Source organism: Cobetia sp. 4B (assembly GCF_018831605.1).
In the GTDB taxonomy this organism is placed as follows: Bacteria; Pseudomonadota; Gammaproteobacteria; order Pseudomonadales; family Halomonadaceae; genus Cobetia; species Cobetia amphilecti.
This window is the reverse complement of sequence record NZ_CP059843.1, coordinates 1,723,205-1,779,282: the sequence shown is the minus strand read 5'-3', so window position 1 is coordinate 1,779,282 and position 56,078 is coordinate 1,723,205. Positions and strand designations below refer to the sequence as shown.

Sequence of the window (56,078 nt, the reverse complement as noted above, 5' to 3'; positions counted from 1 at the left end):
CTGGGGGGTGGCAACATCCACTGCATTACCCAACAGCAACCCAAGCGCCTGACTGAACGACACTGACGCCTGTTGGCGTAAAAAGAAGCCCGCCACCGGTGACATGACCGATGGCGGGCTTCTTGCGTTCTAACGAATAGCGGCGACCAGCGCTCACTATTGAGAGGGTACAGGTCTCAGAAGCTCCAGCTGGCGTGCGTCCAGAAGATACGCCCCGGCTCATTGACCTGTACATCGCCCTGCAACGGATCGTCGTAGAAGCGATTGACGTGGTAGGCGTAGGCCTTGTCGAACAGGTTGGAGATGCCGGCGCTCAACTCGATGGCGTCAGTGACATGGTACCCACCTTCCAGGCCGACGATGCCGAAGCCTGCCGTCGCGTCTTCACTGTCGGAAATACGCGACTGACGTGCGGCCGCATCGAATCGGGCACCTGCCCACCAACGATCCGCGTCATAGCGTGTCGCCAGATAGCCATTGAAGGGGGCGACCTGTGACAGGGGCGTCCCATCGCTCAGGTTGGTGCCGTGCGTGGCGGCAACGCCTGCGGAATGCCGCCAGCCGTGTTGCCGCCAACTGGCTTCCAGCTCGATACCGTAGATCTCGGCCTCGACATTGTCGTAGGTGGTCAGCGAGTCGCCTTCGGTCAGCTCGATCCAGTCATGCACCCGGTTGTAGTAGGTGTCCGCCGAATAACGCCAGGCGCCCTGCCTGACCGCCACCCCAAGCTCGAGCTGCTGATGGATCTCGGGATCAAGCTCTGGATTACCCAACCAACCATCGGAGTCGGACTGGCGGTTGTAATAGCGCTCACTGGCCGTCGGGAAGCGTACGCTGCGACTGAGCGCCGCATAGCCTTTCACCGCCTCATTGACGCGATGCTCCAGACGCGCCAGTGCACTGAGTTCGCCATCACGCTGTTTGGCGTCAACATCATCGCCATACTGGGCACGCCAGGCGGAGATGGCCGAGGCATTGCTACCCACCACCTCATTGGCATCTCGCGCATCACTGATGGAGACGTCATAGCGCGCACCGGTCACGAGTCGGTTGTCGGCATCAAGGATGGTATCCAGTTCCGCGAATACCCCACCGCGCGTCCGCACGACATCCGGCCAGGTCTGGCTATCCGACAGGCTATCCAGTGACATGCCCATCCGGGAGTTGGTATTGCTCTCGAGCCGTTCGGCATCGGCACCCAGCGTCAATATCGCGTCATGTCCGCCGACAGTCAGCGGAATATCGCCCTGGGTGCTGGCATACCAGGTCTCGGTGGTCGCGCTGGAGAACATGGCCATGTCGCTCATGTCCATATCTGAGCTCATATCCATGCCCGAGCTCATATCCATGCCCGAGCTCATGTCCATGCTCATCGAGTTGGCGCTGGAATCATCAAAGTCACGCAGGGTGACGTTATCCATGTCGTGCACGACGCGAGCATGGTTGACCTGTGTCTCGGTGTGCGAGAACGGCCCGACGTTGTCGATGGTCAGCTTGAGATACTGGCGGTCCATATCGCTGCGTGGCGCATCCATGGTGGGATACAGGGCATCATCGATGCGCACCACGGCGAAACCCGCCTCGATGGCGACATCCTCGGTGGCGAAGGCGCCAATGCGGATACTGCCATTGTCGCTGCGATACGCGCCTGACTGAGTATCGCCATTGCCATCCTCGTAGTTGTTGCGCTCGGAATGCTCGAAGTCCAGTGCGGCCCAGAAATCGCCCTGCTTGGCGGTCAGTGACAGAGTCTCGCTGGTGGCGTCATCATTGCTGCGCCAGCCAGCCCCCAAGGTACCCTGGACGCCATCATCATCGCTGCGCGAGGGCGTCTGACGCGTCACCTCGATGCTGCCCGCGGCAAAGTTGGGGCCGCGACTGACGGTCTGCGCGCCCTTGTAAAGCGTGAGGTCCGACTGACTGCCGGCAGTGGCGTAACCCAGTGTGGTGTCCATGCCCCCCGGACAGGCGGGATAAAGCGATGCGCCATCCACCTCCTGGATGAGGCGCTCACCGCCCTGCGCACGGAAGATGGCCGAAACACCGTGACTACCCAAGCGCGAGCCACTGACACCATTGACCTCGCGCAGCTGTTCGCCAAGGTCCATGTCGCCCTTGGCATGCCCCGCATGCACGTCGTGGACGGGGCTGGCCATGGGCGCCTGAGCCTCGATACGGATCAACGGCAATACGCTGGTGGTGTCAGCATCGGCGTAAACCGGCAGCGTGCCACTACCCGCGATCGCGGCGGCAATGGCCATTGGCAGACGACCACGCGATGCGCTCACTGGCGATGACAAACGACGCGCACGAATCGGGAAATTGGCGAGAGACAGTGTCATGCGCTGGCCTCCTGCAGGTCATCCCCTCGCTTGTGCGTGGCGCGAATCCACAGCCAATCCAGCAGCCCCATCACGATCAGCGAGAGGCCGACCAGCGGGAAGATGACACCGATGATCATCATCAAGCCCCAGACACCGGCGATTCGCTTGCGCTCCTTGGGCAGCGGCGGGATACCGATACCGCCCACCGGACGACGCTTCCACCACATCACGCCCGCACCGACGCTCATCATCACCATCGCGATACAGGCCAGTACCAGCACCAGCTGGTTGATCAGCCCGTACTGCTGCCCCAGGTGAACATTGATGCCCCACTCCAGCGCTCGACCCAGCGGGCCATAATCGGCGTAATGCATGTCCAGCAGCACATCGCCGGAATAGCGATCCACATGCACCACCTGCTGGCGCTCCAGCGCATCCGGATAGATGGAGCCGGTGTAGACGCCCTGCGGCGAGCCCGGCAGGTTGATGGCATAGCCCGGTGCCAGGCCTTCGCGAGCGAAGATGCGCTCAGCCTGATCGAGGCCGATATCGGCATGGGCAATCGCGGCGGCGCTCAGCGGCACGGCCGCAGCGCCGGATGACTTATCGACACCAGACTTGGTGCTACCACCGCCATGCCCGGCATGCTCTCCCTCGTCCACGACATGGCTTGTCGCTGCAGCCGGCAAGGAAGATAACGGGATAACGGCCTGTTCGAGCGACCAGGTCGTCCGCTCCTGGTCCACCAGACGGGTATCCGACATCGGCGTATTCACGCGCACGCCATCGGGATACCCGAAGTTATGCCCGTTGGCCAACTCGTTGACCTTGGCACCCCACACCATTGACCACGGCATGCCAGTCACGGCGAGAAACAGGATGAAACCAGCGGCGAAGATGCCACACACGGCATGCAGGTCACGCCACCACAGACGACGCGCAGGCGTGGTACGCAGCGTGACGACGCCACCCTTCTGGCCCCGCGGCCACCACAGATACAGGCCGCTGAGTACCAGCAGGATGCTCCAGCCGGCAGCGATCTCGATCGCGGCATTGCCGATGGGGCCGGTGATGGCGAGGCTGTGCAGATTGCGCACCGTCCACATGATGCTGTCACGGTAGGCCATCTGCCCCTGCACTTCACCGCTGTAGGGATTGACGTAGACCGCCTGCTTGCCACTGCCATCGGCTGCCACGATATCGACTTCCGTGGTCAAGTCACTAGCCGCAGGCGGCACGACACGCACGGCCTTGCCGGGCAGACTTTGCACGGCGACACGCACCTGCTCGCTCAGCGGGACACTCGCCTGTGCCTGGCCATTGGCCTGTTGCACCACCGGCGTGTTGACCTTCATCAGGTCGGCATGCACGAAGTGGTCGATCTCTTCACGGAACAGATAGAGACCGCCGGTGACAGCCAGCAAGGTCAGGAAAGGCAGCACCAGCAGGCCGGCATAGAAATGCCAGCGCCACACGGCACGGTAGATATCGCTGAAACCGCGAGCGGCGCGACCCGCGGAGTCGGTATTGGTTATTGAACTCATCTCGATTACCCATCGACAGGTGCCACGACGCGCGACGGATGCTTTGTCCGCCGGTCAACGCGAGGTCACCAAACACTATGGAGAGCCACCGCGAGGTGGCCCAGCAATTCATGGCGCGAGGGAATCGTGGGGTGGCGCGCGCCCGGGCGGACGCAGATAGACATTGATGTCGCGAAACGCGACAAGGCAGGGACGCGGGGCCGCGTCGCGAGACAACCGCCCCAACGCCAGCAACAGGGCAACGGCGACCAATGCCAGCGTGAAGGCCGCCATGCTGGCCAACGGACAATCCGAGGCAGCGGAACTGTGGGTGATCTGCGCCTGCGAACCGCTTTCGCGAGCGGCGCGGATTATCCAGTCGCTATCGGCACTCACCCAACGCCCGGTACCAACGCTCTCGAAGACGGCATGGTCGTTGACCATCACCACTCGTGGGGCCGCCAGCGGCATGACCAGCATGGCGGCCAACGCGATCAGCATCACGAAGACGACATGCCCATTGGCCGCGGTCAGGCGTGACAGGGCGCGATGATAGGAGACGGATTGACGCCTGGCGTGGCGAGTCGAGGGGCAAGTCGCGGTCATGCGCCCCCCGTGACCGGCACGTTAGCGTTTTCGCTCGTGTTGACGGCCGCAACACTGTCAGAAGACGGCGCTGCGGCCACGGACTGGAGCAGGAACGTCAGACGATCAGCAAGCTGCTCAGGCGTCTGACTGAGCGGCAGGGTGTCACGCAGCCGGCCCTGCTCATCGATCACGAAGATCGCCACGCTGTGGTCGATCATATAATCGGCCTCACCGGCCGACGCCTGCGCTTGCGCGTGTTCAGGAGGATGACTCTGCTCGGGTTCTCGCCGCTGAAACTGGATACCGAGCCGCTGAGTGAATTCCTCCAGACGCGTGTCGTCCTGTGACGGGAGGCGAAGGCCAGTCACCGGCAGGCTGAAGGCAGACAGATAACGTGACAGCACGGGCAGGGTGTCGCGCGCCGGATCCAGCGTCAGAAACATCGGATGCAGATGCGCACGTGAAGTCTCGTCAAGGCGTTGCCAGGCCATCTGCAGCCGGGCAAGCGACAACGGGCAGATGTCCGGGCAATGCGTAAAGCCGGGAATCAGCACGCTCAGGTGACCCGCTTCCCCCCGAGACAGGGTGTCCGCGTGCAGCAGTCCCCGCGTGGAAGGCAGCTCGAGCGTCGTCGGCCACGCATCACGCGGTTGATGCGAGGCAGAAAGCCCCGTGATCAACGCGATAACGACGAGGGCAAAAGCACTGAGTCCCATCAGGATCAGCTTGCGCGGCGACATGAACACTCCAGCGTGGCGTGCAGAGAAGGTAAAGGCAGCAGGGTCGATGACAGGGATGCTAACCATTCACACCCGTGAAACCACTAATGCGACAAGTTGCCACAGCGATTGCCTCGGGCCTTCGCGAGCGCGACAAGCCCCCAGATAGCGTAAAGCCATCACCACCATCATCAGATTCAAAGTGCGTCTCACCCGGACGGGCACGACACTGTCTCCATGCTCACGCAATTGAGCCAGTCCCCCAACCCCTTCTTCCCCTCACGCCATGAGGCTTCGCCATGATTCAGCGCCTTTCCCTGCACCCAGCCATCCTTGAAGTGCGCGACCTCGATGCCGCTTGCCGTTTCTTCACCGAAACACTCGCCCTGCCCATCCTGTTGCGCAACGCCACCAGCGCGACCCTGGAGCTGAACCATCGCCGAGACAAGCAGACCAGCGTATTGCTGTTGCAGCGCAGTGCCGAGCAACCCGACAGCCGCCAGCTGACGCTTGAGATCGAGCGAACGGATTTTGCCCGCTTCCGCGAACAATGGCAGGCCCAGGGAGCGCATCTGATCGAGAGTCACGGCAGCAGCGCCCCCGGCTGTGCCTGGCAGGTGCTCGATTGCGTGCTCCCCGATGGGCATCGCCTACGCGTGGTCAGCATCAACCCCGAGCGCTGCGCCCCGACGATCAGCCGAGGCATGGGCATGGCACCCTGAGATTCCAGCACACCAGATGGCTCGAGAGTCTCCGCTGGGCCGGCGCAAGACACAAGCGCCGGCCCCGCTATCAAGTGCGCCATCATGGCGAGAAATGACGTACCGGTGAGGCGTACAAGAAGATGGCTTGAATGCCCATCACGGCTGAGGCGTCAGTAGTTGACCAGCAAGTCATCGATGACCGGGTTCATCTTGGTTTCGACCCCGGCAAACTTGGAGAACGTCAGACCACCCTTTGCGACAAGATGATATTGCGCATAGGCGATTTCATCGCCATATGGATCATTGAGCCAGAGTTCTGCGTGTGACAGATAGGTCGTGAAATCCCATGAGCGCAAAGCGGTATACGTCAATATCACTTCACAATGGCCAGGGACCGGAGCGTCATAGACTCGCGTATTCAAGCCATTGCGACTGAAGCCCCGTTTGATCACACTCAGGAAGCCGGGCACGATCACGGCCTCATTGCGCTCGATGCACACGGTATCCAGATAGGACATGCGCTCCAGAGGCTGAACCTGCACCGAGGTACAGCCGGCCATCACGAAGGTGATGGAAGCTGCCAATAACGCCTTCGTCATCCCTGTCATTCTTGACTCCCTGTCATTGAACAAGAGGCTTTATCGCGAGATATGCCATGGAAGGCATGCTTGTCCGCAGGGTATTAGTGAAAACAAATAAATGCGAGGAATCTGCCCGTGATCAGGCGTAATTCCCCCATGCAAGCGCGAGTCTCCTACAGAGACACCGACAAATGATGACAGGCGTGGCAAACATGAGTCCCCTTTATCACGCCGAGCCAATAATGCCCCACTGACAGCGTGCGCGGATGTCCGCATTGCCGCACTCTTGCCCGACGCAGCATTAAGTATTGCTCAGCGACAGAATCGCCAGCCCCGCGTGCCGAGGTGGAAGTGATCACGATGGGCGGCGTTGTAATCCGGCCCCAGCACGGTACCGAAACTCTCACAGGCAGCGTCCTGCACGGCACGCAGGAAGCGGCCCGGGGCATCTTCATCCTCGGGCGCCGTCCAGTCGCGCGGCAGGCGAACCTGACGGCCGTCCGCCAGCGTGAAGCCTGTGACATCCAGCGCATCCGCAGTGGCATGTTCACTGCGGCGTGCGTTCTCTCGTCCGTAGATGTTGCGACAGGCGTAGCTGCCAACATGGAACACTTGCGTCACCTCGCTCCCCATGACCTTTTGCGCCGCTGACCTGAGCCCATGACGCTCGAAGCGCAGCCAGCTCACCGCCAGCGGGCAGCTGGCAATGAAGGACTGATTGAAGCGAACACCCTGCTCACCACTCGCGCCTGACGCCGAATGCATGCGTACGCTATTGATGAGGTCACAGCCGTTGTTGCTGGGGCGGTCCGGCAGGAAGGTCACCCGTTGCGGGGCTTCCCGCGCGAGAAATGCGCGACAGGCGGCCGGGTTCTCGTTCAAGCGTGAGAGCTTCCAGCCGGTCACCATGCCGGGCGGGTCCTCCAATTGCAGTGGCGCCCACGGGAGATAGTGAGCGGGTATCCAGCGCTCCAGCACGATGATATCGCGCTGGACCGCAACGCCCAGGCCGATGAGCACCAGGCATATCAATGTGAGCCCCATGCCTTTGCGGCGCTGCTTGTGCTGCAAACCGTTCATGTCCGCCTCCTGTACACGTTGCAGGCCCTCACCTGCCCCGGGCTTCGCCTGCATTGGACTTCACCTGCCCTGGGCTTCACCTGCCCCAGGGTGACTGACCACCGTGAATGGCATGACGTATCGACCGCCTCATATATGCCATATCAGAAACAGTGAAATGAAGGGGCGAGGCGCTGTCAGAGACGCGGTTGTCCACTATGCTGGACGCCATTCAGCAGACCAGCCACATGCCTATAGGGGCCACGCCCCAGCTGCTCTCTGCACGCCAATCCGCTATCAGGAGCGCACATGACGACAGCCCCTACCTCACGCCTGGGCACGATCCCGCTCTCGGTGCTGGACCTTGCCCCCATCCGCGATACCGGCAGTGTTGCTGAAACCTTCCACAATAGCGTCAGTCTCGCCCAGCATGTCGAAGCGCTGGGCTTTCATCGCCTGTGGCTGGCCGAGCATCACAACATCGATGGCATCGCCAGTGCCGCCACCTCGGTGCTGATCGGCCATGTGGCGGGCAAGACCTCCCGCCTGCGGGTCGGCTCGGGCGGCATCATGCTACCCAACCATCCCCCACTGGTGGTGGCGGAGCAGTTCGGCACCCTGGCCACGCTCTACCCGGACAGGATCGATCTCGGGCTTGGCCGCGCGCCGGGCTCCGATGGCATCACCATGCAGGCGATGCGCCGCGACCCTTCCGCCGGCGTGAATGACTTCCCCCAGCGGCTGGCCGAACTCGAGCAGTATCTGGGCGAGGCTTCACCTGGTCAGCGCATCAAGGCCATGCCGGGACAAGGCACTCATGTCCCCCTGTGGCTATTGGGTTCCAGCGACTACAGCGCACGCCTGGCAGCGAAAAAAGGTCTGCCCTTCGCCTTCGCCGGTCAGTTCGCCCCCGGCTACATGCTGGAGGCCATCAAGCTCTATCGCGAGAACTTCACGCCCTCCGAGGTGCTGGATGCGCCCTATGTGATGCTCGGCCTGCCCCTGATCGCCGCCGACAACGATGAACGCGCCCGTTTCCTGGCCAGCACCCAGCAACAGAAATTCCTCAATCTGATCCGTGGCAAGAGCACGCGCGCCCTGCCCCCACGCGAGACACTGGACTGGTCAGCACGCGAGGAAGCCATGGTCGGCCAGAATCTGGCCGCTGCCATCATCGGCGGGCCAGAGCGCATTCGCAGCGAACTCGAGCATCTGCTGGAGGTGACGCAGGCCGACGAATTGATGTTCAACTCGGATTTCTATGAGCATGCCGACCGCCTGAAGAGCTACGAGATACTCGCCGAGGTCGCCGGCCGCCGGACGCCGGCCGCCAGTCAATGACGTGAGCCCCTTCACGCTGACTGGCTTGCCAAGACAAGACGCCGCTCACATCCCCTGTGAGCGGCGTCTGTCGTTCTGAGCCTGCTGTGAAGACACGCACTGACGTCATGAGCTGAAGGCGATGAACTTAAAACGATGAGCTTAAGGCGATAAGTTCATGCCACGACTCGGCTCAATGATGGTCGCGCGGGTTCACGCGACGATTCTTGACGTCCGGCGCACGGCGGATGCGATCTTCCTCCGCCAGGCTGTCAGCCTCGAAGATATCCGCACCGACCGGTGTCTCACCATGACGGCGATACAGCTGACTGAGCATCTGGCGACGATCAGCCCGCAGCTCCTTCACCAGTACCACGATCATGCCGTAGATGATGAAGGTGAACGGCAAGGCCGAGAGTACCGAGGCTGACTGCAAGCCCTTGAGACCGCCCGTCGAGATCAGCGTCAAGCAGATGGCCGCGATCAGCACGCCCCAGGCGATACGCTTGTAGAGCGGCGGATTGATCGAGCCGCCGTCGGTCATCTGCGCCACGATGTAGGACGCCGAATCGGCGGAGGTCACCAGGAAGATGAAGATCAGCATGATCGCGACCACCGACAGCACGCTGCTGAAGGGCATCAGGTCGAACATCTCGAACAAGGCAGACGTGATGTTGGCATCCGTCGCGGCCGCCAGACCGACATCACTGGCCAGCTCCATGTTGATCGCCGCGCCACCGAAGACACCGATCCACAGGCACGCCAGCAGCGGCGGCACGATCAGCACGCCCACCACATACTCCTTGATGGTGCGGCCACGCGAGACACGCGCGACGAAGGTCCCGACGAACGGCGACCAGGCGATGACCCATGCCCAATAGAAGACGGTCCAGGAGCTGTTCCAGTCATTACCGTCATAGGGCGACATGCGCAGGCTCATGCCGATGAAGTTCTGCAGATAATCGCCGATGCCCAGGGTGATCGTCTTGAGAATGTCCAGCGTCGGGCCAGTGAACAGCACATACAGCATCAGCGCGATGCAGATGCTCATGTTGAGGTTGGACAGGCGCTTGATGCCCTTGTCGAGCCCGGACCAGGTCGAGGCCATGTAGGCACAGAACATCACGCCCATGATGATGAACTGCCATTGCCAGCCTTCTTCCACGCCGAAGACGAAGTGCAGCCCCCCATTCATCTGCAACACGCCCAGGCCCAGCGATGTCGCGACCCCCATCACGGTCGCCACCACCGCAAAGACATCCAGAATCGGGCCGTAGCGGCGCGCCTTGGGATGCTTGGCCGTCACGGAAGACAGCACCGAGGACACCAGCCCCGCCTGTCCCTTGCGGAACTGGAAATAGGCAATGATCAGGCCGACCACCGAGAAGGCAGCCCACTGATGGACGCCCCAGTTGAAGAAGGCATATTGAATGGCATAGCGCGCAGACTCTGGCGTCTCGCCCGGCATATCGGCGAACGGCGGCTTCAGATAGTGCTGCATGGGTTCCGCCATCCCATAGAACACCAGTCCGACGCCGAACCCTGCTGCCAACAGCATGCTGACCCAGGAAAAGAAGGTATAGGAAGGCCGGCTATCCTGCGGCCCGAGCCGGATCTTCCCGTACTTGCTCAACGCGAGACTGATGAGAAAGATCACGAAACCAAAGACGGATATCAGATAGAACCAGCCGAACATGCTGGTCACGGCGCCGAGCGCCTGATCTGCCAATTCACCGAAACGGGTGGGGAATCCTGCCCCCAATGCGACCAGCCCCAGAATGATGATGACCGACGCGCTGAATACGCGCTTTCCTCCAGATGTCATAAATCGCTACTCCCTGTGAGCTGTGACAGCGGTGAGGTGGATCGCGCACCAGCGAGAAACGAGTAGCGTATCGCCAACGAATATTCGCAGTGCCTTCTAGACATGAACCTGATTCCCCAGAACTTCAAGGGCAGACGACGTCAGCAGCACAGGAAAATTTGTCACCGTCTGTACAGGTAAGCGTTTGCCCCAACCAGGCCACAGCCTCCGCGTGGGAGGAGAAAGCCGCTTTTGAAAGGTCAGTGCAGGCTTTGAAAGACAGTGCAGACCTTGGAAGGACTGTGCAGGCCCTGGAAGGACAGTGACGAAGGAGCAGAGGGACGGAAAGTCCCGGGCAAGCTGGCCACTCACGATGGCGAGATCGCCAGATAACCTCTACATTACTTGTACGATAGTTATAAAACGCGATTCACCGCCGACATGACATCCCACCGAGGGTATTCCCGATGCCTGCACATACCACTGCAGCACACCCGCCACGCACCGCTGTGACCCCCACCCACGCGTCGCCTGCTACCCCACTACCCCCAAGCCAGCTCGCCGATCAGCCGCTCGCCCACCAGGACGAGACCAGCATGACACTCGAGTCGCTGGCACGCGCACTGCAGCACGGCATGGTGCCGGTGGTCGAGGTCATGTCACTGGATGGCATCTACAAGGTGAGAATCCATCATTGCCACGGCATCTCGGACCTGACGCGCAATGATCACAGCGCACTATGGTTCAAGGGTACCGGTGAGATACGCGACTTGATGGGCGCGCGCGGCATCAGCCACGGCGTGCTGACTTGGGCGGATCAATGGGGAGATGAAATGATCGGGGTCGAATCGCGCAGCCTCAATCAGGAAGAGCTTCTCGCCTGGGGCACGCGTATCTGTTTCAAGTGATACCCGAGAGATGTCCCCCCGGGGATGTCAGCCCTGACACATAAAAGCCGCCCCTGCCGAGGGCGGCTTTTATGTGTTGCTGTGCCATATCCAAGATCATCCATCCGGCCAGCTCTCAGCAGAATGTGCATGGCTCAAGCTCTGTGGAGAATGCGAAGGGATTGGAGGCACCTCACTGGCTCACGGCTTCTTCATTGGCCACGAAACCGGCATCAGTGCACAGGCGGCTGAATTCATCCCAGTGCTTCATGACCTGCCAGGCGCCTGTGGTCCGCAGCACCTCGGCGTGGCCCGGCGGGATGTGGCTGGCGCCCAGATGGCCGACGACCTTGAGGCCCGCGGCCACGGCAGCCTGCATTCCCGTGCGGCTGTCTTCCACCACCAGACATTCCTCGGCAGAGCGTCCCAGCGTCTTGAGAGCGAGCAGATAAAGGTCAGGCGCCGGCTTGGGATTCATGACCTCATCGGAAGTGAAAATCGGCAGCTGCTCGTCGCCATTGGCCGCGGCAATCTCATCGAGAATGCCACGCAGCCCCGAACTCTCGAGATTGATCTTCATGCGCTGCTCAGAGCTGTTGGACACGATTGCCAACGGCAGACGCTGATCGCGAATCCACTCCAGCGTCTTGCGCACCCCGGGCATGGCCTTGAGCGAGTCGCCCAGACGGGCATCGACGAGTTGGCGTACCTGGTCGAGCGCATCCACGGGCAGCGTGTGCTGACTGCGGGCTTCCAGGTCCAGCAGGATATCGCGCGTGATCATGCCCAGACAGCGGTCCAGCTCATGCTCGATCTGCTCTTCACTCCCCAAGTCTGGCAGCCAGACGGGAAGTTTTTCCTTGAGCACGCCATCAGCGATGATCTCGCTATCCACCAGTACACCGTCACAATCAAAGATAAGTTGCTTCATGCGAGCTCCAATTCGAGAAAAGATGGCCGAAACACGTGATGAACAAGACACCTTGTCGCGCAAGGCATTGAGCGGCCACAAGAAGTGATATCCCTTATTGATGAGGGCAGAAAACTGAAAAGCAATCCCGACATTCTGCAGCAGATCTGAGCGAGGATTTTTCGAGGCAAGGCTGTCGGTAGGTGACTTGACGCGTTCAAGGGTAATGCACTGCAATGGCAACGTCATGACAGGAATTCTTGCCTTATCAAGACACCCATGCAGGAGGAAGTATGCGACATCGCCATTCCCGCACATGTTCACATCCCTCACACTCATCCGGCTTCGGCACGGGCCTTCTGGCCGGCGCCGCCGCGGCAACTGCCTTCTTTCTGGGCCGGCGCCTCAACAGTGCTCGCAAGGTCAGTAGCGGCCATCCGCTGAAGCATCAGGTGCTCGATGCAGCCTCGCAGGTCATGCAGCGCAAGTATCCGCTGGAAGCGATGAGTACCTACCTCAACGGCTTCCACCATTACGCCGATGACATGGGGCGTCAGGTGGAGGCCAGCCACTTCTGCATCCACCTGGAACATGATCTGCACCAATGCGTGATCTTCGATTCCAATCGCAGTGATGCCCGCTTGATCGGGATCGAATACATCATTAGCGCCGAGCGCTACGAGCAGTTGCCCGAGGAAGAGAAGCCGCTCTGGCACAGCCATCACTATGAGGTGAAGTCCGGCATCCTGGTGGCCCCGGGGATTCCGGAACTGGCGGAGCGCAGCTACTTCGAGGACCTCGTCACCACCTACGGCAAGACCTTCCACACCTGGCAGATCGACCGCGACGACTTCCCCTACGGTATCCCGCAGCTGATGATGGCCTTCACCCGTGACGGTCAGATCGACGAGGAGCTGATGAAGCGTCGTGATGAGCGCCTGGGCATCAGCACCGAGGAGCGCCGCCGGAAGCGCGCCGAGATTCCGCTGCCCGATGTCAGTCCCAAGGCCAACGGTGGCCCGACCCCGCCCGACAGCGAGTCACACCAGCCGCCGCATGAGAGCCTGAACGACTGCCGCTGAGGCCAGCGGCGCATCAGCGACACAAGCCACGACATGCAGCTACGACAAGGCGCCTGGCAATCATTTGCCAGGCGCCTTGTCGTTTCAGCTATCGCGCCAGGAAACCGCAATGGGCATCCCGCAGGGCTCAGCTCTGATTGTCGTGTCGCGGCTTGTCTTCACGTGATGTCGAGGCCATCTTCTCGAGCTCCTCCTCACTCATGGAGTCATACATCGAGCGAGCGGCCCCATCCAGTTCGCTGACCTTCTGCTCGCCGCGACGTGCTGACAGTGCTGCCCCGGCTGCCATCTGCTGTGCCTTGGACTTGGCTGGCATGATTGTCCTCCCTCTGGGCGAATATCGTGAACCATGGTCGGCTGCCATGAGCTCGACCATGCCGCTTGCTGTCACTCTCCACAGGCCATGCGGCCCGCCTTCGCCCTTTTCAAGCCTCGCGATGCCTTGAGTTTCCCCTCTCTGACCCAAGGCCATGTAGAAGAGACAGATAACAGTCCTCAACAAGAATATCGCCATCCAGCAGCAGGAGAGCCACCATGCGTGACGTCGAATTTCCTCAACATCTTTCGCCCCATACTGCCAAGGATGACCTGACGGCGCTGGACGCCGAGCAACTGGCATGCGGGTATCAACACGGTGAGTTCGACCCGTTACAGGTGACCCGAGCGGTGCTCGATCGTATCGAGCGACTCAACCCGCTCGTCAATGCCTATGTGCATGTCGCGCATGACACGGCGCTGAAGGAGGCGCGTGAATCCACGCAGCGTTGGCAGGCCGGCAAGCCGTTGAGTCCGCTCGATGGCATTCCGACCTCACTGAAAGACCTGACCGATGTTGCCGGCATGCCAGCGAGAGCAGGCTCCCTGATCACGACGGCTACGCCATGCCAGCAGGATGCGCCGCCGGTCAGGCGCTTGCGTGAGGCAGGCGCGATTCTACTGGGCAAGACCAACACCCCCGAGTTTGGCTGGAAGGCCGTCACCGACAACCTCGTGCATGGCACCACCAGCAATGCCTGGAATACCGAACTGACACCCGGTGGCTCTTCCGGTGGCGCGGCTACCGCCGCCGCCCTCAATCTGGGCGTGCTGCATCAGGGCGGTGACTCCGGAGGGTCGATCCGTATTCCTGCCGCCTTCAGTGGCATCTTCGGCTTCAAGCCCACCTTCGGCTGGACACCGCAGTGGCCGCCCTCCAAGGCTGCCTTTCTGTCCAGCATCGGGCCCATGACCCGCAGCCCCCGTGACGCCGCCGCCATGCTCAATGTCATCGGCCGTCACGATGCCCAGGACCCTTACGCCAATCGCGGCCAACCCGAGGATTGGGGAGCGGATATCGGCAAGCCGCTGGCAGGACTGCGCATCGCCTACTCGCCATGTTTCGGGTCTGTCGAGGTCGACCCCGAGATCGCAAGTCTAGTGGAGCGCGCCGCACAACGTCTGGCGAACCTTGGCGCGGACATCGTGACGGTCGATCCCCCGGTCGAGACAAGCCTCGAGACGTTTCGCAAGATCTGGTTCACCGCCTCGCTGGGGCTCTGGGATGACTGCGATGCCCAACAGCGCGAACTGCTCGACCCCGGGCTGGTCGAGAATGCCATGTGTGCACGCGAATGGTCGTCGCTGGATCTCTTCAAGGCGCTTGAGGAGCGCTACCGGATCACCCAGGCGCTGGAGCAATTCAATCAGGATTACCACCTGTTGCTGACACCCAGCGTCGCCGTCACCCCCTTCGCCCTGAATCATCAGGTACCCCCGGGTAGCCAGATGCATGACTGGGAGGAATGGGCACCGTTCTCGTACCCCTTCAACCTGAGCGGCCAACCTGCGGCGTCAGTGCCCTGTGGCTTCACGTCTCAGGGGCTGCCCGTCGGCTTTCAGCTGGCAGGCGGCAAGCACGATGACGTGCGACTGCTGCGGGCAGCCGCTGCCTATATGGATGCCTACCCTACCGCGCATCCCGCCGAGCCCTACCCCGCGAGGTGAGATCGCGGCCGCACTGGCTGACCGGCGACCTTCACATACGACAACGCCCGCCACTGCCCCTTCATCAGGGCGGTGGCGGGCGTTGGCTGTGATGCCTGTCATCCAGGCAACAGGCTATTTCCAGGAACTATTTTCAAGGACTATTTCAAAAAGCGATCAAAGGGGCTATTTCAATACGCCTTGCAAAAGGCGATTCATATGAACGCAGCCCCGTGAGCCGGCCCCGTTACTTGAGCGAATCCTGATTGCCGATGCGCGCCATCATCTCGGTGAACATCTGGATGTCGAGCATCAGGTTATCGACCCGCTTGAACTCCTCGGAGGTATGCCCGGTATAGGTCTCGCCCGGCATGGACGGGCCGAAGTTGATCGCATTGGGCAACAGCTTAGCGGTAGTGCTGCCCGCGGAGGAGCGCGGCTCGGCCTTCATGCCGGTGGTATCCCCGAAGATATTGAGCAGCGTCTGCAGCCAGGCACCGCTGGGATCACGCAGCATCCAGTCGCGAATCTCGACGTTCAGCGTCATGTCCATGCCCTGCTCGCTGGCATAGGCGCTCAGCTTGTCCTGAATCGTCTGGCTCAATTCCTCAGGTGATTTCTCACCGGCGGGCGCACGCACATTGACCGCGACCCGCAGCGCATCGTCCTCCCTGGCGAAGAAGGTCGGCGTCACCTTGAGCGGCCCCATGAAATCATGGGAATACGCGATGCCCAGCTGCTTGCCGTGATAGTCCAGTCCGTAGTTGTCGTTCAGGTAATGGATGGCATCTTCATAAGCATTGTCATGGAAATCGATGCCGGAGGTGGCGAGCAGGCCCGCCAGCCGTGTGACAGGATTGACGCCGTTGGCCGGCGCCGAGGAGTGGGCCGACTTGCCGGTCACCGTCACGCTGACCTCTTCGCCTTCCACCTCACTGGCGACGCTGAAGTCCTGGCCATGCTCCTTAACGTAGCGGCTGCCGAGCGTCTCAAGCTTGTGGCTGAGCGCCTTGGCGCCCGCTGCGTCAGCCGCGTGCAGCGTGGCAGTGGAGCGCTCCGGAATCTGGTTGGTCGCCAGGCCACCCTGGAAGTTGGTGATCGTCGGCAGAGCGTCGACTGCCTGATCAGATGACGCCTCGCCCGCCTTGGGCGTCAAGGGGAAATGCGCATCGATGGTGCCGAAACCATTCTCGGCCGTGATCGCCGGATAACCGCTATCGAGCACGATGTTGTATTCCGGCAGGTCATTTCTGGCCTTGTAGTACTTGAAGCCATCACCGCCGGTCTCTTCCGTGGTCTCGATCATCAGGCGAATGGTGCGCTTGAGCGGCACCTCATTCTCCTTGAGCGACTTCATGGCATACAGCGCCGCGGCGATAGAGGCCTTGTCATCTTCGGTGCCGCGCCCGTAGAGCTTGCCGTCGATCTCGGTCATCGCGAACGGGTCAAGATGGGTGCCGTCGTCGAGTGTCCAGCCCTCCTCGCCTGCCGGCACCACATCGCCGTGGGTCAGAATGCCGAACACGTCATCGCCAGTTCCCTCGAGCTCAACCTCGAAGACGCGGTTGTCGACGTTACGGAACGTCAGGCCGAACGCCTCGGCGCGCGCCTTGATCAACTCACCGAAGCGCGCGATTTCCGGGTTCTCGAATTGCGGCTTCTCCCCCACCTTGGCGGTCGGGATCGCGACCATTTCCTTGAGCAGCGCCTGGACATCATCGCCGTACTGCAGACGGTTGTAGACCCCCAGCAGACGATAGATGTTGACGAAGGCGTCACCTTCCAGCGTCTCACCAGCCTGATACTGCTCGATGGCGGCCCTGACGGCCGTGTCCTGGGAATTGCGTTCGGCTACCTGGGTCAAAAAGCCATTGAAGTCCGGCGCCAGCTCCTGCCGGCCCTGTTCGATCAAGCTGACCAGCTGGGCACGCTTGAGCGTATGTTCACCCTGCGGTGCGCGCTTGCCCGTGTCATCGGCCGCCATCGGCTCGTCTGCGCTGGCAGGCAGTGCGCTGCCGAGCCCGAGTGCCAGACCCAGCGCGAGGGCCGTCTGACGAGAGGTGGCGTGAGTGGCTGTGCGGGTACTCATGGGCATGTACATCCTTGTGTTAGGCAAGACGCCACGTCGTCAATGGCCGCAGAGACAAGCGATGAGGAGAAGACCCTCACCGACGCCCGGCGGCAGCTGACCACGCGACATCAAGACGGTTTCATCGGCCTTGCCGTGAAACATGAATGTCTTATACACAACCATCTTATGTACTAGGCCACGCCACGCCAACCCTGGCGAGAGATGCCTGCCACTCTGCGCTCCATTGTGGCCTTGGCCCCCTCACTCCAGACGAGCGACTCAGTTCCAGCGCTTGAGCAGAATCTCGATGAACAGCTCCGCAATCGGCGAAAGGGATTCACCGCGCCGCCGCAGCAGGCCAATGGTGCGATCGATGCGCGGTTCGGGCAGTTCACGCTGACACAGCACCTCGTGTTCCGGCCCCGGCATGGCCATCGACGGCAGGATGGCGACGCCCAGCCCGCTCTCGACCAGACCCAATGACGTCGAAAGGTGCTGCACTTCGTAGAAGCCATCCAGATGCAGGCCGGCGGACAGCAGAGTGTTGTCGAGCAGAATGCGATTGCCGCTGTCACGCGAGACCGTGATCAGGCGCACATCGTCCAGGTCACTCCATTCCACGCGCTGTTTCTGTGCAAGAGGATGGTCACGCCGCAGGGCCAGCACGAAGGGATCACGATAGATGGAGGTGAAATCCACCGCCGGATGGTGGGCACTGACCATATTGATACCAAAGTCTGCCTCCCCCGAAACCACCCTTTCGACCCCTTCATTGGCACTGACATCCAGGATGCGAATCCGGATACCGGGATAGGCGGTATTGAATTCGCGCACCACGCTGGGCAGGAAGTAGAAGGCTGCCGTGGGCAGGCAGGCGATGGTCAGCACCCCCTTGCGGTGGGTGGCAAGCTCGCGGACGCCGACCAGAGACGACTCATAATCTTCGAGCAACTTGCGGGCTTTGGGCAGGAAATCACGCCCAACGGGCGTCAATCGACTTCTTCGCGTGGTGCGCTCGAGCACCTTGGCGCCCAGAATCTCCTCCAGTTTCTGGATGCGGCGCGACAACGCCGGCTGCGAAATATGCAGCCGTTCTGCCGCCTCATTGAAGGAATGATTCTCGGCGACCTCGACGAACGCCGACAGATCCAGAAACTCCAATCTATGCATGCAACTACCTTATTGTTTCAGTTTTCGGATTAATGCGCACAATGATGACAGTATAGGTTTTATTTGCATTTGATGCATAGATCATCGGCTGTGATGCTTCACGAAGGCGCAAACAGACAGGAGCGCGTTCCAACATGATGCATTCACTTCCTTGCATGATCCTACGTGGCGGTACCTCTCGGGGTCCCTTCCTGCGTCTGGATCACCTCCCCGCCGATGACGAAGGCCGTCGCGAAGTTCTGCGTCAGGTCATGGGCTCCGGCCACGTACTGCAGATCGATGGCCTGGGCGGCGGCAATTCGTTGACCAGCAAGGTCGCCCTCGTCGGGCCGCCCAGTCATCCTGAAGCTGATGTCGATTACCTGTTCGCTCAGGTCGACGTAGAAGGCGACAAGGTCGACTTCTCGCCCAACTGCGGCAACATGCTGGCCGCCGTCGGCCCCTACGCCATCGAGACCGGCATGATTGCGCCGCAGGGCGACCTGACGCGTCTGCGGATTCACAACCTCAACACCCGCACGCTGATCGATAGCCAGGTGCCGACGCCCGGCGGCGCGGTGGCCTACCAGGGTGACACGCGCATCAGTGGTGTACCCGGCGCCGGCAGCGCCATCAAGCTGGGCTTCCTCGGCGCGGTGGGCGCCAAGACCGGCAAGATGCTGCCCAGCGGCCAGGTCATCGACGTGATTGATGGCGTCGAGGTGACCTGTCTCGACTCCGCCACGCCGGTGGTGCTGATCGAAGCGGCAAGTCTGGGCTGGGCAGGCAACGAAGCGCCGGCCGAGATGGATGCCAACCGCGAGGCGATGGCACGTCTCGAGCAGATTCGCCTCAAGGCGGGGGAATTGATGGGCATGGGCGACGTCAGCGGCTCGGTGCTGCCCAAGCCGGTGATTCTCTCCGCCCCGCGCACCCAGGACGGTTCTCTGTGCGCCCGCTACTTCGTGCCGCATCGCTGCCATGGCGCCCTGGCCGTCACGGGTGCCATCACGCTGGCCGTTGCGACCAGCATCCCGGGCACCCTGGCCAATCGTGTGGCACTCGCGGCCGGCACTCTGGCACCGGATAGCCTGGCGGCAAACGTTCATCTGGAACATCCCGCCGGATTTCTGGATGTCGAGGTCGAGCATGCCAATGCCGACCCGATGACCCCCAGCCGAGTGTCTCTGCTGCGCACGGCACGCAAGATCATGAGTGGCGAGGTGTTCTTGAACCTCCCCGACTCGGTGGAGATGCCTGGGCGTGCATGACACGCCAGACGACCGCGCTGGCAAGCGCCAGAGGCGAAGAGTTCGTCGACAGGCAACGAGCTGGTACTGCAGTATATTGATTTACAATGAATTTTCGCTAAACGAAATAGCCTGACTGCGCCGCCATGCAGATAGCGCATCACTGATCGACAACGCATTCCAACAATAATCAGGAGTCAGACCATGTCCATCATCGTGTCTACCCCCAAGCGCCAGACCCTCAAGCGTCATGCCCGTACCACCGCATTGGCCTTCATGCTGCCCGTCATGGGCCTGATGCCACTGTCCTCAGCCGTTCACGCCGCGGCGGAAGTCCCCGACACCCTGACCTGGACCGTCCCGTTCGGTGTCGGGGGCGGCACGGACGTCTGGGCACGCTTCATGTCCAACTGGGTGACCAAGGACCTGCCGGGCAACCCGGCTGTCGTCATCGACAACGTCCCGGGCGGTGGTTCCATCACCGGCGTCAACCTGTTCAGCAAGCGTGCAGGCGATGACGGCGACGAGATGGTCGTCACCTCGGCCTCTACCCAGTATCCGGCCATGCTGCGCGACCGTCGCGTGCGCTATGACTATGCCGACTGGGAGCCGATCTTCGCCGCACCGACAGGGGGTATCGTCTACGCCTCAAGCTCGCTGGGCAAGGACAGCGCCAGTGCGCTCGAGGCCCTCGCCTCCCAAGAAGTGAAGTTCGCCGGTCAGAACCCGACCGGGCTCGAGATGCCGGTGCTGATGGCCTTCGATCTGCTCGATTTCCAGGTCGACCCGGTCTTCGGCATGAAGAGCCGTGGTGAAGGCCGTCTGGCCTTCGAGCGTGGCGAAGTCGCCCTCGACTTCCAGACCACCTCCGCCTACAAGAGCAACGTCACGCCGCTGGTCGACGCCGGCCAGGCCGTACCGCTGTTCAGCCTTGGCGTGATGGATGACGAAGGCCATATCGAGCGCGATCCGTCCTTCCCGGACCTGCCGACCTTCTCCGAGCTGTATCTGGCCCAGAAAGGCCATTCACGTGACGACGAGGCCTACCAGATCTTCCACAAGTTCTTCGCCTCCGGTTACGCCATGCAGAAAATGCTGCTGGTGCCGAAGGACGTGGACCCGGAACTGCTGGAGCTTTACCGCCAGGCCGCGCGTGATCTGGCCAAGGACCCCGAGTTCCTCAAGGAGGCCGCCGAGAAGGTCGGGCCCTATGGCCTGATGGTCGGCAAGGCCGCCGCGACCCAGCTTCAGGAAGCCATGCAGCTGAGCGAAGCCGAGCACGAATGGGTCAAGAACTGGCTGATGGAACGCCACAATATCCGCCTGCAATCTCGTTGAGGCGCGCAATCACACCCGTAACGGCCTGATCCCCGGGTGTGATGGGGACCCACTCACGGGGCTGCCGACCAGCAGCCCCGTGAGCCTTTCACTCCCTGCCTCACCATGCTCTCCCCGGCACCGCCTCTGAGTGTTAGAGAAGCATCTAGAGAAGAACAAGAGGTTGAGTAACGCCATGATCGACACTCTCCTGTCCAGCATTGGACACGTCTTCACGCTGACGCATCTGCTGTTCATGATGATCGGCATCTTCGTCGGCCTGCTGGTCGGTATCATTCCCGGCCTGGGCGGCATCGCCGGCATGGCCCTGCTGCTGCCCTTCCTCTATGGACTGGACCCGGGCTACGCCCTGGGCATGCTGATGGGCATGGTCGCGGTCATTCCTACCGGCGATACCTTCGCCTCTGTCCTGATGGGCATTCCCGGTTCCAGCGCGTCGCAAGCCACGGTGCTGGATGGCTTCCCGCTGGCCAAGAAGGGCCAGGCAGCCCGCGCGCTGACCAGTGCCTTCCTGTCTTCTCTGTGTGGTGGCGTGATCGGCGCCATCATCCTGACCGGCTTCATCCTCGTCGCACGCCCCCTCGTACTGGCCTTCTCGTCAGCCGAATTGTTCGTGTTGACCTTGCTGGGCCTGACGATGGTGGCGGTGTTGTCCGGCAAGAACCTGTTCAAGGGCACCGCAGCCTGCGGCCTCGGCCTGCTGGTCGGTGCCATCGGCGCCGCACCGGCGACCGGCGAGTACCGCATGAACCTGGATATCGACTATCTGTACGACGGCGTGCCACTGATCGTGCTGGGTCTGGGCATCTTCGCCCTGCCGGAAATCGTCGAGCTGCTGCTGGGACGTGGCAGTATCGCCAAGAACGGGAACACCGACCTGGGCAAGGGCTGGTCTGCCGGCATCAAGGATGTGGTCAAGAACAAGTGGCTGGTCGCGCGCTGTGCCGGTATCGGCAGCCTGATCGGGACCATTCCGGGTCTGGCGGGTTCCGTGGTCGACTGGATCACCTACGGCTTCGCGGTCAAGACCGCCAAGGACCCGAGCCAGTTCGGCAAGGGTGACATCCGCGGCGTCATCGCGCCGGAATCCGCCAACAATGCCTGCGCCTGCGGTGCCATGGTGCCGACACTGCTGTTCGGGGTGCCAGGTTCCGGCACGGCGGCGGTCTTCCTGGGTGGGCTGTTGCTGCTGGGTCTGGAACCCGGTGTGTCGATGATCACCACCAATCTGGACATGACCTACACCATCATCTGGTCACTGGCGCTGGCCAATATCCTGGGCGCGGGCCTGTGTCTGATGCTGGCGCGTCCGGTCGCGCAGCTGACGCGTGTGCCCTTCGCCATTCTGGCCCCTGCCATCACCGTGCTGATCCTGTTCGCTGCCTATCAGGCCAGCCGCTCGCTGGGTGACTGGGCCGCGCTGGGCATGATCGGCATGATCGGTGTGCTGTTCAAGAGTGCTGGCTGGTCGCGTCCGGCCTTCCTGATCGGCTTCGTGCTGGCACCGGGTGCCGAGAACTACTTCTACCAGAGCATGCAGTTCCACGGCGCCGAAGCCTTCCTGCGTCCGGGCGTACTGATCATCCTCGGCCTGATCCTGCTGGCCTTCTTCCTGCCGGTGATCCGCAAGGCGATCATGCGTCGTCGCCAGACCCATGAAGTGGTCGAGACTGCGCCGTCGCCGGAAGAGGATGTGCTGGAATCGCGTGGCTTCGGTGGCGTCGACTTCCTGCTGCTGTTGATGATGGGCGCAGCCGCCCTGTGGGCGCTCTACGACGTCAGGGACCTGATGCCGCTGGGCAAGGCCTTCCCGACGCTGGCCGCCTTCATCACGCTGCTCTCGGTGATCGCCGTGGTCTTCAACGGCTGGCGTCGCGGCATGATTCGCGTCAAGCAACCGGCCTTCAAGGCAGTGGGTGTGGTTCTTGGCTTCTTCGTGCTGATAGGCGTCAGTGCGCTGCTGGGCTTCGTCTCTACCGCCGTGCTGTTCTGCCTGGGCTTCCAGCTCACCATCGCGCGCAAGTCGCCTCTGTTCGCAGGGCTCTTCGCGCTGGGCGTGGCAGTCTTCCTGCTCGGCATGCAGGCGGCGATGAACCTGCACTACCCGACGGGTCTGCTGGATGACGTGGTGCTGCCGATGATTCCCTTCCTGTAAGGCCAGCGGGCATCACCAGCACTCAACTCTCGAGTACGACATACGCAAGCGGGCACCCATTGGGTGCCCGCTTGCGTATTGTGACAACCCCAAGCCCATTGTCAGGTGCTCGCCGCCATCACGGCTCACTCAACGCGATGAAACCTGGCTCGTGCCACCTGTGGCGACACCCCGAAATGACGCCGGTAGGCCGTGGCGAAGTTGCAGGCATGGGCATACCCCACCTGATGCGCCACCTGCTGAATGCTCACCCCGCGCCGCAGAGCCTGCTCGGCACACCGCATGCGACATTCACGCTGATAACTGCCCAGTGACTGCCCGAAGGCCTGGCGAAACTTGTGGCGCAAACCGGAGGGGCTCATGCAGGCCAGCCGCGCCAGTTCCTCCAGCGAGTGTGTGCCATGCGGCACGGCGGCAAGACACTGGCGCACCGCCTCCAGATGTCGACAGGCACCGTGGGGTCCCGATGGGGACGCTAATGGCGATGCAGGGGGTGCAGGAGCTGCGGAGAACGCCGGCACCTCCTGCGCCTCACCAGCGCGGCGCTTGAGTGCCGCCCCCAACAACTGCAGCGCGATCCCCTGCCACTCCAGCATATCACCCTCGCAGGCGGGGGTCGCTGGCGTCTCGCACTCTCCTCGTACGCCCTCACCATCAGGGACCCTGACACGCTCATCCAGTTGCTGATGAAGCCAGCGCCCCGGCGTCCAGCCCAGCGGGCTGGAATGACGCGCGCACGGTAATGCATCCCAGTTCGCCAGCCCCCGCCGTACCTGCAGGCTCTGGCTGGACTCGCCCTCCAGATGCAAGCTGATACAGCGCAGGCGGCCTTGAGGGTGATAGCTCTTCAGCGTCGGCGGCGCAGACTGCGTTCTCGCCGGGCGAAATATCCCTCCTTGCCCCGCGGACAAGTCGATCCCCGCGCCGTCCACGCCTGATAGCGTCAATCGCCCTTCCAGCACCAGGCAGAGATAGAGGCCCTCATGAAACTGATGCTGGCCATGATAGGCGCGTGACACCTCTAGATCACACAGCGTCAGATGCGCATCCCGCCAGGGATGCAGGTCATGCATCTGCCCCTCGCAATGCGGATATTTCGCTGCTCGCCAGCCTCGCCGCTCGCTGAGCGATGAAGGGCGCTGTTGAGGTGGGGCCATGACGCGGCGAGTGGCCCGACTGTCGGCTATGTCTCCAAGCGGCTGTGACATGACGCTGCAAATCCCTGCAAGGTGAATCCTGGTGAAGGCCTATCGCCTGCTGCGGGTCGCACTGACGGCTGAAGGGTCGCACGATGCTACTCAGCGGCCACGCCAGGCCGCGGCTTGCGAATACGGCTGGCGACCACAAAATACAATGATTACCGAAAGCAAAACAATCTCATTATCATATAAGTATTGCATCTTGTCTCATGTAAAGCCCTGTTCTCTCTCCCAGTCCTCTCACAGCCCTCTTGCATCCCTCGAGTCAACGGCACTTTGCGACACAGGCTGGCAAGCTTGGCCAGCAGGCTGAAAACTCTGCGAGAATTCACGGGTTTGACAGTGCTGCGCCTTATGTCACTAATGGATGCCTTTCCCCCAAGGAGCACGCCTCATGTTTCTGTTGATCCTGTTCGCTGCCATCGCGATTGGCATCTCATTCATCTGCTCCGTGCTCGAGGCGGCGCTGCTGTCGCTCTCTCCCAGCTATGTGGCAAGCCTGAGAGACCAGCACCCCAAGCGCCACGCCGCTCTGGCCAAGCTCAAGGACAATATCGACAAGCCGCTGGCCGCCATCCTGACGCTCAACACCATCGCGCATACCGTCGGTGCCACGGGGGTGGGCGCGCAGGTATCGGTCGTCTTCGGGGAAGCCTGGGTCGGCGTAGCCTCGGCGGTGATGACGCTGCTGATCCTGGTGGCCTCGGAAATCATCCCCAAGACCATCGGTGCCACCTACTGGCGTCAGCTGTCGCCGATGCTGCCCGGCGTGCTCAATGCCATGGTCATCGCGCTCAAGCCACTGATCTGGCTGTCGGAGTTGATCACCTCGCGCATCGGCAAGGATGCCCATGACATCGATGTGCGTGGCGAGATCAAGGCACTGGCCCAGATGGGGCTCGACAAGAAAGCCCTGGAAAATGATGAACAGCGCGTCATCACCAACATCCTCAATCTGCATGAGATGAAGGTGCGTGACGTTCTGACGCCGCGCCCTGTCTGCCAGACGGTCAGTCCCGAGATGAGCGTGGCCGAGTTCAATGACCAGCTGACGATCTGGCCCTTCAGCCGCTACCCGGTGATGACCGACGATGAGCGAACGCTGGGCATGATCCATCGGGCCGATGCCCATCAGGCAGAGCCCACCACGCCGCTCAAGGATCTGATGCGCCCGATCAGCGAGCTGCACGCCGAAGACAACGTCGAACATGCCTTTGGGCTCATGCAGCGCGAACGACAGCATCTGTGCGTGGTCTACGACAACCTCGGCAACTGGCTGGGTGTCATCACGCTGGAAGACGTGATGGAGACGATTCTGGGCGAGGACATCATCGACGAGACGGACAACGTGGCCAATCTGCGCCGCTTTGCCCGCCAGCGCTGGACCAAGCGTATCGGTGCCAACACCTCAAGCACCCAGCCTTCCGCTGAAACGGCGGCTGGTGAAGGTGCTGTCTCGGGCGATGAAGCTGGCTCTGGTGAAGGTGCTTTACCCGTCTACGAGCAAACCGAGCAAGAGGCGGGCTCAGCCAATAACTCTGCCAAAGGGCCTGCCAAGAGCGCCGATGACAGCAAGGGCTAGGCTCGTCCCTCCACGCTTGTGACCCGCTCGCAGGCAAAAGTCCCGTGAAAGTCGTTGCCAGATACGACTATCGCGGGACTTTTTTATTGGCGGCTGTTGATACCGCCTGATAACCCATTGATTCCTCTTGCGAACCCCGACTCTCAATCAATCGAATAATTTCTTTCTTCCAATCTCTCGGTAATCAATCCCCGGACTCGGTGCTAACGTTAATCACACACGACGGGCAGCGAACGAACCGAGATAACATAATGATATACAAGAAATTTACGACGTTCCGCACTGAACAGAAAGGCGCCATTCTGTATGTGACCTTCGATTATCCGCCGGTCAATATTCAGGACATTCCCATGCTGGCCGACCTGACCATGCTGTCGCAGAAGCTCGAGCGTGACAGCGACACCAAGGTGGTGGTCTTCCAGTCAGCCCATCCGGAAATCTTTGTCGCCCATGCAGACGTGGACTTCCTCAAGGACATGTCGACTCATGCGGTCCACCAGTGTGAGGTCAAGCTGCTGGACCTGCAGGTGGTCCTCGAGCGCGTAAGCCGCCTGCCCCAGGCGACCATCGCCAAGATTGAGGGTTTTGCCCGCGGCGGTGGTCACGAATTTGCCCTGGCCTGTGACATGCGCTTCGCCGCACGTGGCAAGGCCCGTTTCATGCAGATGGAAGTCGCGATGGGCATTCTGCCCTGCGGGGGTGGTGCCTCACGCATGGCACGTCAGGCAGGCCTTGGCCGAGCGCTGGAAATCATCCTCAGCGCCAAGGACTTCGATGCCGATCAGGCCGCCGAATACGGCACCATCAATCGTGCGCTGGACCCGCAGGAGATCGGCCCCTTCGTCGACTCGCTGGCCGAGCGAATCTCCTTGTGGCCATCAGCCGCCATCAACGCCTGCAAACAGGCCGTCTACGCCTCCATCGACAAGCCCATCGAAGACGCCTTGAAGGAAGAGGCCTATTGGCTCTATCAGGCCACCAGCCAGACCGCCGCCATCAAGCGCTTCCAGAATGCCTATGACAGCGATGTCGAAAACGACATGACCGCCCAGCGCAACTGGGACCAGATCGTGATCGACGTCCAGTCCATCGTTTGAGAATACGTCCTGCAACGTAAGCAAGGATGCCCTTTAAGGGAGTGGCGACACTCCCTCTTTTTGAATTCTCCCACCCCCTTTCTCTTTTTGGATTCTCCCACCCTATTTCGGAGCCACACCATGCATATCGATGACCACTCCCTGTGCAACGACTTCCCTCAGCAACGTGAACTCATTCTGCGCCTGATCAATGGCAATGAAGAGTTTGCCCGCATCGCGGAAGCCTATACCCGTATCGATATCGAGATTCACGCCCTGGAAGTCGATGAATCGCCGATCGGCGATGACTCCATGCACCAGCTCAAGCACCAGCGCAGCCTGCTCAAGGATGGTCTGTACGAGCGAATGATGGCGGCTAAGTAAAGCGACGACTGCGCATTACCTGGAAATAGCGGCCGATTATTATCCATCGGCTTGTGTGACTGACTACCTCTATCATTAGATTGCCTGATCAGCTGGCCTTTGCAGGCTGGCTACTCTTTTTTCGGATATAGAAATGCATACTTCCCCCTTTAACAGGCCTACGGCATACATCCAGATAATCCAGTTTCTGAATCATCGCTCCAAGCTTGCTGGCGCCATGATCAGACGGTTTCAAGTCGGGCATCTTCTTCTTTAGATATCCACCAACTGCTGACAAAGGAGCCCAACCATCAACTTGTTGCAGTTCATTCACCGCATTCAAGATATGCGACCTCAACTGCCTCTGTGCCTTGGTCGGCTTGACGAGGGTTACCGGCTCAGCAGCCGGCTTGCTGACTGACATGGCCGGGACAGGCTTCTCAGCCACCTTGCGCAGTCCTTCGCTGTAGATGAACTTGTCGCAGGCAGACACGAATGGCTGCGGTGTCTTGTCTTCACCGAAGCCATATACCAGCATGCCGCTCTCTCTCAAACGAGCCGCCAGCCGTGTAAAGTCGCTGTCCGAAGAGATGAGGCAGAACCCCTCCACGTTCCCCGAGTACAGCAAGTCCATGGCATCGATGATCAACGCAGAGTCAGTTGCATTCTTGCCCTGGGTATAGCTGAACTGCTGAACCGGATGAATGGCATGACGCAGAAGATGCTCTTTCCATGGCGCAAGGTTCGGCGTCGTCCAGTCTCCGTAAGCCCGCTTGATGGTGCTGACCCCCAGCTTTGAAATCTCTGCCAGCAGCGCTTCGCAGATAGCAGCCTGCGCATTGTCAGCATCAATAAGTACCGCCAATCTATTGCGTCCTATCTGTGACATGTATCGCTCCATGATGTACGTCACTGAAATCCTGTTATCTCTCCTGGAGATAATATGTCATGTAATGACCATGATGATCACCAGATAAGTCATGCCCTTGGCAAACGCCCCTAGCCGGTTTCAAATCCCTCTATCAAGGCATCCATCAGCACCCTCACTCGCCGAGGAAGAATCTGCGTCTCCGGGCGGACGATGTAGATGCTGGTATCTGCGCCGTCCCCACGTATGTCTTCCAGCAGCGGGATCAAGCGTCCAGAAGTCAGGTCATCGGCGATCAGGTAGTGCGGCAGACAGGCAATGCCGCGGCTGCCCAGGCAGGCGGCGTGCAGGGTTTCCAGGGAATTGGAGAGGAAGCCGCAACGCATGTCGGGCAGTGACTTGAGCCCCCAAGCATTGAAGCCGCCGGGGAGATTCAGGATCAGGCTGACATGCTCCGCCAGCTCCGGCACTGAGCGCGGCGTGCCGTGGCTTGCCAGATAGTCCGGTGATGCACAGATGACGCGATGGTTGGTGGCCAACCGTCTGGCGATCAGGCCGAGCTCGGGCTGTGCGGTGCTGCGTATCGCCAGATCCATCCCTTCATGGACCAGGTCGACCACCGCGTCCGACAGCGTCAGGTCCACGATCACCTCGGGATAGCGCTCCATGAAGCGCAACAGCAGGGGCATCACCTGCAGCTTGCCCAAGGCATTGGAACACGAGAGGCGAATGCGGCCCCTGAGCGCGCCGCTGCCTTCGGCGATCTCCTGCTCCACATTGCGCAGGCGCTCCTGCAACTCGCGCGTCTCCAGGGCATAGAGCTGCCCCGCTTCACTCAAGCGCATCTGCCGAGTGGAGCGAATCAACAGCTGGGCACCAAGGCGCTGTTCCAGCTGCGCGATGCGCTTGCTGATCGCGGAGTGGGTAATGCCAAGCTGGCGCGCCGCCCCGGTGAAGGTGCCGGCGTCGACGACGGCGTGAAAGATGTCGAGGTCCGTATGCGTTTTCATATGTTCCATTTGCTCACGGATACTGTGCGCGCACAACGGATTATCTCCGTCCGCAAGGCATGTCACCCTGTCATCAGTTCCTGAAATGACAGATTCAGTGCCACATTGCTCAGCATATTCCTTGCCACATCTTTTTTACTCAACCCGCACCAAGAGAGACATCGCCGCCATGACAGACCAGCCGACAGCCTCCGCCCTGTTTACCCCTCTCACGTTGCCAAGCGGCCGGGTGCTCGCCAACCGAATCGTCAAGGCTGCGATGTCGGATTCTCTCGGCGATGGCACGGGGCATCCCAGTGAGGCACAGCTGCGCCTTTACGAGCGCTGGGCAGAGGGTGGCGTGGCGGCGTCGCTGGTCGGTGAGGTACAGCCTGACCACCACCATGCCGAGAAACCGGGCAATCTGGTGCTCAACGCGCAATCCGATCTCGCGGCCTTCACGCAACTGGCCCAGCGCGGTCAACAGCACGGTGCAGACCTCTGGCTGCAGCTCGGCCACGCCGGTGCGATGGCCTACCCACCGACCAGCACGGCGCACGGCCCCAGTGCACTGGATATTCCCGGGCTACGTTGCGAGGCCATGAGTCTGGCGGCCATCAAGGCACTGCCTGGCGCCATGGCAATGACGGCTCGCCTGGCGCGTGAAGCCGGGTTTGGCGGGGTACAGGTGCATGCGGCACACGGCTTCCTGCTCAGCCAGTTTCTGTCTCCCCTCTTCAACCAGCGCACGGATGACTACGGCGGCAGCCTCGAAAACCGCATGCGCCTGATGCGTGAGGTGATCATTGCCGTGCGTGAGGCCGTTGGCCACGACTACCCGGTACTGGTGAAGCTCAACTCCAGCGACCAACTGCAAGGCGGTTTCGAGGAAGCCGAAGCGCTGCAGGTAATAGCAGCGCTCGATGAGCTGCCCATCGACCTGATCGATATCAGTGGCGGCACCTACTTCCCCGGCGCGAGCTCGGCGTCGGATGCCAGCGCCAGCGGCCCCTACTTCGTCGAATTCGCCAAGCGTGCACGCGAGGTAACGACCCTGCCCCTGATGGCAACCGGCGGCTTCAAGACACTCGCCCAGGCCGAAGACGCCGTGGCACAGGGCGCCGTCGACCTCGTCGGCCTGGCCCGCCCACTGGCGCTGCACCCATCGCTGCCCACACTCTGGCAGGCCGGAGAATGCCCCACGCCAGAATTCCCGCGCTTCAGCGCGCCGCCTGAAGGCGGGGTGACAGCCTGGTATACCCTGCGTCTGACCCAGCTGGGCGAGGATCGTGAGCATGAATCACTGGGCGAACTGGAGACGGTGCTGGCCGACTATGAGGCCCGCGACGCCGCACGCGCCGAGACCTGGAATGCGCACTTCTCGAGCTGAGTCGCTCTCAGTAGGTCAGACGAAAAAATAGAAAAGACGCAAAACGCCGCAGCGCTGACGCTGCGGCGTTCATGTTTCAGTCCCTTGCAGTGATGCATGTCAGGTCGTGGGAAACCGCACCAATGAAGCGTCTTCAGGCAGCGTTGTGCACAATGACTGAAGGCGCTTCACTGCCGCCCTTGTTTCCCTGCGACTTGCCCTGGCGCTGATAGCTGCCCTTGCCCTTGCGCGCCTTTACCACGCGTTGCTTGAACATCGGGGTACGCAGCACCGCCTTGAGCGCGTTGTCCTGCACCTTTCGCTTGTGGGTCATCGTGATGATCTCCTGTCGTCGATGAATCAACATCGCGACTATAGACCTCGCCAAGCACAAATCAATCCTTGGCGAGGGGCTGAGCACTGAAAATACAGCGTCGCCGACTCAACGCCATGGGTCGTGTTTCCAGCGACTCAAACGTGAGTCAATGACGGGGTCATGCTCGGGTCACTCAGCATCATCAGCGCCTGAGGCTGCGCGATGACCCGCTCCGGTGCCATGCTGGCCAGCCGCTCGGGGCTCTGCCATCCCCAGCTGACCGCAGCGGCACGACACCCAGCCTCGTGCGCGGCGCGAATGTCGCTGACGGCGTCGCCCACCATCCAGCTGCGCTCCACCGCCACTTGCGGCGCTGCCAACAGACCCGCCAGCTTGGCCCCCTTGCTACCCGCGATCTCACCGCCCAGCACCTGTGACACGCAATCCGCCAGGCCGGCGGCGGCCAGCGTGGCACGAATCATCTCGCTGTGATTGGCCGACAGCACCATGACGTCGCCCTGTTCGGCGAGTGCCGACAAGGCCTCGCGCATGCCGGTGAAGACCGCCGGCGGCGTCGCCTGGCGGGTATAGGAAAAGACATGTGCGGCAAAGCGCGCGACGGCCTCGCCCGTGAAGCCCTGCACACGCGCCATCTCCTCGAAGGTCACGTTGTCCAGCGACTCCCAGCTATCGCGTTCCAGCACGATCGTCCGCCCTTCCAGGTACGCCGCATGTGCACAGGCCTTGAGGCACAGTGTCAGGCTGTCGGCAATCACACCATCAAAATCAAAGACATATAACGCTTTGTTCATTCTTTTGCTGCCTCAGCTGCCTGCAAGGTATTGCTCAACGGCTCGCGCTCGCGAGTCGGAATCCGCTCATCGCGCTGCAGAGCGATCAATTCATCGAGCGCCTCCAGCGACTGGGCGGCCTCGAGCGTGTCGTGGAAGAAATAGCGGCGACTGTCATCCATGTAGAGGTGCAGGTGATTGACGATCTGCTCCTCGCCTATCATCAGCACGCCATAGGCCGGCGGCTCATGACTGCCGGCGAGACAATCCGCCGCGGAGACCAGATCCAGCCCGACCTGGTGATTGACGCCCGGCAGGGTCGAGAACGAGAGCCCTCGCCAGACACCGCTGGCCGGACGATGCACATGCCCGAACAGCAAGTGCTCGACGTTGCCATGCCGCTGGATCACGTCATGCAGCGCCTGTGAATTCTGCAAGCGGATGTCGTCCATGTAGCGGATGCCGAGGGCCATGGGCGGATGATGCAGCGCCAGCAGAATACGGCGATCGTGATGCGCAGCCAGACAGGCATCCAGCCACGCCAGGCGAGACTCACACAGCAGACCACCATGCTCCCCCGCGACGGCCGAATCAAGCATCACCAGCACGCAATCATCGGCGTCGGGGCCGAAGGCATGCGCATACTGCACGAAGCCTCCGTCATCACAGGGCAGCTCCGGGAAGGCGGCCTGCAGAGCCTCACGCGCATCGTGATTGCCCATGCCGAGGAAATACGGCATCGACAGTTCTTCCAGTACCTCACGCAGTGCCTGGAAGGCGGCCGGCTCACCGCGATCGGTCAGGTCACCACTGATGATCACGCCCTGAGCATCGCCGTAGTGCAGATTGATATCGGCGACGGCAGCCGCCAGCCGTGCACGTGGGTCCAGCCCGTAAAGTCGCTTGTCAGGGGCGACCAGATGGGTATCGGTCAGATGAATCAGTTTCATGCTATCGCGCGTTCCATGAGTGCCACCTTGAGGGGCCGCCATTATCAAGCTCTCAGGTGACGACTGCGTGACGCACGCCACACTCTCTTCGCGCAAAGCCAATCGGGTGCAATGGCACCTATCAAAAACGCCGCAGCGCTGAGCGCTGCGGCGTTTGATGTGCCGGTCATGATGCCCGGAGGGTCACGGCGTCTTCTTGCTCTCGAAGGACGCTTTCTCGTGGCGCAGGATGTTGGCGCTCAGCGCAATGCAGACGCCAGCGGCGACCAGCAGGCACACTGCCACGGCGCCAGAGTTGCTGAAGAAGAAGGCGTAGTTGCCAGCGTGTACCACAGTATCGACAGTTTCCATTGCAAGACTCCTTGCGAAAGCGGATATCGGTTGGGTCTACCAGTACTGCAATAACGGGGCCAGTCAGCGCTTATCTCGACATCATCTTGACAGACCGGCCCCTTCAGGATGTGCGCCGAGGCTCAGCTACCAGGGCTCAGCTACCAGGGCTCAGCTACCAGGACTCAGCTGATGTCAGGACGCTTGTCCATCGGCGCCGCGACCACCCCACCGGAACGTGCCGGCACGCTGGAGCTCGTCTCGGAGGACAGGCTTTCCGGGTAGGCCTTGGCCGGGACTTCGAACAGGTCCAGCCCCAGTACTTCGACATGCGGCGGCACGCGCAGCAGGTTGAACTTCTTGAGCAGATAGGCCACGCCCCAGCCCGGAATGAAGCCCGTCAGTGCCATCACCACCGCGCCGGTCAGCTGGCCGGTGAAGGAGACGTCCGGCACGCCTTCGCCGACATTCGGGAAGCCGGCCGCGAAGATGCCCACCAGTACCACGCCGTAGAAGCCGCAGAAGCCATGCACCGCGAAGGCGCCGACGGAGTCATCCAGACCACGCTTCTCGAGCAGTGCGCCGATCTTCGGCATCAGGGCGCCACCGGTGACCGCCAGCACGAAGGCCAGGCCCGGGTTGTAGAGATCCAGCCCCGCCGCGACGGTGATGATGCCGCCCAGCGCACCGGACATGGTCCAGAAGGGATCACGCGAGGACAGATAGGCACCGATCACGCCGCCACCGAAGCCCATCAGGGTATTGAAGGCGAAGGCAGAAAGGTTGGTGCGATTACCGTAGATGGTGGTCCAGCCGATGTCACCGGTGTTGAAGATGATGCAGCCACCGAGGAAGCCGAAGAAACCGACGATGATCAGCATCAGGCCGATCAGGGTCATCGGCATGTTGTGCGGCGCGATCACCTGCGGCTTGCCATCGTCACTGTACTTGCCGATGCGCGCGCCCAGATTGAGCAGCACCCCCAGCGCGAAGAAGCCGGCCACGGCGTGCACCACACCGGCGGCGCCGACATCGTGGTAGCCCAGCTTGTGCAGCATCCAGCCATCCGGATGCCAGCCCCAGGCGCCCGCCATGATCCAGACACCGGCACCGAGAATCACCGCCAGAATCAGGAAGGCCCCCAGGCGGATGCGTTCGATCACCGCCCCCGACAGGATGGAGCCGGTAGTCGCGCCGAACAGCGCAAAGGCGGCGAAGAAGATGCCGGTGCCCATGTCATCGGCGTCCGGACGCATGCTCGCGCTCCACGGCAGAGCGGCGGACGCCTCGATGGGGATCAGCCCATTGGGGAAGGCGTTGTAGATCCACCAGCCCACGAAGTAGAAGGCGGGGATGATCGAGGCCAGCGTCAGCACGTTCTTCATGCCGGATGCCAACGCATTCTTGGAACGGGAGGCACCGATCTCATAGGCCAGAAAGCCTGCATGGATCAGGAACATGATGGCGGTACACCACCAGTAGAACACCTCGATGTTCATCGCCTGATGCATATCCAATATGCTTTGCAACGTCTTTTCATCCATCGTCTTTTCTCCTTTACCGGAGCCTGTGGATCAGCGCGCTTCACTGTGCAAGCGGCACTGCCCGTCCGGGGGTTGTTGTTGTTTTTCAAGGGGACCTGCTGGATAAAGCAAGCGACATGCCAGATGACCCTGATTGGCCACCCTCAGCAATTCGTTGTTTTTACTGCATCATTCTTGAAACCGAGGACTCCTCTTCAGATATGAAGCCCGCAAAGCCTTCCCTGCGAGGAGGATGGGCGTTATTGAGGCATGCCGGCCACGGCATGCACCGTGAGATGACTTGCAGGGCGCTGCATATACGCAAGTCATTGCGCGCGACACACCTCTCATGCTTCCCCTCCTGGCAGTGAGATCAGCTACGCACCTTGAGGCGCTCCGGGTCATGGAAGGGCAATGTCACCACCTCGGCGGCGAGGCGCTTCTGATGGCCATCCAGCTGGCCGATCTCAAGCTGGGTTCCCGGGCTTGCGAAGTCCGGTGCCAGGCGGCACATCGCGATGGAGCGATCGAGCAGCGGCGACTGGGTGGCACTGGTGACCACGCCCACCGGATAGCGGCCGTGGTAGACGAGATCGCCATGGCTGACCAACTCGCTGCTGTGCATCTTCAGGCCCATCACGCGATGCCGTGATTCCGGCGCCTCGCGTTGCAGCGCTGCCCGCCCGACGAAATCATCCTCTTTGCTCTTCATCGGCACGGTGAAGCCGATGCCCGCCTCATAGGGGGAGGTCTGCGGGCAGAATTCATGACCGGCGAAGATCAGCCCCGCCTCGATTCTCAGCATTTCGAGGGCATCCAGTCCCAGCGGCGCGATGCCATGGGGCTCACCCGCCGCCCAGATCGACTCCCATACGGCCGGGGCGTCCTTGGGATGACACCAGATTTCATAACCGAGCTCGCCGGTATAGCCGGTACGCGACACCATCAGCGGAATGCCATCCGGCCCCGACAGACGACCGATCATGAAGCGGAACCAGCCCAGCCCCTGAACATCTGGCTGGGTACGCGCATTCCAGATCAGCGGCGCCAGCACCTCGCGGCTCTTCGGGCCCTCCAGCGCGATGTTGTACAGCTGATGAGTGGAGTCACGCACCGTGACGCGATAGCCCTGGCGCTGGGCAAGCTCCCTGAGCCACTGGCCGCTGGCCGGGTCACCGCAGATCCAGCGGAAGGTCTGTTCGCCCATGCGGAACAAGGTGCCGTCATCGAGCATGCCGCCGGTTTCCTGACACATGGCCGAGTACACCACCTCGCCGATGGAGAGCCGTCGCACATTGCGGGTCAATGCGTATTGCAGCAGGCGTTCGGCATCGGGACCGGCGACCTCGAACTTGCGCAGCGCCGAGAGATCCATCATCGCGACCCGCTCGCGGCAGGCCAGATATTCGGCCCGCGCGCCCCACCCTTCGTAATGCGTGGCCAGCCAGTAGCCGTGGTAGTCGATGAACTGCTTGGTCAAGGCGGAGGTGCAGGGATGAAAGGCGGTGGGCAGTGTCATGCGCGGCAATTCCTCGGGCCGATTGCGATAGGCGATCCCACGGGGGAAATCATGTTCAGCGGCGTAGATGCGCACCTGGATATCGGTCGGTACCCAGCCGTTGGCGGCGTCGATGTCATCCGGACAGGCCGATGAGGCGCAGATGAGGTCACGGTCGGCGCGCAGCAGCACGTAGTCGCCGGGGCGCGACCAGGGCTCATCCACCGCCAGGGTGCCGCAAGGCTCTACATAGGCATTGAAGAAGAAGTTGATCGCCGGCCAGCTGGCACGCTGTTGAATGCCATGCGACGCCGACAGGGCGTTGTTGAAATTGATCGTGCAGCTATCGTGGCCGAAGTAGCCGTGGTTTTCGTAATACTGCGGCGAACAGGCGAGCATGAAGCTGTCATGGCGCCCCACCGTGTCCTGCACGACCTCAAGCATCGGATGCAGGTGCTGATCGAAGAACACGGAGTAGAGCCCCGGGTTGGGCATGCAATGACCGGACAGGCTGCGCGTGGCGCCGGCGTCCAGCCCCAGCTCTTCCCCCTGCGCCCAGGCATTGGCATCGAAGGCCACGAAATCGGAGCACTGGCGACCCGCCACATCGATGATCTGGATCCACTCGCCCTGCTTGACCTCATAGACCTCGACCGTGCCCGCCGCGACTCGCCGCTCCTGCTTGATCGACGCCAGGGGGACGGGTAACTGCTCCTGATCGGGCACGCTCTGAAAGTGCGCGACCTCAAGCTCGGTGGCCAGATGCTCACCATCGATCGACATGTCATCACCGGGGGCCAACAGAATCAGGCGCGCGGCAGGCGCTTCCAGCGGCCAGCGAATCTCGGCCGGCAACCCGGCCACTGACAAGCGCTGCCACTGCGACAGTGGCACCTGCGCGACTCCCAGCGCTGCCAGACGCTGCTGGGTGAACGGGCTTCGCACCTGCTCGGCCTTACCCTCTTCTGCCCCTTGTGGCTGGCTGGCAAAGGCATGTTCTTCCAGACAGGTGATGCTGGCGTAGCGCGCGAGTGTCAGTCCATCGACTGCGTTTGCAAGCTCTCCAGCTTCTGCCTCTGCAACTTCTGCCCCTCCAGCTTGTGCCACCCCGTGCTCTCCCTCCCGGCCCCCTGGCGGCAATAACAGCCACTCGCAGGCCTGGGCACCATCGACGGATGACACCTGCACGCTGTCCCCCGGCGACAGCTCAAGCGCCAGCGCATCCAGCCCGGGTATTCGATAACGATACGGCTGGCACGGCGTGGCAGCGGGTATCTCGACTGCAAGCTCCATCGTGGTGATACCTCTTGTGGTCATGGCAAGTGGGTCCGGCGTTGCACGCGTGATGGGGTGAAGCAGCTCCCCGATGTGCCTGGATGGTGCATATCCCCTTCTGCGACGCACCACGTTCTTCATGGTGAATTAAATTTACTCACAGTGGAGATCGCGACAATCCATCAAGAGAGGTACCCATGAAGGGGTAAGCCGTTCACTGGCATGAAGCTTGCTCATCAAGCTTGCTGACGCGACATCGCAAGCCCGAAGAAAGAACCCCGAAGCAGGAAGTAGAGAGAGGAGCTCGCATGCAAGTCATTCTCGGCGCAGGGAAGGAAGGCAAGGTGCCTGCTGCACGAACGGCGGCCGCCCTGGTTGATGTACGCCGAGCCGACGACCCACTGCACTCCTCCCCCGGCGATGCGAGACGCGAGACGCCCAAGCTCGACGCCATCACCCTGCGCATCGCCACCTGCGCTGACCTCACGGAGACGCTGCCATCATTGCTGGGAGAGCTGCTGCGAGAGCTTTGGGGGGAACTTCAGGGAGAGAGGATGGGCCTCTTCAGCCAGCAGATTGCCGGCACTCAGGCTTGCTCACGTCCTGTCGAGAGCTGCGTGCTGCATCGCGGGGTCGATCAGCAACGCCATGAGGTGATCGCGCCGACTGGCCTCGCCCTGCCCGCAAAGACGCGTCAGACCCTGCTGGAGATCGTCAGCCAGATTGCTCACGACGCGCACGTCAGCCGTCAGCCGCTAGCTGTCTCGGGCAAGCCCCACGGGGTATTGATCGCCCTCACGCACACCACTGACAGCCAGGCGACAGGCGATGACTGGTTGTGGCTTGGAGAGCCGGCCGCCGAAGCCCTCGAATCGAGGCTCGCGAGCGCCGCCATCGATGCCCTGAGCCGTGGCCTGGCACTGCATCAGCAGCAACAGGCGCGTCACGCTGAAGACAGGAAGGCAGCGGTGGATCAGGCACTGAAGAACGAACGTCGACATCTGGCGGCGGAACTGCACGACACCCTCGCCCAGGAATTGAGTTATCTGCAGATGCAGAGCGCACGCCTGACTCGCGCCGCTCGTCATGCGCCACAGGAAGTGCAGGCACTGGCCGAGGACGTGCATACCCAGTCCCGGCGCGCCTTGCGCCAGACCCGGGAGCTGATCAACGGCGCGCACGCCACCTGGGGAGACGCGCCGCTGGCCTGTGTGCTGGACAACTTGGGTATACGGATTTAATGGTTGATGGGGCACCTTCACCCCATCAATCTGATACCACCCTCAGATGGTTGATAGATCGACTCCGTAGTTGAGTTCCTCTGCGAAGTCCGGCAGTCCGTAACCGATGGTTTTCTTGTAGAAAGGAGAGACCTTCGCAGTCGGTGCCTTCTTCTTGTGCTTCGTGGTGTAGAGCATTCGTGCCCGCATCACCTCGAAGGAGTAACCGCGCCCTTCACGGTTCTTGTCCTTGGCCAGTCGGTTGATGGACTCCGTGTAAGCGTTGGTGACGGGCATGTCCGTCTCGAAGTAGGTCATGGTCTCTTCGCGCCAGTTTCCCACTGCCCTGACCAGATCGCTCCAGACTTCCTTTTGGCCCTTCGGGATGGTGGCTATCCACTCGTCCAGGGCGGCTTCTGCCTGGAGCCGTGTGGTGGCGTCCCAGATGCCGTAGAAGCGCTCCTTGTGCTCGTAGGCGGCCAGCAGTTGCGGGAACGCGCCTGTCCAGGTCTCCATGATGAGGCGCTCCCGGTCTGAGACTTCGTGAGCGCGTTTCAGCAGGATTTTCCGGTCTCCCTTGAGAGTCCGGCTCTGGGACGGTTTCAGCTCCTTTCTGAGGCCCTTGCGCACTCTCTCTAGGGCATCGTTGGCCATGCGCACCACATGGAACTTATCGACCACGATACGGGCCTGGGGCAGCACAGCCTTGACCGCTGCCCGGTAGGGGTTCCACATGTCCATGCTGACGATCTCGACCTTCTGCCGGTCTTTCAGCTTCATCAGGTAGTTGGTCACCACGTCCTGGCGGCGGGTGGCCAGCAGGTCGAGCAGGGTTCGCTCCTCAATGTTGGTCAGAATGCAGCGGTAGCGCTTGTTCAGGTATAGCTCGTCAATGCCCAGGATGCGGGGCGTCTCGAAGCGGTGCCAGCGCCCCAGGAACTCGGCGCGGGCGTTGAAGATGTCGCGCACCGTCTTCTCGTCCAGGCCGGTCTGTGCCGCCACAAAGGTGTAGGGGTGGTTGAAGGATTCCTTCTCCACGTACTCATGCAGCCGCAGTGTCATACGGAATCCGTCCACCATCTCCGGTAGCTGGGGCCTGAATGTTGTCTTGCAGGCCCGGCAGGTGTATCGGCGGCGGACCACCCAGAGAGTGACCCGCTTGCCGTGGATGGGCAGATCACGATAGGGAACGTCACGCTTGCCGAACCGTACGAACTCACCCTGCACGCCGCATTCCTCGCAGGCGATGGGATCGGGCACGTCCACCTGGAAGTGCATTTCGTCGTCGGTTGATTTGCAGCCCAGTACTTGGTATTGCGGCAGGTGAAGGATGTTGTCGGGAAGTTCGGTCATGGTGTTGTATAGGCGTAGGTGTCAGTCAGATCCATCCGACTCGGCATTGGTGTTTGCTTTTTTACCCAACAAGCTGCTGGAAACGAAAAGTAAGGCACCGAGGACAATTGCAATATCAGCCAGGTTGAAGGCCGGCCAATGCCAGTCTCGCCAATAGAAATCAAAGGAATCCACAACATAGCCGCGAAAGACCCGGTCAATCAGGTTGCCCATGGCGCCACCGAGGATAAGACTGTAAGCGATGGCTTCTCCTTTATGACGATTTTCAAGGATCAGCTTGATCAGAAAAATCGAGACCACTACCGCGATTCCGATAAAAAAGTAGCGCTGCCAGCCTCCACCATTCGCAAAAAGACTGAATGCGGCACCGGTGTTCCATAGGTGCACCCAGTTAAAGAACGGGGTCACCGAAACATACTCGCCATAGGCCATTGATTGCTGCACCAGCCACTTTACAGCCTGATCAGACGCTGCCAGCAGGCCCGATATGGACAATAGGGCATACGGCGAGAGCTTTTTGCCAATAATGAGCATTATTTAACCCTTCAACGCCAAAATGCGTCTGGCACCGTTAAGTACAATGCCCCCCGCGATGGTGCCGATAATCAGATCCGGATAATTGGAACCGGTCCACGCGACCAGGGCGCCGGCGGTGATGACCCCCAGGTTGATCACCACGTCGTTGGCCGAGAATATCCAGCTTGCCTTCATGTGCGCCCCGCCTTCCCGATGTTTGGATATGAGCAGCAGACAACTGGTATTGGCAATCAATGCGACGAATGCGATAGCCATCATCACCAGCGATTCAGGCTCACTACCGAATACAAAGCGTCTCACCACCTCTACGAGCACGCCCACAGCCAAGATCAGTTGCAGTACACCAGCAAGATGCGCGGCACGTACCTGCATTTTCACGCTATGTCCAACCGCATAAAGGGCAAGCCCGTACACCGCCGCATCGGCAAAATTGTCCAGGGATTCTCCAATCAGGCCGGTGGACCGGGCGATCAGACCGGCAGTCATTTCCACCACGAACAGAAGTGCATTGATGCCGAGCAACCAGCGCAGGGTCCCGGATTCTTGCTTAGCAGAAGCTGCCGAAAACTCGGCGGCCTTGATGGTCTCCGGATTTGCAGCGACGGTTTCCTGAAGCGAGGCGCCTAGCCCCAAGGTCTTCAGTTTCGAGGTGACGGGCTCGACCTCGCCGTCATGCACGACCTTCAGCCGGCGGTTCGACAAGTCGAAGGACAGCGCCCGAATCTCCTCAAAGCCGTTCAGGGCTAGGCGAATCATTCGTTCTTCTGATGGACAGTCCATCTTCGGCACGGCATAAACACTGACCCATCTCCCTGGCGCCTCGGAGGAGGCCTGTATATCGGTATCCGCTGCGGACGTTGCATCACCGCCACAGGCGCCACCACAGGATTTGCTCATGATACGACTCCACTTGAACAATGTTGTGGTACCATTTAAAACTATAAAGCTACTATAAGGTCAATAGAGTAAAGAATCCGTTGGGGAGGAGGCTGATGCGCATTGGTCAGTTGGCGCAGTTGGTAGGGGTCGAAACACAGACGATCCGCTTCTATGAACAGCAGGGCTTGTTGCCGCCGCCTGATCGGCAGGACAACGGTTACCGTGTCTATACCGAGAAGCATGGTGAGGGGCTGGCCTTCATCCGTCGCTGCAGAATCCTGGGCCTGTCACTGGCTGAGATTCACGAACTACAGAGCTATCAGGACGACCCTCATCAGCCTTGTACCGCCGTCAACACCTTGCTCGATGATCACATCTCTCATGTGCGGTCGCAGATAACCGCTCTGCAAGCGCTTGAGAAACAACTCGTTTCACTGAGAGCGAGTTGCAACGATGACCGGGAAGTTGAGGCGTGTGGGGTTCTTGCTGGAATTAGCGAAGGAAACATGCACCAGCAGTAGGTGAAGCATCAACCAGATAATCCGATGAGATGCCGGTCTGTCTCACTCTCATGCAAAGGTAAGATCAACCATTTAATCCGCTTACCCGACAACTTGATCGAGGAATTCGAGACACGCTCAGGCATGGTGTTCGAGCTCGACAACCGCATCCAGTCGCTGCACCTCCCCGATGCCCAGGCCCTGCAGGTGATGTTCATCGTGCGCGAAGCGATGACCAACAGCGTGCGCCATGCTCGAGCCCCCCACCTGCGCCTGCAATTGCTCTATCAGTCTTCAGGGCCTCATCAATCTTCAGGGCCTCAGCCAGCGGAGCGGGTGTTGCTGACCATCGAGGACAACGGCTGCGGCTTTGACCCCGCCGACGTCGCCCCCGCCCATTTCGGGCTGGGCATCATGCAGGATCGCGCACGCCAGCTCGGGGCCGACTTCGCCATCACCCAACCCCGCCATGGCGGTACCCGCGTGACACTGAGCTGGGAGCGCCACGACACATGACCGTGACTCGCCAGATGCCCTCGACACACCAGACACCCTCGACACCCCCGACACGAGTCGTGCTCGTCGACGACCATCCGCTGTTTCGGCGTGGGCTGGCTGAGCTTTTGAGTGAAGGTGGCCTGTTCGAGGTCGTGGCCGACTTCGATGACGGCACCGATCTGCTCGACGCCCTGCCCACCCTGGCCCCGGAGCTGGTGATCGTCGACTGGCAGATGCCGCAGCTCGATGGCCTGACCCTGATGCGCCATCTCAAGCAGCGTGATGCCACTCTCAAGGTAGTGCTGCTGACCGCCTCCGATGACAGCCGCCACCTGTTGGATGCCATCCAGCAAGGGGCGGATGGCTACCTGATGAAGGACACCGACCCCGAACGCATTCTCGAGCGCCTGCAGGCCGTGATCGACGGCAAGCTGGGGCTGGAGGAAGAGACCTTGCTGCTGCTCGCCCGGCGTCTGCAGCAGGACCACCGCCAGCGCGAACAACACTCGCAAGCACAGACACATAAACAGCAGCATAAACAGGAGCAGGAGCAGACTGAGGCGCTGCCAGCTGTGGCGAATCCCCCTGCTGGCCCCACGCTCGACGGGGCCGCCGCTCTCGACCGACCCACGACACCTGACTGGCCCACGGCAGCTGACTGGCCCAAGGCACCTGACTGGCCCACGGCAGCTGACTGGCCCACGGCAGCTGACTGGCCCAAGGCACCTGACTGGCCCACGGCACCTGAATGGTACGAAGGCCTGACCGAGCGTGAACGCGATACCCTCAAATGGATCGGGCGCGGCCTCAGCAACAAGCTGATTGCCCGCGAGCTGGGCATCAGTGACAGCACGGTGAAGGTCTACGTCAAGAATCTGCTGCGCAAGCTGAACCTGCATTCGCGACTGGAGCTGGCCGCCTGGGTCTACGCTCACCCGCTGACGCCCGCGAGCGATGCCAGCCGAGCGCTCGCCGAGGACGCGACAGGCGCCGAACAGGATACGACCCGGGCCAAAAAGGAGAGCCTGCGATGATGCGCTTTCTCGAACAGTTCGCCTCCGCCTCGATTGCCTCGCCCGCCTCGACTGCCTCGCCCTTCAGCGCACAGGCGATTCTCGATGGGCTGAGTGATGCCGTGCTGGTGGTGAATGCCGACAGTACGCTGCTGTATGCCTCGCGCGGCTGGCAGTCCCTGAGCGGACACGAATCGCGCGACCCACGGGAAGACATGCCACCCGCCACTCGAGCGGACGGGCACGGCACGGCAGCGCAGCGCCTGCGCGATGCCCTGCACCCCGCGGATCAATCGCGCTGGGACATGCTCGCCCGCCACGTTTCGCGCCGCGAACGCCCTGACTGCTGGCGATTGCGCATCATGGGGGCGGACCACCACTATCGCTGGTGTGAAGTGCGCAGCCAGTCGCTCTCGCTGGCCTCGCCCTGGCCCGCCACGCTCACCCTGCATGACATCAGCGAGCGCGTGCAGCAGGAGCAGATCGACGTCGCCAACCTGCGCAGCCTGACACGGCTGATCAAGGGGCTGCCCGCGATGGTCTATCGCGCGCGCAACAACCGCCACTGGTCGATGGAATACATCAGTGACGGCTGCCTGGCCATCACCGGCCTCAGCCCCCAGCAACTGCTCGACCATCCCTCCCTCACCTACGGCGAGATGATCCATCCCGAAGATGCCGACCGCGTGTGGGATCAGGTGCAGGCAGCCCTTGAGGCCCGCACTCCCTTCACCCTTGCCTACCGCATCCGCCATCGCAAAGGCGAGGTCATCCGGGTGCAGGAAAAGGGCCATGGCATCTATTCACCGGATGGCACGCCCTTGGCGGTGGAGGGCATCATCTTCGCCGTCGACACCTCGGATATTCCAGGCGTACCGCCATCGACTGACGCATGAAATGAGACATGAACTGAGACATGAACTGATGTACCCCTTTATGGCTACCCTTTCCGAGCAATGTGCAGCCGGAGCACATCTCGCTAGCCTGTTTCGTTGTCAGTGTTTCACGACGTCACCACGTCCTGAAGCCTCGGATAACGCATGAAGACACAACAAGAACAGGAAGGTATCCATGACCCAACGTATCGCGATCATCGGTGCAGGACCCAGTGGCCTGGCTCAATTGCGTGCCTTTCAATCCGCCGCCGACAAGGGCATCGAGATTCCCGAGATTGTCTGTTACGAAAAGCAGGATGACTGGGGCGGTCTGTGGAATTACAGCTGGCGTACCGGACTGGATGCCCACGGCGAGCCGGTCCACGGCAGCATGTATCGCTACCTGTGGTCGAATGGCCCCAAGGAATGTCTCGAATTCGCCGACTACTCCTTTGAAGAACATTTCGGGCGCCCTATCGCCTCCTATCCGCCGCGCGCGGTGCTGTTCGACTACATCAAGGGTCGCGTCGAGAAGGCCGGCGTGCGCAAGTACATCCGCTTCGGTTGCCCGGTGCGCCAGGTCACCTTCGATGATGCCAGCCAGCAATTCACGGTCAGCGTGCATGACCAGGCGCTCGATCTGGTGACCAGCGAAAGATTCGATCACGTCATCGTGGCCTCCGGGCATTTCTCGACGCCTAATGTGCCGGAATTCCCCGGTTTCTCGAGCTTCAATGGCCGCATTCTGCATGCCCATGACTTCCGTGATGCACTGGAATTCAAGGGCAAGGACCTGCTGTTGCTCGGCAGCAGCTATTCCGCCGAGGACATCGGCTCGCAGTGCTACAAGTATGGTGCGCGCAGCATCACCACCAGCTATCGCACCGCCCCGATGGGCTTCAAATGGCCGGACAACTGGGAAGAGAAGCCGCTGCTGGTGAAGGTCGATCGCGATACCGCCTATTTCAGTGACGGCAGCCACAAGCGCGTCGATGCCATCATCCTGTGCACCGGCTATCTGCACCACTTCCCGTTCCTCGAGGAGTCGCTGCGCCTCAAGACCCAGAACCGCATGTGGCCGCGGGGGCTCTACAAGGGGGTGGCGTGGGAAGAGAATCCGCGCCTGTTCTATCTCGGCATGCAGGACCAGTGGTACACCTTCAACATGTTCGATGCCCAGGCCTGGTGGGTGCGTGATGCGATTCTCGGCACCCTGCCCCTGCCGTCATTGGACGCGATGCGTGCAGACAGTCTGGCGTGGCGGGCCCGCGAGGAAACGCTGGAAAGTGATGAGGACATGATTCTCTTCCAGGGCGATTACGTGAAATCGCTGATCGAGGAGACCGACTACCCGAGCTTCGATATCGATGGCGTGAATCGTACCTTCCTGGAATGGGAGCATCACAAGCACGAGAACATCATGACCTTCCGCGATCACGGCTATCGCTCCTTGATGACCGGCACTCTGGCGCCCAGGCATCACACGCCGTGGCTGGAGGCGATGGATGACTCGCTGGAAGCCTATCTGGCCCAGCCGGCCGAGGCCGCGACACCATCCGATGCGGAATCAGACATTCAGGCGACGACCACGCCGCTGGCCTCCTGACGCTCCTGGTCACCAGGGCTCGTGTTCAAAGGGGCTCTTGTTCAAAGGAGCTCTGGCCAAACAAGGCTGCGCCAACGACTTGCCAGGCAGCAGGTGGAGGGACAACAGGCGGAGGGGCTCCCTCCGCCTTTTCCTGCATCAAAACATCAACAAAAACTCATATAGACTGGTATTGGTTGTTGGATATTGATGAAACGCAGGTCTCTCACAGGTAATGAAACGCCGTATTTCTCGACACCCCACAAGGACACCCCACAAGGACACCCGATCACCATGCGCATCACGCTCTACTTCCTGATCTCGACCCTGTGCGAAATCGGCTGGGCCACGGGCCTGAAAGTCGCCGACAGTCCGCTGGAATGGGCACTGACGGTGCTGCTGGTCATCATCAGCCTGAGTCTGGTCACCCAGATCGCCAAGACACTGCCCGCCAGCACCACCTACGCCATCTTCGTCGGCCTGGGCACGGTGGGGACGGTGGTGGCTGACCTGCTGTTCTTCGATCTCGAATTCCAGTGGTCCACGCTGGGCTTCGTGGTGCTGATGCTGATCGGCATCATCGTGCTCAAGACGGCCCCCAGCGCGCCTGCCGACAAGCAGCCTCGCGCGAGTGCCACACCGCAGACCACCCTCAGTGAATGACCAGGAGTGACGTCATGGATTGGGTCTATCTGATCGCCGCCGGCTGCTGTGAAGTCGTCGGCGTCACCGGTTTCAACCAGTACGCCAATCAGCACCGCCGCATGGGCGTGTTGCTGGTCGCGCTGGGCTTCAGCTCCTCCTTGAGCCTGCTGTATCTGGCCATGGACACCATCAGTCTGGGCATCGCCTATGCCGTGTTCTCCGGCATCGGGACCGTGGTCAGCGCCATCATCGGCGTGCTGTTCTGGCGCGAGCACTTCTCGTTTCGCCGCATGGCCTGCATCGGCGTCATCGTGCTGTCCATCGCTGGTCTGCACCTGTCCGGCGGGCATTGAGCGTCGGTCGGCGCTTGATTATTGCCATATGTGCAATAACCAATTGCCGACAGGCGCCTTTTTCTGCCCGCGCCAGTGCACTAGCCTCGTGAACCAGCCTCCTGGACTCGGCACCGCAGGCACCCGCCTGAGTGCCTGTCCTGCGGCATCCTCTGACAACCCATCGTGAAGGAGGTCTCGTTCATGTCAGCGCCCGTCCCTACCCGCATGGCGTTCGTCAATTATCAGCTCGACCGCCCGGAAGGCCTGCAGATCAAGGTGGACCCGAACGGCGAGACCGGTCGCCGTATCGAGCCGGAGCATGACCGCCGCGGTGTCAGGCTGCAGGACCTGCGCGCCACACCGCCCAGCTTCGCCTGCCAGGGGCTGCTGTTTCTCGACACGCCCGAACTTGCCGTCGATGTGCGCGATGCCAAGGTGCGCGATCGCCTGCACACACCGGCCATCGAGGCATTGCTCAAGCAGCAGCTCGGCGTCAGTGAGGTGCAGGTGTTCGACCACACCCTGCGCGGCTTCGAGGGTGAGCGCGTGCCGGCGCAGCATGTGCATGTCGACTACTCGCCGCGCTCTGGACCGCAGCGCGTGCGCGATCTGCTCCCGCCCGAGCAGGCGGAGCAGTGGCTGAGCGGCCACTACGGCATCGTCAATGTCTGGCAGCCGGTCGAGCAGGCCGTCGCACGTGACCCGCTGGCCTTCGCCGATACCCAGAGCGTGCAACACGAGGACTGGGTCAACATCGACATCCTCTATCCGGACCGCTGCGGCCAGATCCAGGGCCTCGTGCACAATCCGGCTCACCGCTGGTACTTCGCCTCACAGATGCGCCCCGACGAAGCCATCGTCTTCAATGCCTTCGACAGCGCCGGCAAGCCGCCGGTCGCGCATACCGCGGCCGAGCTGCTCGATACGCCCGACGATGCGCCGACACGCACCAGTCTCGAGACGCGGGTATTGGTCCGCTATCCCGACTGAGGTGTCACGGCCGCTGGTTGATAACGGCTGGTCGGTGGCGGCTGGTTGAAAATGACTGGTTGGTGGCGGCTGAGCGCCGCGGTCGAGATGGCAGACACCTGGCCCATCCGGGTTGCTGCCCCTCGCCCGCCCCTCGCCCGACCTTATCGGCACTCGCCACCAGATGACCGTCGCCCAGGCCTCCCTCCTTGCAGGCCTGGCGGCCACCGCTTGGCGGCCACCAGATTCTCGTCTCACATTCTTCGTCATTCAGGAGCTTTGCCATGAGCTTGTCTTTCCATGTCGTCCGCCACGAACACGGCTTCTCTCCCACGCCCCTGCCCATCTGGACCGACAACGGCGACGTGTCTGATCTCTTCGAGGCCGACACGACACCAGAGGTGGTCCGTCAGGAAGTCGAGGGTGTCCCGGGTGCCTTCCAGCTACTCAATGTGCTGACACCCGCCGAGTGCGACAACTTCGTCGCCGCCCTGGAGGAAATGGGCTTCGAGGAAGATGCGCCCGTCTCCCTGCCGCGTTCGGTACGCCACAACCACAACGTCAACTGGGTCGTCAGTGAAGCGGTCGATCAGGTCATCTGGCAGCGTTCGGCGCCGCTGGTGACCGAGCAGATCCAGGGCGAAGGCGCCAAGGGCATCAATGCGCGCTTTCGTGTCTATCGCTACGAGGCCGGCGACTTCTTCAAGCCGCACACCGATGGTGCCTGGCCGGGCAGTCGCGTCATCAATGGCGAGATCGTCCAGGACGCCTATCCGGGCCTGATGAGCCAGTACACCTTCCTCATCTTCCTCAGCAATGGTTATACCGGCGGGCGCACCGAGTTCCTGGTCAGCCGTCGCGACCCCGGCAAGCCGGCCCAGTCGCAGGATGATATCCAGAAGGTCTCGGTCTCCACGCCCAAGGGTGGCGTACTGTGCTTCCCGCATGGCTCGCACCCGCAGCACTGCGTGCATGCCAGCGAGCCGATCCGCGACGGTGCCAAGTACATCATCCGCAGCGATATCCTCTATTGATGGCTGCCTGATGAGCAGTGGCCAGGCACCGCTTGGCAGTTGCCGCTTGATAAGTACCCAGCGCAGCCTGAAAAACACGAAGGGCCCGATCTCTCGAGACCGGGCCCTTCGTGTTTTCCTGTGTGTCGTTCACAGGGCATGTCAGCAGGACAACCGCTCGCGGCGGGCAAGCAGGAAGTCGACCCAGGCACGTACGCGCGGGTTGTGCTGATTCTCGCGCGCGAAGACGACGTGGATACCGGTGTCGAAATCCGATGAAGTGACCTGAAAGTCCTCCAGCACCGGCAGCAGGCGGCCACTTGCCAGCTCTTCCCGGATGGCCCAGAGCGGCTGCACCACCACGCCGGCGCCCCCCAGTGCTGCCTGGGTGAGAATGTCGGCGTTGTTGGTGCGCAGCGCGCGGGCGCGCACCGAGATGCGATGCTCCCGATCGCCCTGCACCAGCCGCCAGTGATGATTGGCGGTGGTATAGCTGAAGGTCAGCAGACGGTGCTGCTCCAGGTCCTGTGGCTGATGGATAGGCGGCTGGGCGGCGAGGTAGGACGGCGCGGCAGCCAGCACGAAGCGCTGATCACTGATATGGCGCGCGATCAGGCTCGAATCTTCCAGATGGCCGATGCGCAGGGCCACGTCGAAGTGGTCCTCGACCAGGTCCACCCGCTGGTCGCTGCTGACGATATCCAGCGCCACCTCGGGATAGCACTGCATGAACTCGCTCACCAGCGGCGCCAGATAGAGGCGTGAATAGCGCCACGGCACCGAGATGCGCAGCGGCCCCGCGACCCGCTCACTCAGCGTTTCCAGCTCATCCTCCAGTTGGTCCACCTCGGCCAGAATGGCGCGAAAGCGGATCAGGGCGCGCTCGCCGGCCGGCGACAGCCGTACATGGCGCGTGGTGCGCACCAGCAGCGGCTCGCCCAGCTGGCGCTCCAGATGATTGACGTGACGCGTCGCCGTGGAACTGGCGATATCCAGCTCTCGCGCCGCCACATTGAAGCTCTGATGCTCCGCCACCTTGAGAAAGGTGCGCAGGCGTTGGGTCAGTTCGTTCATGGTGCTCCTGCGGTGCCCTCCATCGAAAGGTCGGCGGCCTTGTCGTACAGCCAAGCGGCCAGACAGCCGGTTGGCGCTCGCCAGCCACGAGCATATCATCGACGCACCGCAGGATGATCGCGACACGAGGATGAACGACATGGACATGATAAGCAGCATGAAAGGACTCGCCGGTGGCGTTTTGATCGGTCTCTCGGCAGTGATGCTGATGGCCTTTCTGGGACGTATCGCCGGTATCAGCGGCATCACGCGCGGCGCGCTGCTGGAATCAGGCCCGGACCGCCGCTGGCGTCTCGCCTTCGTGCTCGGGTTGATCAGCGGCCCGCTACTGCTTTTGCTGCTCAATCTTGACTGGGGCAATGTGGCCGCAAGCACGGATGCGCTGATCGGCAATCCCGCCAGCGGGGTGCTGAGCATGATGTTCGCCGGCCTGCTGGTAGGTATCGGAACAGGCATCGGCGGCGGCTGTACCAGTGGTCATGGGGTCTGCGGTATCGCGCGTCTCTCACCTCGCTCGCTGGTGGCCACGGTGGTGTTCGTGACGGTGGCCATGCTGACGGTGTTCGTGAGCCAACATCTGCTGGGGGAGTCTCCATGAAAACGGTCATCGGCTTTCTCACCGGGCTGGTCTTCAGCCTCGGGCTGACACTCAGCGGCATGACCGACCCCGCGCGTGTGGTCGGCTTTCTCGACGTGGCCGGAGACTGGGACCCCACGCTGATCTTCGTGCTGGGTGGTGCCGTCATCACCACCTTCCTCGGCTACCGCCTCGTCTGGCGGCGTGGCACTCCCCTGCTGGGCGAGCGCTTCCAGCTGCCCACGCGTCGCGATATCGATGGCCGCCTGCTGCTCGGCGCGACCCTGTTCGGTATCGGCTGGGGGCTGAGCGGTTACTGCCCCGGGCCTGCCATCGTCTCCAGCAGCGCCATGAGTCTGCCATTGGCGGGCTTTCTGGTGACGATGCTGCTGGGCTGGTGGCTGGCCACCCGCCTGACGCGCAACAGCTGATCTGACAATCCCGCCTTGAAACGCAAACGCCCGCCAAATGGCGGGCGTTTCATCTTTCTACAAGGGAGTCCGTCACGACTAGACGATACCCTTGGCCTTCATTTCGCGCAGCACGGCGGCGACGTAGTGCATCTCCTCCGGTGTGCCGAGAGACATGCGACACCAGCCATCGGCCGGCGGGAAGGCGCGACCGATCAGCACGTGGCGTTCCTTCATCGCGGTCTGGAATTCCTTCAGCGGCCTGGAAATACGGTGGAAGACGAAGTTGGTCTGCCCCGGCAGATACTCCCAGCCCAGCTCGTCGAGCGTAGCCGTGAAGATGGCGCGCGCTTCATCGTTGCTCTGCTTGCTGTGGACCAGAAACTCCGGCGACTGCATGGAGGCCGTCGCCGCCATCACGCCAGGGTATGACAGCGTCATGGCATCGTCTTCGACGTAGTGGGAGACATGCTCGAGACGATCGACATCGCCGACGGCGTAGCCGACACGCAGGCCTGCCATGGCGTGAATCTTGGAGAAGGTCTTCAGCAGCAGGACGTTCTTGGCACCACCAGCAATCAGATGATCGGCGGAGCGGAAGGCAGGGTCATTGACGAATTCGGCGTAGGCTTCATCGATGATGAACAGCGTATCGTCGCGGCTGTCGTTGACCCAGACCTCCAGTTCATCACTAGAAATGATGGTCGAGGTCGGGTTGTTGGGATTCACCAGATAGACGATGGAGGGGCCGGAGTGGTCGGCCACGGCCTGCTTCATGTCGGAAATCTTGAATGACCAGTCCTCGCGCGAGGACGGCACCTTGCGAATGGCGAGGTCATAGAAGCCGGCATACAGGGCGCCATCGCCATAAGTCAGCTCGGGAATCACCAGCTGGGTATCGGGAGTCGCATGGGCCAGCACACTGGCACGGATCGCATCGGAGGAGCCCGGCGTGAACAGAATGCTCTCGCTCGGCACCTTGTGATGAGTCGCCACCAGGGACTGCAATTTGCCCAGATGGGCGAAGGGATACCGATTGGAATGCGGGATGGATGCCGCTGCGGCACGCTGTGCAGACGGTGCCATGCCAAGCGCATTCTCGTTGTAGTTGAGTCGCACCGGAGACTTGGCGGAAGGCTTGAGCACCGCCGCCGCAGGTGCCGTCTCCTTGGCCAAGGCACTGGGGATACCCGGCAGGAACTGACCCAACGCCGCCCCGGCAATTGCCGCCCCACTCATGCCCAGGAAACCACGACGCGAACGCGATGATGGAGAGCCCTTCTCAACCGCCTGAACCTCAGAAGACTCCTGCATATCCTTCTCGACTACGTCTGTCATCGTGTGTCCTTTGTCTGTCGCTGCTGCCCTTCCCCCCTCGTGTGAAACCACACGGGTCATCGGGAGCAAGCCTTGTTTTTGTATGTGCTAATAAAGCACCACCAACGTATAAGACTTTGGTGAGAGGCACAATGAAACGACGCGCCGGATCGCGCAACCATGCGCCGCGGCAAGGGCAACCCCTTGGGAAAGTCGCACGCTGCATTGTGAGCACCCGATAAAGCAGATAAATAAACTGCTCATGACACGAAGACGCCGGCCACTGGCCGGCGTCTTGAATACCATTCAAAGCTGAATCATCCAGTAGATTCCTGAGCAATCTCCCTGATGACCAGGCTACCCAGCTGACGGGTGTTATGCGGATTGCCGTTGCCATCCACCAGCGGCAGATTCAACTGTTTTGCCAACTCGCGTAGTACGAGCTGAATAGGGCTGAGCTGGGCCACTCCCAACCCATTATCATAGTCCCCTCTGTCGCTTGCATTCTGGGGCCTGCGGGAACTTTTACAACTATATACTTTCACCATCAGCAAGCTTGCTAATATCTGACATCATTAACTCAGACCTTAAATCCAAAAACTCTGAGTAACTTAGCTTAGAATAATCAACTGTGTCTGGGCTAGGCAAGTAATTAGATTCAAAAATACGCTTAGCTTCAGCTCCTAACTCTTCAACCAATCTAGGTAGATATTCATTAGGATGATCATCACTAATAATATTATTTTCTGAAGCAGCAAGCATACAGAAATTTGCCAAACTATTATGTTCACCTTGCACACCTGCTCTTTTTAAATATGCCTTGGGGTAAACATGGTGGAACTGTTTTTTATTATACTCTGAAAGTGCTACTTCAGTATCAATCAGCGCTCCGTTAGTAATATTTCTTGGAGACTTTAGTGCCAACAATATGATCAACGCACGTGACCTAGAGTTATTACTACGGAATGCTAATTTTTTAAACGTGTCGGTCTTGGGTAAATTCCCAAAAGATTTCTGTGGCTCTTCTCCATTAACTATATATGCATCAATTGCTTCTAGATCTTGAGAAACAAATGATTCAGAAGCTCCTCGGTATCTCTCTGAGAAAGCGCTAATCCAAAACCATTTTCTAATTCTACAAATATCCTCTTTGCTAAGAGTTTTTCTTTTAGAATAAACATAAGCAATTATTACAGCGACAGCTTCATATGGCAAAAAATCCCAACTATATATTTTAAACTCAGTCTTAAGCAAATCTACGGTCTTCAATAAGGCAGATTTTGTGAGCTCTACTAATTTATCCATCTCCTCTTTAGATATATTCCTTAGAGATAGAACCTGTTCTTTTTTGATCCCTTTAAACTGAATGGATGAAAGACACTTGAGCACTAAGTTTCCATCAATATCATCAAACCCTTTTGGCTTGAGCGATAATGCTATTTTCTGTGCTTCTTCATTTAAATCAAAACTTTCATTCCAGGTGGCTGCAACCATAAGATCGTAAGTTGATAAACGCGTACCTGAGCTATTTATCCTTTCGAAAATAGGACACACCTCTTCAACCGTAAGTTCTTTAAGAGTAACAACCGGAATTCTATAGTTGGTCACTACATCAATAAGTGAGTCCAAGTTTTTTTGCAATTCCTCACCATTCGGATAGCTAACTAAGCCAGACCTAAAATTCAACAACTTTGTAGTGTTATAAATTATTCGAAGTGGGAACTGTGTTTGATTAAAATCTTCAAATGCTTCCAGAAAGCACTTTTCATTCAAGTCATAAACGGCATTGAAACCTTCATGCCCTTCAGACACCCCTAACGCTGAATATATAACAGTTAACCTTTGCTGACCATCCAGGACATAGTCTGTAGGAGTCATATCATCAGTTTCGGGCAACTTAAATGCGCCTATGTCTCGCTCAACTGCCAATGTGTTTTTAGTTCTCCACAAGAGTAAGCTTCCGACGGGATAATTGTTAGCAATAGAGTCAAGAAGCTTTAGGGCTTGATCTTCCTTCCATACAAACTGGCGTTGAAATTGTGGGACTTTAATTTGCCCAGAATTAATATCTGCGATTAAGTCTCGCAGAAATGGCGTTCCTGTTTCAAGCCTAGTAGCTACATTACCTGACATAATAACATCCTTGTTATAAGTAATAAAAAAACGAGCTCAAACTACCCTTAACATGCTTGTTAATTATAATCAACATTTTAAATTTCACCAAATTTGTGCAGAAAATTCAAGAATTTCTTTTCCTGGTGCATATCATTCAACCTTTTCAAGCGCATCACCAACACTTCCAACCATCAAGTGACTGCTGCAAAAAGAATTTAATTATTTGGCACGCTTCCTGCTAGAGACTCACCGAGGCACCGATAGGCATACAACAATCGAAAATCTACACCAATGGAGCGCTAGGGTTCCGGTGACTGGCTGATAGCAGTCACGACTGGTCCGAGAGCACTCGACCTCCAAGCTGGGGGTTACACGGCGGGACAAAAGCCCGGGAGACGCAAAGCCTGTAAAGGTCGGCGCCTCTCACTTTTTCCGCCGGAGATAACGACAATGACCCAGCTCACTCGCCTTTCCCAGTCCGCGACTTCCCCCTCGGATGCCAGCGCCCAGGTGTCATCCGCTGCTGTCTCATCTGCTTCATCCGCCGTTTCCCGAAACGCTTCCAGACGTGCTGCGCTGGCCGGCGCCCTGCTGCTTGGCGCATCGCTGAGCCCGCAGGCCATGGCGCAGGATTCCTTCAGCGTGTGCTGGTCGGTGTATGCCGGCTGGATGCCGTGGGAATACGCGGACACCCAGGGCATCGTCGACAAGTGGGCCAAGAAGTACGACATCAATATCGATGTGGTGCAGGTCAACGATTACGTCGAGTCCATCAATCAGTACACCTCCGGCAATGTCGATGGCTGTGCCATGACCAACATGGACGCCCTCACCCTCCCCGCCGCCAGCAGCGTCGATTCCACCGCGCTGATTCTGGGCGACTACTCCGATGGCAACGACGGCGTGATGGTGCGCGACGGCGATTCCATCGAGTCCCTGAAGGACCGCGAGGTCAATCTGGTGCAGTTCAGTGTCTCCCACTACCTGCTGGCACGCGCGCTGGACAGCGTCGGCATGAGCGAGCGCGACCTGACCACCACCAATACCGGCGATGCCGACATCGTGGCGCTGGCCAGCAACACCGACACCCAGGCAGTGGTGACCTGGAACCCGCAGCTGGCCACGCTCAAGGAGATGCCCGGCTACACCGAAGTCTTCAATTCCAGCGACATTCCCGGCGAGATTCTCGACCTGATGGTCGTCAATACCCAGACGCTGAAGGACAACCCGGACTTCGGCCACGCACTGGTCGGAGCCTGGTATGAGGTGATGGAGAAGATGAAGGCCGGTGACGAAGCCGCCCTCTCCCAGATGGCCGATGCCGCCGGCACCGACCTCGCCGGCTATCAGTCCCAGCTGGCCGCGACCCACATGTACTACACCCCCGCCGAGGCCGTGGCCGCCTTCAATGCGCCGAGCCTCAAGGACACCATGCAGCACATCGCCGACTTCAGCTTCGCGCAGGGCCTGTTGGGCGAAGGCGCCCCGGATGCCGGCTTCATCGGTATCGAGACCCCCGCCGGCGTCATCGGCAATGAAGGCAACGTGATGCTTCGCTTCGACCCGAGCTACACCGCCGCACTGGCCGACAGCCAGTAACGCCACGCG

The 56,078-nt window shown here is 60.6% G+C and carries 52 protein-coding genes and 1 riboswitch (1 of these 53 cut by a window edge); of the genes, 26 read left to right on the top strand and 26 right to left on the bottom strand.

Annotated features, from left to right (window positions below; all coding sequences use genetic code 11):
- On the top strand, positions 1-66 hold the end of the coding sequence (gene aguA, locus H2O77_RS07590; RefSeq protein ID WP_052384358.1) for an agmatine deiminase. Its footprint begins 1,071 nt before the window's first position; the window shows 66 of its 1,137 coding nt (coding positions 1,072-1,137); its start codon lies off the left edge, out of view; its stop codon occupies positions 64-66.
- A 110-nt stretch (positions 67-176) separates the two neighbouring features.
- Here the strand turns inward: aguA and H2O77_RS07585 are convergent, their stop codons facing one another.
- The 4 genes from H2O77_RS07585 to H2O77_RS07570 form a co-directional block, all read right to left on the bottom strand.
- Positions 177-2,342, bottom strand: a complete 2,166-nt coding sequence (locus H2O77_RS07585) for a TonB-dependent receptor (RefSeq protein WP_215824300.1) — start codon at positions 2,340-2,342, stop codon at positions 177-179.
- Positions 2,339-3,868: a PepSY domain-containing protein gene (locus H2O77_RS07580; RefSeq protein ID WP_043332171.1), complete on the bottom strand. Its 1,530-nt coding sequence runs from the start codon at positions 3,866-3,868 to the stop codon at positions 2,339-2,341. The genes H2O77_RS07585 and H2O77_RS07580 overlap by 4 nt, the downstream gene beginning before the upstream one ends.
- Before the next feature lie 108 nt (positions 3,869-3,976).
- Positions 3,977-4,453, bottom strand: a complete 477-nt coding sequence (locus H2O77_RS07575; protein WP_043332172.1) for a hypothetical protein — start codon at positions 4,451-4,453, stop codon at positions 3,977-3,979.
- A complete protein-coding gene (locus H2O77_RS07570; protein WP_043332173.1) occupies positions 4,450-5,175 on the bottom strand; it encodes an SCO family protein in 726 nt (241 codons plus the stop codon). Before H2O77_RS07570 ends, H2O77_RS07575 begins: the two co-directional genes overlap by 4 nt.
- Positions 5,176-5,453: 278 nt before the next feature.
- Between H2O77_RS07570 and H2O77_RS07565 the strand changes: the two genes are divergently transcribed.
- Positions 5,454-5,876, top strand: coding sequence for a glyoxalase/bleomycin resistance/dioxygenase family protein (locus H2O77_RS07565; protein ID WP_043332174.1), 423 nt, complete (start codon positions 5,454-5,456; stop codon positions 5,874-5,876).
- A 152-nt stretch (positions 5,877-6,028) separates the two neighbouring features.
- Here the strand turns inward: H2O77_RS07565 and H2O77_RS07560 are convergent, their stop codons facing one another.
- Together H2O77_RS07560 and H2O77_RS07555 are read right to left on the bottom strand one after the other, a co-directional pair.
- The gene (locus H2O77_RS07560; RefSeq protein ID WP_084589272.1) at positions 6,029-6,466 is read right to left on the bottom strand and encodes an Sbal_3080 family lipoprotein; all 438 of its coding nucleotides are present in this window, start codon (positions 6,464-6,466) and stop codon (positions 6,029-6,031) included.
- Positions 6,467-6,751: 285 nt separating this feature from the next.
- Positions 6,752-7,519 (bottom strand): extensin family protein, encoded by a 768-nt coding sequence (locus H2O77_RS07555; RefSeq protein WP_240548748.1) that lies wholly within the window; start codon positions 7,517-7,519, stop codon positions 6,752-6,754.
- Between the two features lie 288 nt (positions 7,520-7,807).
- Here H2O77_RS07555 and H2O77_RS07550 point away from each other — a divergent pair, with 288 nt between their 5' ends.
- The gene (locus H2O77_RS07550; protein ID WP_043332177.1) at positions 7,808-8,839 is read left to right on the top strand and encodes an LLM class flavin-dependent oxidoreductase; all 1,032 of its coding nucleotides are present in this window, start codon (positions 7,808-7,810) and stop codon (positions 8,837-8,839) included.
- 172 nt (positions 8,840-9,011) lie between these two features.
- On the opposite strand, the gene H2O77_RS07545 is transcribed toward H2O77_RS07550, so the two are convergent.
- Positions 9,012-10,643 carry a BCCT family transporter gene (locus tag H2O77_RS07545; RefSeq protein WP_043332179.1) on the bottom strand — a complete coding sequence of 544 codons (1,632 nt, stop codon included), beginning with the start codon at positions 10,641-10,643 and terminating at the stop codon, positions 9,012-9,014.
- A 575-nt stretch (positions 10,644-11,218) separates the two neighbouring features.
- Between H2O77_RS07545 and H2O77_RS07540 the strand changes: the two genes are divergently transcribed.
- Positions 11,219-11,530 (top strand): hypothetical protein, encoded by a 312-nt coding sequence (locus tag H2O77_RS07540; protein WP_043332181.1) that lies wholly within the window; start codon positions 11,219-11,221, stop codon positions 11,528-11,530.
- A 172-nt stretch (positions 11,531-11,702) separates the two neighbouring features.
- On the opposite strand, the gene H2O77_RS07535 is transcribed toward H2O77_RS07540, so the two are convergent.
- Positions 11,703-12,668, bottom strand: coding sequence for an HAD family phosphatase (locus tag H2O77_RS07535; protein WP_240548747.1), 966 nt, complete (start codon positions 12,666-12,668; stop codon positions 11,703-11,705).
- Between the two features lie 44 nt (positions 12,669-12,712).
- On the opposite strand from H2O77_RS07535, the gene H2O77_RS07530 reads away from it, so the two are divergent.
- A complete protein-coding gene (locus tag H2O77_RS07530; RefSeq protein ID WP_052384359.1) occupies positions 12,713-13,501 on the top strand; it encodes an OBAP family protein in 789 nt (262 codons plus the stop codon).
- A gap of 127 nt (positions 13,502-13,628) precedes the next feature.
- Here H2O77_RS07530 and H2O77_RS07525 read toward each other — a convergent pair whose 3' ends face one another.
- Positions 13,629-13,817, bottom strand: a complete 189-nt coding sequence (locus H2O77_RS07525) for a DUF3008 family protein (protein ID WP_043332182.1) — start codon at positions 13,815-13,817, stop codon at positions 13,629-13,631.
- A 218-nt stretch (positions 13,818-14,035) separates the two neighbouring features.
- Here H2O77_RS07525 and H2O77_RS07520 point away from each other — a divergent pair, with 218 nt between their 5' ends.
- Positions 14,036-15,484, top strand: coding sequence for an amidase (locus H2O77_RS07520; RefSeq protein WP_052384360.1), 1,449 nt, complete (start codon positions 14,036-14,038; stop codon positions 15,482-15,484).
- Between the two features lie 226 nt (positions 15,485-15,710).
- On the opposite strand, the gene H2O77_RS07515 is transcribed toward H2O77_RS07520, so the two are convergent.
- On the bottom strand, positions 15,711-17,552 hold the full coding sequence (locus tag H2O77_RS07515; protein ID WP_240548746.1) for a dipeptidase: 1,842 nt from the start codon (positions 17,550-17,552) through the stop codon (positions 15,711-15,713).
- A 261-nt stretch (positions 17,553-17,813) separates the two neighbouring features.
- On the bottom strand, positions 17,814-18,704 hold the full coding sequence (locus tag H2O77_RS07510; protein ID WP_043332186.1) for a LysR family transcriptional regulator: 891 nt from the start codon (positions 18,702-18,704) through the stop codon (positions 17,814-17,816).
- A 134-nt stretch (positions 18,705-18,838) separates the two neighbouring features.
- Between H2O77_RS07510 and H2O77_RS07505 the strand changes: the two genes are divergently transcribed.
- From H2O77_RS07505 to H2O77_RS07495, 3 genes are all read left to right on the top strand, one after another.
- A complete protein-coding gene (locus H2O77_RS07505; RefSeq protein ID WP_043332189.1) occupies positions 18,839-19,954 on the top strand; it encodes a 4-oxalomesaconate tautomerase in 1,116 nt (371 codons plus the stop codon).
- A gap of 183 nt (positions 19,955-20,137) precedes the next feature.
- Positions 20,138-21,271 carry a tricarboxylate transporter gene (locus tag H2O77_RS07500; RefSeq protein ID WP_240548745.1) on the top strand — a complete coding sequence of 378 codons (1,134 nt, stop codon included), beginning with the start codon at positions 20,138-20,140 and terminating at the stop codon, positions 21,269-21,271.
- 175 nt (positions 21,272-21,446) lie between these two features.
- Positions 21,447-23,426 carry a tripartite tricarboxylate transporter permease gene (locus tag H2O77_RS07495; RefSeq protein WP_043332191.1) on the top strand — a complete coding sequence of 660 codons (1,980 nt, stop codon included), beginning with the start codon at positions 21,447-21,449 and terminating at the stop codon, positions 23,424-23,426.
- 125 nt (positions 23,427-23,551) lie between these two features.
- Here the strand turns inward: H2O77_RS07495 and H2O77_RS07490 are convergent, their stop codons facing one another.
- Positions 23,552-24,499, bottom strand: a complete 948-nt coding sequence (locus tag H2O77_RS07490) for an AraC family transcriptional regulator (protein ID WP_052384362.1) — start codon at positions 24,497-24,499, stop codon at positions 23,552-23,554.
- Positions 24,500-25,019: 520 nt separating this feature from the next.
- Between H2O77_RS07490 and H2O77_RS07485 the strand changes: the two genes are divergently transcribed.
- The 3 genes from H2O77_RS07485 to H2O77_RS07475 all read left to right on the top strand — a co-directional run bounded on the left by H2O77_RS07485 (position 25,020) and on the right by H2O77_RS07475 (position 27,667).
- Entirely contained in the window at positions 25,020-26,207 is a 1,188-nt protein-coding gene (locus tag H2O77_RS07485) for a CNNM domain-containing protein (protein ID WP_064503239.1), read from the top strand.
- A gap of 251 nt (positions 26,208-26,458) precedes the next feature.
- Entirely contained in the window at positions 26,459-27,304 is an 846-nt protein-coding gene (locus H2O77_RS07480; RefSeq protein ID WP_043332193.1) for an enoyl-CoA hydratase/isomerase family protein, read from the top strand.
- 120 nt (positions 27,305-27,424) lie between these two features.
- Positions 27,425-27,667, top strand: a complete 243-nt coding sequence (locus tag H2O77_RS07475) for a YdcH family protein (RefSeq protein WP_043332194.1) — start codon at positions 27,425-27,427, stop codon at positions 27,665-27,667.
- An 88-nt stretch (positions 27,668-27,755) separates the two neighbouring features.
- Here the strand turns inward: H2O77_RS07475 and H2O77_RS07470 are convergent, their stop codons facing one another.
- Both H2O77_RS07470 and H2O77_RS07465 read right to left on the bottom strand, forming a co-directional pair.
- Positions 27,756-28,535 carry an NYN domain-containing protein gene (locus H2O77_RS07470; protein ID WP_043332362.1) on the bottom strand — a complete coding sequence of 260 codons (780 nt, stop codon included), beginning with the start codon at positions 28,533-28,535 and terminating at the stop codon, positions 27,756-27,758.
- Between the two features lie 110 nt (positions 28,536-28,645).
- Positions 28,646-29,524 (bottom strand): LysR family transcriptional regulator, encoded by an 879-nt coding sequence (locus tag H2O77_RS07465; protein ID WP_215824299.1) that lies wholly within the window; start codon positions 29,522-29,524, stop codon positions 28,646-28,648.
- Between H2O77_RS07465 and H2O77_RS07460 the strand changes: the two genes are divergently transcribed.
- Complete coding sequence (locus H2O77_RS07460; RefSeq protein ID WP_346428202.1) at positions 29,499-30,893, top strand: oxidoreductase; 1,395 nt, start codon at positions 29,499-29,501, stop codon at positions 30,891-30,893. The two genes, H2O77_RS07465 and H2O77_RS07460, sit on opposite strands and share 26 nt — an antisense overlap.
- 133 nt (positions 30,894-31,026) lie before the next feature.
- Here the strand turns inward: H2O77_RS07460 and arfA are convergent, their stop codons facing one another.
- The 6 genes from arfA to H2O77_RS07430 all read right to left on the bottom strand — a co-directional run bounded on the left by arfA (position 31,027) and on the right by H2O77_RS07430 (position 37,597).
- A complete protein-coding gene (gene arfA / locus H2O77_RS07455) occupies positions 31,027-31,206 on the bottom strand; it encodes an alternative ribosome rescue factor ArfA (protein ID WP_215824297.1) in 180 nt (59 codons plus the stop codon).
- Between the two features lie 137 nt (positions 31,207-31,343).
- Complete coding sequence (locus H2O77_RS07450; protein ID WP_215824296.1) at positions 31,344-32,000, bottom strand: HAD family hydrolase; 657 nt, start codon at positions 31,998-32,000, stop codon at positions 31,344-31,346.
- Positions 31,997-32,929 (bottom strand): phosphodiesterase, encoded by a 933-nt coding sequence (locus H2O77_RS07445; RefSeq protein WP_215824295.1) that lies wholly within the window; start codon positions 32,927-32,929, stop codon positions 31,997-31,999. The genes H2O77_RS07450 and H2O77_RS07445 overlap by 4 nt, the downstream gene beginning before the upstream one ends.
- 183 nt (positions 32,930-33,112) lie before the next feature.
- The gene (locus H2O77_RS07440) at positions 33,113-33,280 is read right to left on the bottom strand and encodes a hypothetical protein (RefSeq protein WP_153635554.1); all 168 of its coding nucleotides are present in this window, start codon (positions 33,278-33,280) and stop codon (positions 33,113-33,115) included.
- 164 nt (positions 33,281-33,444) lie between these two features.
- A complete protein-coding gene (locus H2O77_RS07435) occupies positions 33,445-34,803 on the bottom strand; it encodes an ammonium transporter (RefSeq protein WP_107335007.1) in 1,359 nt (452 codons plus the stop codon).
- Between the two features lie 352 nt (positions 34,804-35,155).
- Complete coding sequence (locus H2O77_RS07430) at positions 35,156-37,597, bottom strand: aminomethyltransferase family protein (RefSeq protein WP_240548744.1); 2,442 nt, start codon at positions 37,595-37,597, stop codon at positions 35,156-35,158.
- A gap of 266 nt (positions 37,598-37,863) precedes the next feature.
- Between H2O77_RS07430 and H2O77_RS07425 the strand changes: the two genes are divergently transcribed.
- Entirely contained in the window at positions 37,864-38,796 is a 933-nt protein-coding gene (locus H2O77_RS07425; protein ID WP_052384365.1) for a histidine kinase, read from the top strand.
- A gap of 42 nt (positions 38,797-38,838) precedes the next feature.
- On the opposite strand, the gene H2O77_RS07420 is transcribed toward H2O77_RS07425, so the two are convergent.
- The 3 genes from H2O77_RS07420 to H2O77_RS07410 are packed head-to-tail and all read right to left on the bottom strand — an operon-like array spanning position 38,839 to position 41,562.
- Positions 38,839-40,128 (bottom strand): ISL3-like element ISPpu12 family transposase, encoded by a 1,290-nt coding sequence (locus H2O77_RS07420; protein WP_004574636.1) that lies wholly within the window; start codon positions 40,126-40,128, stop codon positions 38,839-38,841.
- Between the two features lie 21 nt (positions 40,129-40,149).
- Positions 40,150-40,662, bottom strand: a complete 513-nt coding sequence (lspA, locus tag H2O77_RS07415) for a signal peptidase II (protein ID WP_003821921.1) — start codon at positions 40,660-40,662, stop codon at positions 40,150-40,152.
- Positions 40,663-40,665: 3 nt separating this feature from the next.
- On the bottom strand, positions 40,666-41,562 hold the full coding sequence (locus tag H2O77_RS07410) for a cation transporter (RefSeq protein ID WP_004364974.1): 897 nt from the start codon (positions 41,560-41,562) through the stop codon (positions 40,666-40,668).
- A 95-nt stretch (positions 41,563-41,657) separates the two neighbouring features.
- On the opposite strand from H2O77_RS07410, the gene cadR reads away from it, so the two are divergent.
- From cadR to H2O77_RS07365, 9 genes are all read left to right on the top strand, one after another.
- Positions 41,658-42,065 carry a Cd(II)/Pb(II)-responsive transcriptional regulator gene (cadR, locus tag H2O77_RS07405; protein WP_007148576.1) on the top strand — a complete coding sequence of 136 codons (408 nt, stop codon included), beginning with the start codon at positions 41,658-41,660 and terminating at the stop codon, positions 42,063-42,065.
- A 93-nt stretch (positions 42,066-42,158) separates the two neighbouring features.
- A complete protein-coding gene (locus H2O77_RS07400) occupies positions 42,159-42,560 on the top strand; it encodes an ATP-binding protein (RefSeq protein WP_043332223.1) in 402 nt (133 codons plus the stop codon).
- Positions 42,557-43,576, top strand: a complete 1,020-nt coding sequence (locus H2O77_RS18105) for a response regulator transcription factor (RefSeq protein WP_215824294.1) — start codon at positions 42,557-42,559, stop codon at positions 43,574-43,576. Before H2O77_RS07400 ends, H2O77_RS18105 begins: the two co-directional genes overlap by 4 nt.
- The gene (locus tag H2O77_RS07390; RefSeq protein ID WP_215824293.1) at positions 43,573-44,451 is read left to right on the top strand and encodes a PAS domain-containing protein; all 879 of its coding nucleotides are present in this window, start codon (positions 43,573-43,575) and stop codon (positions 44,449-44,451) included. Before H2O77_RS18105 ends, H2O77_RS07390 begins: the two co-directional genes overlap by 4 nt.
- Before the next feature lie 175 nt (positions 44,452-44,626).
- Complete coding sequence (locus tag H2O77_RS07385) at positions 44,627-46,036, top strand: NAD(P)/FAD-dependent oxidoreductase (protein WP_215824292.1); 1,410 nt, start codon at positions 44,627-44,629, stop codon at positions 46,034-46,036.
- 189 nt (positions 46,037-46,225) lie between these two features.
- Positions 46,226-46,678 (top strand): multidrug efflux SMR transporter, encoded by a 453-nt coding sequence (locus H2O77_RS07380; RefSeq protein WP_084589279.1) that lies wholly within the window; start codon positions 46,226-46,228, stop codon positions 46,676-46,678.
- 14 nt (positions 46,679-46,692) lie between these two features.
- Positions 46,693-47,013, top strand: a complete 321-nt coding sequence (locus tag H2O77_RS07375; RefSeq protein ID WP_043332225.1) for a multidrug efflux SMR transporter — start codon at positions 46,693-46,695, stop codon at positions 47,011-47,013.
- 183 nt (positions 47,014-47,196) lie between these two features.
- Entirely contained in the window at positions 47,197-47,985 is a 789-nt protein-coding gene (locus tag H2O77_RS07370) for a CmcJ/NvfI family oxidoreductase (RefSeq protein WP_156961859.1), read from the top strand.
- 263 nt (positions 47,986-48,248) lie between these two features.
- Positions 48,249-48,998 carry a 2OG-Fe(II) oxygenase gene (locus H2O77_RS07365; RefSeq protein WP_215824291.1) on the top strand — a complete coding sequence of 250 codons (750 nt, stop codon included), beginning with the start codon at positions 48,249-48,251 and terminating at the stop codon, positions 48,996-48,998.
- A 141-nt stretch (positions 48,999-49,139) separates the two neighbouring features.
- Here the strand turns inward: H2O77_RS07365 and H2O77_RS07360 are convergent, their stop codons facing one another.
- Positions 49,140-50,051, bottom strand: coding sequence for a LysR family transcriptional regulator (locus H2O77_RS07360; protein ID WP_165873919.1), 912 nt, complete (start codon positions 50,049-50,051; stop codon positions 49,140-49,142).
- Between the two features lie 139 nt (positions 50,052-50,190).
- Here H2O77_RS07360 and H2O77_RS07355 point away from each other — a divergent pair, with 139 nt between their 5' ends.
- Together H2O77_RS07355 and H2O77_RS07350 are read left to right on the top strand one after the other, a co-directional pair.
- On the top strand, positions 50,191-50,649 hold the full coding sequence (locus H2O77_RS07355) for a YeeE/YedE family protein (protein WP_215824290.1): 459 nt from the start codon (positions 50,191-50,193) through the stop codon (positions 50,647-50,649).
- Entirely contained in the window at positions 50,646-51,059 is a 414-nt protein-coding gene (locus H2O77_RS07350) for a DUF6691 family protein (RefSeq protein ID WP_215824289.1), read from the top strand. Before H2O77_RS07355 ends, H2O77_RS07350 begins: the two co-directional genes overlap by 4 nt.
- A gap of 78 nt (positions 51,060-51,137) precedes the next feature.
- Here the strand turns inward: H2O77_RS07350 and H2O77_RS07345 are convergent, their stop codons facing one another.
- Entirely contained in the window at positions 51,138-52,376 is a 1,239-nt protein-coding gene (locus H2O77_RS07345) for a histidinol-phosphate transaminase (protein ID WP_240548743.1), read from the bottom strand.
- Between the two features lie 510 nt (positions 52,377-52,886).
- On the bottom strand, positions 52,887-54,488 hold the full coding sequence (locus H2O77_RS07340) for a DUF262 domain-containing protein (protein ID WP_215824288.1): 1,602 nt from the start codon (positions 54,486-54,488) through the stop codon (positions 52,887-52,889).
- A 270-nt stretch (positions 54,489-54,758) separates the two neighbouring features.
- Positions 54,759-54,867, top strand: a riboswitch (guanidine-I (ykkC/yxkD leader).
- 53 nt (positions 54,868-54,920) lie between these two features.
- Here H2O77_RS07340 and H2O77_RS07335 point away from each other — a divergent pair.
- On the top strand, positions 54,921-56,069 hold the full coding sequence (locus H2O77_RS07335) for a putative urea ABC transporter substrate-binding protein (RefSeq protein ID WP_215824287.1): 1,149 nt from the start codon (positions 54,921-54,923) through the stop codon (positions 56,067-56,069).
- The last annotated feature ends 9 nt before the right edge of the window (positions 56,070-56,078 follow it).

What these genes read in the sequence shown, in the direction of transcription:
- H2O77_RS07505 (WP_043332189.1), top strand. Translation starts at nt 18,839, where the DNA reads ATGATGCATTCACTTCCTTGCATGATCCTACGTGGCGGTACCTCTCGG.
- H2O77_RS07340 (WP_215824288.1), bottom strand. Translation starts at nt 54,488, where the DNA reads ATGTCAGGTAATGTAGCTACTAGGCTTGAAACAGGAACGCCATTTCTG.
- H2O77_RS07545 (WP_043332179.1), bottom strand. Translation starts at nt 10,643, where the DNA reads ATGACATCTGGAGGAAAGCGCGTATTCAGCGCGTCGGTCATCATCATT.
- H2O77_RS07410 (WP_004364974.1), bottom strand. Translation starts at nt 41,562, where the DNA reads ATGAGCAAATCCTGTGGTGGCGCCTGTGGCGGTGATGCAACGTCCGCA.
- H2O77_RS07335 (WP_215824287.1), top strand. Translation starts at nt 54,921, where the DNA reads ATGACCCAGCTCACTCGCCTTTCCCAGTCCGCGACTTCCCCCTCGGAT.
- H2O77_RS07445 (WP_215824295.1), bottom strand. Translation starts at nt 32,929, where the DNA reads ATGAAACTGATTCATCTGACCGATACCCATCTGGTCGCCCCTGACAAG.
- H2O77_RS07575 (WP_043332172.1), bottom strand. Translation starts at nt 4,453, where the DNA reads ATGACCGCGACTTGCCCCTCGACTCGCCACGCCAGGCGTCAATCCGTC.
- H2O77_RS07360 (WP_165873919.1), bottom strand. Translation starts at nt 50,051, where the DNA reads ATGAACGAACTGACCCAACGCCTGCGCACCTTTCTCAAGGTGGCGGAG.
- H2O77_RS07435 (WP_107335007.1), bottom strand. Translation starts at nt 34,803, where the DNA reads ATGGATGAAAAGACGTTGCAAAGCATATTGGATATGCATCAGGCGATG.
- H2O77_RS07370 (WP_156961859.1), top strand. Translation starts at nt 47,197, where the DNA reads ATGTCAGCGCCCGTCCCTACCCGCATGGCGTTCGTCAATTATCAGCTC.
- lspA (WP_003821921.1), bottom strand. Translation starts at nt 40,662, where the DNA reads ATGCTCATTATTGGCAAAAAGCTCTCGCCGTATGCCCTATTGTCCATA.
- H2O77_RS07580 (WP_043332171.1), bottom strand. Translation starts at nt 3,868, where the DNA reads ATGAGTTCAATAACCAATACCGACTCCGCGGGTCGCGCCGCTCGCGGT.
- H2O77_RS07380 (WP_084589279.1), top strand. Translation starts at nt 46,226, where the DNA reads ATGAAACGCAGGTCTCTCACAGGTAATGAAACGCCGTATTTCTCGACA.
- H2O77_RS07375 (WP_043332225.1), top strand. Translation starts at nt 46,693, where the DNA reads ATGGATTGGGTCTATCTGATCGCCGCCGGCTGCTGTGAAGTCGTCGGC.
- H2O77_RS07365 (WP_215824291.1), top strand. Translation starts at nt 48,249, where the DNA reads ATGAGCTTGTCTTTCCATGTCGTCCGCCACGAACACGGCTTCTCTCCC.
- H2O77_RS07355 (WP_215824290.1), top strand. Translation starts at nt 50,191, where the DNA reads ATGGACATGATAAGCAGCATGAAAGGACTCGCCGGTGGCGTTTTGATC.
- H2O77_RS07485 (WP_064503239.1), top strand. Translation starts at nt 25,020, where the DNA reads ATGTTTCTGTTGATCCTGTTCGCTGCCATCGCGATTGGCATCTCATTC.
- H2O77_RS07585 (WP_215824300.1), bottom strand. Translation starts at nt 2,342, where the DNA reads ATGACACTGTCTCTCGCCAATTTCCCGATTCGTGCGCGTCGTTTGTCA.
- H2O77_RS07385 (WP_215824292.1), top strand. Translation starts at nt 44,627, where the DNA reads ATGACCCAACGTATCGCGATCATCGGTGCAGGACCCAGTGGCCTGGCT.
- H2O77_RS07430 (WP_240548744.1), bottom strand. Translation starts at nt 37,597, where the DNA reads ATGACCACAAGAGGTATCACCACGATGGAGCTTGCAGTCGAGATACCC.
- H2O77_RS07425 (WP_052384365.1), top strand. Translation starts at nt 37,864, where the DNA reads ATGCAAGTCATTCTCGGCGCAGGGAAGGAAGGCAAGGTGCCTGCTGCA.
- H2O77_RS07475 (WP_043332194.1), top strand. Translation starts at nt 27,425, where the DNA reads ATGCATATCGATGACCACTCCCTGTGCAACGACTTCCCTCAGCAACGT.
- H2O77_RS07530 (WP_052384359.1), top strand. Translation starts at nt 12,713, where the DNA reads ATGCGACATCGCCATTCCCGCACATGTTCACATCCCTCACACTCATCC.
- H2O77_RS07350 (WP_215824289.1), top strand. Translation starts at nt 50,646, where the DNA reads ATGAAAACGGTCATCGGCTTTCTCACCGGGCTGGTCTTCAGCCTCGGG.
- cadR (WP_007148576.1), top strand. Translation starts at nt 41,658, where the DNA reads ATGCGCATTGGTCAGTTGGCGCAGTTGGTAGGGGTCGAAACACAGACG.
- H2O77_RS07390 (WP_215824293.1), top strand. Translation starts at nt 43,573, where the DNA reads ATGATGCGCTTTCTCGAACAGTTCGCCTCCGCCTCGATTGCCTCGCCC.
- H2O77_RS07465 (WP_215824299.1), bottom strand. Translation starts at nt 29,524, where the DNA reads ATGAAAACGCATACGGACCTCGACATCTTTCACGCCGTCGTCGACGCC.
- H2O77_RS07490 (WP_052384362.1), bottom strand. Translation starts at nt 24,499, where the DNA reads ATGCATGACCTGCATCCCTGGCGGGATGCGCATCTGACGCTGTGTGAT.
- H2O77_RS07555 (WP_240548748.1), bottom strand. Translation starts at nt 7,519, where the DNA reads ATGAACGGTTTGCAGCACAAGCAGCGCCGCAAAGGCATGGGGCTCACA.
- H2O77_RS07525 (WP_043332182.1), bottom strand. Translation starts at nt 13,817, where the DNA reads ATGCCAGCCAAGTCCAAGGCACAGCAGATGGCAGCCGGGGCAGCACTG.
- H2O77_RS07520 (WP_052384360.1), top strand. Translation starts at nt 14,036, where the DNA reads ATGCGTGACGTCGAATTTCCTCAACATCTTTCGCCCCATACTGCCAAG.
- H2O77_RS07500 (WP_240548745.1), top strand. Translation starts at nt 20,138, where the DNA reads ATGTCCATCATCGTGTCTACCCCCAAGCGCCAGACCCTCAAGCGTCAT.
- H2O77_RS07450 (WP_215824296.1), bottom strand. Translation starts at nt 32,000, where the DNA reads ATGAACAAAGCGTTATATGTCTTTGATTTTGATGGTGTGATTGCCGAC.
- H2O77_RS07535 (WP_240548747.1), bottom strand. Translation starts at nt 12,668, where the DNA reads ATGACGTTGCCATTGCAGTGCATTACCCTTGAACGCGTCAAGTCACCT.
- H2O77_RS07510 (WP_043332186.1), bottom strand. Translation starts at nt 18,704, where the DNA reads ATGCATAGATTGGAGTTTCTGGATCTGTCGGCGTTCGTCGAGGTCGCC.
- H2O77_RS07480 (WP_043332193.1), top strand. Translation starts at nt 26,459, where the DNA reads ATGATATACAAGAAATTTACGACGTTCCGCACTGAACAGAAAGGCGCC.
- H2O77_RS07560 (WP_084589272.1), bottom strand. Translation starts at nt 6,466, where the DNA reads ATGACAGGGATGACGAAGGCGTTATTGGCAGCTTCCATCACCTTCGTG.
- H2O77_RS07570 (WP_043332173.1), bottom strand. Translation starts at nt 5,175, where the DNA reads ATGTCGCCGCGCAAGCTGATCCTGATGGGACTCAGTGCTTTTGCCCTC.
- H2O77_RS07495 (WP_043332191.1), top strand. Translation starts at nt 21,447, where the DNA reads ATGATCGACACTCTCCTGTCCAGCATTGGACACGTCTTCACGCTGACG.
- H2O77_RS07460 (WP_346428202.1), top strand. Translation starts at nt 29,499, where the DNA reads ATGTCGAGGTCCGTATGCGTTTTCATATGTTCCATTTGCTCACGGATA.
- H2O77_RS18105 (WP_215824294.1), top strand. Translation starts at nt 42,557, where the DNA reads ATGACCGTGACTCGCCAGATGCCCTCGACACACCAGACACCCTCGACA.
- H2O77_RS07345 (WP_240548743.1), bottom strand. Translation starts at nt 52,376, where the DNA reads ATGACAGACGTAGTCGAGAAGGATATGCAGGAGTCTTCTGAGGTTCAG.
- H2O77_RS07515 (WP_240548746.1), bottom strand. Translation starts at nt 17,552, where the DNA reads ATGAGTACCCGCACAGCCACTCACGCCACCTCTCGTCAGACGGCCCTC.
- H2O77_RS07420 (WP_004574636.1), bottom strand. Translation starts at nt 40,128, where the DNA reads ATGACCGAACTTCCCGACAACATCCTTCACCTGCCGCAATACCAAGTA.
- H2O77_RS07550 (WP_043332177.1), top strand. Translation starts at nt 7,808, where the DNA reads ATGACGACAGCCCCTACCTCACGCCTGGGCACGATCCCGCTCTCGGTG.
- arfA (WP_215824297.1), bottom strand. Translation starts at nt 31,206, where the DNA reads ATGACCCACAAGCGAAAGGTGCAGGACAACGCGCTCAAGGCGGTGCTG.
- H2O77_RS07565 (WP_043332174.1), top strand. Translation starts at nt 5,454, where the DNA reads ATGATTCAGCGCCTTTCCCTGCACCCAGCCATCCTTGAAGTGCGCGAC.
- H2O77_RS07540 (WP_043332181.1), top strand. Translation starts at nt 11,219, where the DNA reads ATGACACTCGAGTCGCTGGCACGCGCACTGCAGCACGGCATGGTGCCG.
- H2O77_RS07470 (WP_043332362.1), bottom strand. Translation starts at nt 28,535, where the DNA reads ATGTCACAGATAGGACGCAATAGATTGGCGGTACTTATTGATGCTGAC.
- H2O77_RS07440 (WP_153635554.1), bottom strand. Translation starts at nt 33,280, where the DNA reads ATGGAAACTGTCGATACTGTGGTACACGCTGGCAACTACGCCTTCTTC.